Source organism: Cysteiniphilum sp. (genome assembly GCF_057495195.1).
In genome coordinates this window covers 1-57,671 of record NZ_JBXTEF010000028.1, presented here as the reverse complement: position 1 = coordinate 57,671, position 57,671 = coordinate 1, and the positions used below count along the sequence as shown (strand labels likewise).

Below are 57,671 nucleotides of genomic sequence, written 5' to 3'. Positions count from 1 at the left end.
GCTTTGGTTATGGCTATGATCTTGCATCACTCAAAGCCGATGGTTCAGACAAATCAATGCTTAATCAATGGTATATCCCGCTTCTTGTCGCCGGTAAATATACATTCACTAATGGCGTTAATGTTTTTGTTAAGGGTGGCGCGACTTACGTCCATCAAGATATTACCAATATGGGCGCCTATTTCGCACCTAATGTTGACAGGAGTAACTCCGATTTTCTACCAACCATTGTTGTTGGCGCGGGTTATATATTCCAAAATGGGATTAATATTGGTGGACAGTTTAGTTATTTATTTGGCTCAACCGCAAAAATTCGTGCTAGCGACTCCATTGATGGCAACGATGTTAAAGTAGCGGCAAGCGCGAGCTTAAGTGCCTATATCAGCTATACATTACCGATGTAACTGGCTAGATATCAGATATAAAAAAAGCGACACTAGGTCGCTTTTAATAATTGCCACTATTTAAAAGCAGCTTAGATAATATATGTCTTAGCTTAAGCTAATTTGCACATCAACACCAGCAGCAAGATCCAATTTCATTAATGCATCAACTGTTTTTTCAGTTGGCTCAACGATATCAATCAAACGCTTATGTGTTCTTATCTCATATTGATCACGCGCATCTTTATTAACGTGTGGAGAAATCAATACCGTGAAACGCTCTTTGCGTACTGGTAAAGGAATAGGACCTTTTACTTGTGCGCCAGTTCTTTTCGCTGTCTCAACGATCTCTTTTGTTGAAAGATCTATTAATTTATGGTCAAACGCTTTCAAGCGGATGCGAATGCGTTGGTTACTAATATTTGTTGCCATTTTATTCAAACCTTCTAATTATGAGTTACGCTTTTTAATGATGTCTTCTGCAATGTTGTTTGGTACTTCTGCATACTTCTCAAACTCCATAGAGAATGAAGCACGTCCTTGAGAAATTGAACGTACGTTAGTTGCATAACCAAACATTTCTGCCAATGGCACCAATGCATTCACTACTTTACCACTTGGGTTTTCATCCATACCAGAGATCATGCCACGACGACGGTTTAAGTCACCGATAACATCACCCATGTACTCTTCAGGCGTAACAACTTCAACCTTCATCAAAGGCTCAAGGATCACAGGCGTTGCTTTTTGCGCACCTGACTTAACCGCCATAGAACCTGCGATTTTAAACGCCATCTCAGATGAATCCACATCATGGTAAGAACCATCATAAAGTGTTGCTTTAACATCGATCATTGGGTAGCCAGCGATTACACCGTTTTGTAATTGCTCTTCAATACCCTTGCCAACCGCTCCGATGTACTCTCTAGGAACAACACCACCAACGATTTGATCAACGAACTCAAAGCCTTTGCCCATTTCTTGTGGCTCAAGCTTAACCCATACGTGACCGTACTGACCACGACCACCTGATTGACGTACGAATTTACCTTCCGCATCAACCGCTTGTTTGATTGTTTCGCGATATGCTACTTGTGGGCTACCTACGTTTGCTTCAACTTTGAACTCACGTTTCATACGATCAACAATAATATCCAAATGAAGCTCACCCATACCTGAAATAATGGTTTGACCTGACTCTTCATCTGTTTGCACTCTGAAAGATGGATCTTCTGCCGCTAGTTTACCCAAGGCAATTGACATTTTCTCTTGGTCTGCTTTTGATTTTGGCTCAACAGCAACTGAGATAACTGGCTCAGGGAATTCCATACGCTCAAGTGTAATGATTTGCTTTTCATCGCATAGCGTGTCACCAGTTGTAACTTGCTTTAAGCCGATACAAGCTGCAATATCACCCGCACGAACTTCTTTTAGCTCTTCACGTTTATTGGCATGCATCTGAACAATACGCCCAATACGCTCTTTTTTACCTTTGACTGGGTTATATACTGAGTCACCTGACTTTAATACACCAGAGTAAACACGAACGAATGTTAAGTTACCAATAAATGGATCTGTTGCAAGTTTAAATGCTAAAGAAGCAAAAGGCGCCTCATCTGAAGAGGTGCGTGAACTTTCAGTACCGTCTTCAAGCTCTCCTTTAATAGCTGGAACCTGATTTGGTGCCGGCAGGTAACGAACAACACCATCAAGAACGGCTTGTACACCCTTGTTTTTAAACGCAGAGCCGCAGAATGCTAACACGATTTCATTATCAATAACACGTCGACGTAACGCTTCATGAATTTCATCATTTGTTAACTCACCACCTTCAAGATACTTCTCCATCAATTCTTCACTAGCTTCAGCCGCTGCTTCAACCATCTCTTGACGAAGCTCTTCAGCACGCTCTTGAAGTTCAGCTGGAATTTCTTCCAAAGAGTATGTTAAGCCTTTATCTTCTTCATTCCACATGATTGCTTTCATTCGAACAAGATCAATAACACCTTTAAATTCATCTTCAGCACCAATATTCAACTGTACTGGTACTACAGTGGCTTTTAAACGTGTTTTAATCTGATCAACAACACGCTCAAAGTTTGCACCTGCTCTATCCATCTTGTTAACAAAAACGATACGTGGTACGCCATACTTGTTTGCCTGACGCCATACTGTTTCTGATTGTGGCTCTACACCTGATGAACCACAGAATACAACAACTGCACCATCCAAAACACGCAAAGAACGCTCTACTTCGATCGTGAAATCAACGTGTCCTGGCGTATCGATAATGTTAATACGATGTTTGTCAAATTGTTGATCCATACCTTGCCAGAAAACTGTGGTAGCAGCAGAGGTAATTGTAATTCCACGCTCTTGCTCTTGCTCCATCCAGTCCATTGTTGCGGCACCATCATGCACCTCACCAATTTTGTGCGAAACACCCGTATAGAATAATACACGCTCAGTCGTTGTTGTCTTACCCGCATCTACGTGGGCACAAATTCCAATATTTCTATACTTTTCAAGTTCTGTCGTACGTGACATAAATATTCTCCAATCTTACCAACGGAAATGAGCAAATGCTTTGTTCGCCTCTGCCATTTTGTGTGTATCTTCGCGCTTCTTAACAGCAGCGCCTCGACCTTCAACAGCTTCCATTAATTCAGCTGCAACACGATATGCCATACTCTTTTCTTTACGCTTACGTGAAGCATCAATGATCCAACGCATCGCCATTGTCATTTGACGCTCTGGACGAACTTCAACAGGAACTTGGTAAGTAGCACCACCAACACGGCGTGACTTAACTTCAACCATAGGAGCCACAGCTTCTAAAGCTTTTTCAAAAACTTCAGTCGCTTTTTCGCCTGATTTTTTAGTTTCGATTTGGTCAAAAGCACCATAGACGATTTTCTCGGCTACAGACTTTTTACCTGATAACATGATGTGATTGATAAATTTTGCAACGATCTCGCTTTTAAACTTCGGATCTGGCAACACTTCGCGCTTTGGTGCTCGATTTCTTCTAGACATTTTATATTTCCTTTAAATACAAATTAAACTTATGCTTTAGGACGCTTAGTACCGTACTTAGAGCGTGCTTGCTTACGGTCTTTAACACCTGAAGTATCAAGCGCACCGCGAACTGTGTGATAACGCACACCTGGTAAGTCTTTTACACGACCACCACGAATCAAAATAACGCTATGCTCTTGTAGGTTATGACCTTCACCACCAATATAAGTCGTTACTTCAAAACCGCTAGTTAATCTCACACGCGCTACTTTTCTTAACGCTGAGTTTGGTTTCTTAGGGGTTGTTGTATAAACACGCGTACATACACCACGTCTTTGCGGACATGCTTTCAACGCTGGCACGTTCGTTTTTACAACCTTCTTTTTGCGCGGATTGCGCACCAACTGGTTAATAGTTGCCATTATTTACTCCGTAGTTTTTTAAACATCTAATCTTTGCATAAATATAAAAAGACGCGGCATTATATACAAAAGCCATGCTGTTATGCAAGAAATGGATTTAGATTTTTAATCGCGGATTTTGAACCGCTTACTTTAGAAAATATTCTTCACAATCACATTCTGATTACGCTCAGGACCGGTTGAAATAATATCAATCGGTACATTAAGCGTTTTTTCGATAAAGCTGACATAGTCACGTGCTGTTTGAGGCAATTTATTATAGTCCGTTTGCTTAAATGTCTCTTCAGACCAGCCTTTTAATGTTTTGTAAATTGGCTTGCAACGCACATAGTCGGCATTATCATACGGCGGATAGGAAACCTCTTTACCATCTAATTCATATGCCACACAAACCTTTATCTCTCTTAAACCATCCAAAACATCAAGCTTTGTTAAACAAATTGATGTGATACTATTGATCTCAATCGCACGACGCAATGCAACCAAATCAAGCCACCCCGTGCGACGCTTACGACCTGTGACTGTACCAAATTCACAGCCTTTAACACCTAAGTGCTCACCAATTTCATCAAACAACTCAGTGGGATAAGCACCACTGCCAACACGCGTAGTATAGGCTTTAGTGATACCGACAACTGCATCAATGTAGCATGGACCAAAGCCCGCTCCTGATGCCACCGTACCCGAGATTGTGTTTGACGAGGTGACAAATGGATAAGTACCATGATCGATATCAAGTAATGTCCCTTGCGCGCCTTCAAAGATGATTTTACCTTTGTTGAAACGAATGGCATTTAACTCTGCTGATACATCAGTGATCATTGGCAAAATTGTTTTTGCATAATCTAATAATGATGCATAAGTTTCTTCTAAATCAAAATGAACATCTACTTTATAATAGTTTTGCAAGGTGAAATTATGCAGATCTAATAGATTAATAAGTTTTGCTTTTAATTTCTCAGGGTGTGCTAAGTCACCTATACGAATTGCGCGACGCGCAATCTTATCTTCATACGCGGGACCTATGCCACGCTTTGTTGTACCAATCTTGTGCTCACCTAACGCCGCTTCACGCGCTTCATCTAAGGCAACGTGTACAGGTAACACCAAAGGGCATGCCTCACTAATACGCAGGCGATCAAACACTGGCACATTACGCGCTAACAATTCATTCATCTCAGCATGTAAAGCTTCCAATGAAACCACGACACCATTACCAATAAAACTCTTGACACCATCGTGTAAAATACCTGATGGAATAAGGCGCAGCTTAGTTACCTCACCATTAATGACCAAGGTGTGCCCGGCATTATGACCACCTTGAAACCGTACCACAGCATCGGCTTTATCTGTCAAAAAGTCCACGACTTTACCCTTACCTTCATCACCCCACTGGCTACCTAAGATAACAATGTTATGGTTCACTGAAATTCCTCACTTTGCTAATTACAGTAGCATGTTAAAGAGTTTTGATAGACTTGACAAATAAAATGCTTGAGTTTTTGTCTTGTCATGAACCACTATGCAATGATGTGTAAATGATCTGCACGGGTGAGGGATATAATTAAAACTCAACTCATTCTGATCTACCCCGTCAACTTGAAACAATCTCCAATGCCATGCTTAAGCTATGACCTTGGCGTTGCAGATATTGCAAGCGTTTTTGTTTTTCTTTTAGGCCTTGCGCTTTGTCATGATATTTTTTTTGATAACATAACTGTGCTTGTTCAAACCAATCAATATCCAACGCATTAAGTACCTTTTCAAAAATAGAAACATCTATGCCTTTTTCATAAATAATCTTTTGTTTAATCCGCAATAATCCATAATGCTTGTATAAAGCACTTTTAATCATAAGCTCGGCACAACGCTCATCTGACTGCCAATTATTATCGACGAATTCTTGTAGTAAGTTCTCAATCTCAGTCAAGGAAATATGGTTGCGCTGAACTAATTTTTGCTTTAGTTGCGTATAGGAATATTCTTGTTTGGATAACAAATAGAAAAGATAGTCTCGTTCGTTATTATTCTTCGGCATCGCTTGAGACTGATTTATTCTTTGCCGCATTCGGTAACAACGTGGTCATTAGCGCTTTGTGTAAACTCTCTTTAACTTGCGGATTTTCTTTCAAGTATGTACGCACATTATCCTTTCCTTGCCCGATTCGATCACCATTGTAGCTATACCAGGCACCGGCTTTATCGACGAGGTTATACTTCACCCCTAGATCAATCAACTCTCCTTCAAGAGATGTCCCCTCACCATAGAGAATATCAAACTCTGCCTGCTTAAATGGTGGTGAGACTTTATTTTTAACGACTTTAACCTTGGTCTCATTACCTAAGATTTCATCACCTTTTTTAATCGGGCTACCACGGCGAATCTCTAAACGAACAGAGGAGTAAAATTTCAATGCATTACCGCCTGTTGTTGTCTCAGGATTGCCAAACATCACGCCAATCTTCATACGAATCTGGTTAATAAATACCACCAATGTATTAGAACGCTTGATATTGGCTGTTAATTTACGTAAGGCTTGTGACATTAAGCGCGCTTGTAAGCCCATGTGTGAATCACCCATTTCACCTTCAATCTCAGCTTTTGGCGTCAAGGCAGCAACTGAATCAACAACAACGATATCAACTCCACCTGAACGTACCAACATATCGGTAATCTCAAGCGCTTGCTCACCTGTATCAGGTTGTGACACAATTAGGCTTTTAAGGTCAACACCCAAAGCTTCGGCATACACTGGGTCAAGTGCATGCTCAGCATCGATAAAGGCAGCGGTCCCACCATTTTTTTGGCACTGCGCAATCGCTTGTAATGTTAAGGTTGTTTTACCTGAAGATTCCGCGCCATAGATTTCAACAACACGCCCTTTTGGTAAACCGCCAACCCCTAAGGCAATATCTAAACCAATTGATCCTGTGGAAATTACCTCGATATCTTTAGCCAAATCAGTATCACCCATACGCATAATAGAGCCTTTTCCAAACTGTCTTTCAATTTGTGATAACGCTGAATTTAACGCTTGTTCTTTATTGCTCATAACCTTCCTCGAGTAGATAAATTTTTAAGATTGAAAACACGGCAATTAATGTAACATTTATGTGGAATGAACAAAAGGGATAATACTCTACACCCGACAAAAAGAAACATTATAGCTTGTGGCATCTGGCGTTGGTGCGCTAAAGGTAATCATCTTTTGTAAATCACCATACACTTCTACTGGCGTCCACGGTTGTGGTTGTCCAACATTGAAGCCGCTTTTATCTAGCCATTGCACTTGATACTGGAAGTTTTGAGTTGCTGATTTTTTGTTTTGCACCAACACTTGCCCTTGGATGGTGTCACCTGCTGATGTTCTTACTACTGGTTGCATGGCTTTTAACTGACCAAAGCCAGAACCGAAACTCTCTGCAGAGGTTGCATTGGCTGGAATTGTAATACAACGACTAGCACACCCTGTTAAACCCAACGCTAACAAAGTGGCAACACTTACATATTTAAGCTTAATCATATCCATTTTTATAACTCCTTTGATACGTAAATAAACAGTATTAGCTGAAAGAAAAAATACACTTATGATGATTCAGATAAGAAACTCTTTAACGTTTCTGAGCGCGATGGGTGTCTTAACTTACGCAATGCCTTTGCTTCAATCTGACGAATACGCTCACGTGTCACATCAAATTGCTTACCAACTTCCTCTAGTGTGTGATCGGTGTTCATATCAATACCAAAGCGCATACGCAAAACTTTTGCCTCACGCTCGGTTAGCGTACTTAGAATATCTTTAGTTACTTCACGCAAACTCTCACTTGTAGCGCTATCCACCGGTGAATCAGATACTGAATCCTCAATGAAGTCACCCAAGTTAGAATCTTCATCATCACCAATTGGCGTCTCCATCGAGATCGGCTCTTTGGCAATCTTCATAATTCTACGAATCTTATCTTCCGACATATCAATATGTTGGCTTAATTCTTCTGGAGTCGCCTCTTTACCTGTTTCTTGTAAGATCTGACGCGAGATACGATTAAGCTTATTAATCGTCTCAATCATATGCACAGGAATACGAATCGTGCGCGCCTGATCGGCGATTGAACGGGTAATTGCTTGGCGAATCCACCACGTTGCATAGGTTGAAAACTTATAACCACGACGGTATTCAAACTTATCAACCGCTTTCATTAAACCGATATTTCCTTCTTGAATTAGATCTAAAAACTGCAAACCTCTGTTGGTATATTTTTTAGCAATTGAAATCACCAAACGCAAGTTTGCCTCAATCATCTCTTTCTTTGCACGTCGTGCTTTTGCTTCACCTACTGAAATGCGTTTGCTTGCTTCACGCAAATCATAAATTGACATATCCGCGCGATCTTCAATTAATCCTAGTTTCACTTGAATTGCTTTAGCATCTTCAAGCACATTGACAAGATCTGGATGCTTATCAATACAACTATCTAGCCAATTGGTATCCGTTTCACGTCCTTGAAAACGCGATACAAAATACTGCTTCGGCATTTTGCCTTTTTCGATACATAAACGCATAATTTTGCGATCATGTCCGCGAATTTCAGTTACCAAGCCTCGAATTGAGTTAATCATGCGGTTCAACTGCGCACTGGTATAACGCATGCTTAAGAACAATGCAGACACTTCGCTGGCCGCATTGATATATGCCTTGCTACCTACCTCTTGATCTAGTAAATAATTAAATTTAGCCTCGATCTCGGCAAATTTTTGCGCTGCCACCTCAGGGTCAGGCCCTGTATCTTCCGCAGTATCTACCGTCCCACCACTTGATTCCTCGTCATCATCAGAACTACTTTCTTCTGTTTGACTTTCTTCTAACGTTTCTTCTGGATTATCAAGCATTGACCCAACATCTGTACCTGAGGCATCAATTTCATCACCCTCATTAAAGCCTGAGATTAAATCAGAGAATTTAATAAACTTATACAATGGTGTTTCTTCTCTTTCCTCATCCTCAAGCTGCATATGCTCTTCACGTGCTGCATCCGTTAAATCCTGATAGCGCCCCAATAACGACTTAATCACATAAGGATATTCAGACAATGCATTAAGCACCTCTTTAGTGCCATGCTCAATCCGTTTAGCAATTTCGATTTCACCCGAGCGCGTTAATAGATCAACCGCACCCATTTCTCGCATATACATTCTAACAGGATCAGTTGTGCGCCCAAAATCACCATCGGAAGATAACGCTTGCACCGCATCATCATCTGATGTGTTCTCTGACTCAGCTTCAAGCAATAACAAATCTTCTGCATCAGGCGCTGATTCAAACACCTTGACACCAACATCGTTGATCATCTGAATTACTTCTTCAATACGCTCCGGATCAGTAATTTCATCTGGCAAATAATCATTAACATCAGCATAGGTCAAATAGCCTTGCTCACGTCCCAACGCTAGTAGCTCTTTGATTCTTGAGAGCTGTTGTTCTTTTGTTTGATCTGACATTAAAATCTCACTTCTAAGTTTCTTAACTACTTATATTCATCACTCAAAGACACAATATGTCTACGCCTTATTTGCGTAATTTATCGCATTTTTGCGCTTACCCCTTTGGTGATTTAGCAACATAAATCAAGTGTAGCTATATTTTTTCTACTTTGTATAAAATTGCTTGCATTCTTTGTTTTTCTGTCGCTGTTAAGATAGATGTTTTTGCTTTTAATATCAGGTGTTCTAATTCGTTTTGACATGCCTGCTTCATTATCTTATCTAACATCGCCATTAATTCATCAATAAGCTGCACTGCATCAAGCTCACTTTGTGCTTGCAATAGCTGATAGAAATACGCCTTAAATTGCGGATATTTTTCAACAAGCATTTGCACAAGCACAGCAGAAGACAGCCCGCTATTTTGCCTGATTACTTTCAAAGCATCAAGCAAAATAAAGTGTTGTTCTGTTACACATTCAAATTCCATTAGTGGTTGCGCATTCAGCGCATCATGCACCTCTGTTGGCATACTTAACAAATACGCTAATGCTTTTTCAACCAAGCTCAGCTTATTAACGTTTAACTGCCAACGTTTTAGCTGCATGTTGCTATCATTTTGTTTTGTATCATGCGCTTTTTGCTTGATCATCCGTTGCAACTGCAACGAAGACACATCGGTTGCTTTCGCCAATTGCTCAACAATCATCAGCGTATAGGCACTTTCAGGAATGGCTTTTAATACTCGCTTTGCCTCTTCAATCAATTGCGCCAGACTATCTGCGCTGTTTAAATCATATTTGCTCAGCAGAGTTTGAATAAAAAAATCTGCTGAACTTAAGGCCTCTTTTAAGGCATTATTAAAACCTTCTAGTCCCATTTCTTTGATATATGAATCAGGATCATGCTCTTTCGGCAATAGCAAAAATCGTGCTTTTTTATGCTCATCAAGCACAGGCAACACCATCTCAAATGCTCTTAAAGCAGCATTTTGCCCAGCGGTATCGCCATCAAAGCACAAAATAATCTCTGAGGTGTGACGAAACAATGTCTTTAAGTGCGATGCTGATAAAGCAGTTCCTAATGTCGCAACTGCTGTGCTATAACCATGTTGATGTAAGCCAATGACATCCATATAGCCTTCAACCACCATGATATGCTCAGGATTTTTATGCTGAGTTTTAAGCTCATACAAGCCATATAGCTCATGACTTTTAAAAAACACAGGCGTTTCAGGTGAGTTAAGATATTTAGGGTTGGCATCTTTATTAGGCAACACGCGCCCACCAAACCCCACAACTGAACCCTTACGATTACGTATCGGAAACATCAAGCGCTCGCGAAAACGATCATATGCTCCACCCTTATCTTTACGAACCACTAAGCCTGCCTGGTCCAAAACGTCCAATGAAAATTGCTTTTTCAGCACATCATATAATGCTTGCCATTGATTAGGCGCATAACCCATTTGAAAATACTTCGCTGTTTTTGCCGAGAGTTCCCGCGATTTAATATACTCGATAACCTCATCTTTATTGGCATCAAAGCGCAAGCACCATTGAAAATATTTATTTGCCGCTTGTAAGGCATCATAAATTGATTGTGTTAATTTATCTTTGGATTGATCTTTACCACTTTGATCATAAGGCACTTCAAGATTCTGCATTGACGCAAGCTCTTCAACCGCCTCAATAAAACTTAAGCTATTGTAATCTGCAATAAAATCAATGACATCACCAGAGGCATGGCAGCCAAAGCAGTGATAAAGTTGCTTATCTGGACTGACTGAAAATGATGGCGTTTTTTCATTATGAAATGGGCAGCACGCCATGAAATTTTTGCCCGTTTTTTTGAGCGTGACATATTTTGAAATAACATCAACAATATCAGTCGATGCTACGACTTGACGGATGAAATCAGCGGGAATATTCCCCTTCATGGCGAGTGTTTACGATAATTGTGATTTGATCATTGAACCGACTTTACCCATATCAGCACGACCATTAAGTTCTGCTTTTATCGCACTCATAATCTTACCCATATCTTTCACTGAAGATGCGCCAACTTCTAAAATAGCACGCTGGATAATTTCAATAATCTCATCTTCTGATAATGGTTTTGGCAAGTAAACTTGTAAAATTTCAATTTCATCAAGCTCTTTTTGTGCAAGCTCTTCTCTGCCTGCGCGCTTAAACTGCTCTGCAGAGTCTTTGCGTTGCTTGATCATTTTTGTCAGGATACTAATCACATCATCCTCAGTTACCTCAACACGCTCATCAACCTCTTTTTGCTTAAATGCCGCCAACGCCATACGGATCGTTGATAAACGATTTTTATCTTTATTTTTCATTGAGGTTTTCATATCTTCAACAAGACGTGCGCGTATTTCAGACATTTGCTAAATCCTAACAGTTTTATTTATTAAATTAAGTATATGTATAGTTTTTTTGATTGCCATAAACACAGAAGCCAACTACACCGTTAAAGCATAGCTGGCCGACTGTTTATTGCAATCTTTTACTTCTTCTACTTCCTAGCGGCGAGCTGCTGCTGGAGTTGAACGCATAGACTGCTTCATTGAACGCTTAACTGCAGCTGCTTTTTTGCGTTTGCGCTCCCATGTTGGCTTCTCATAAAATTCTCTACGACGAAGCTCAGAAACGATTCCCGCTTTTTCACAGCTACGCTTGAAACGGCGCAATGCAACATCAAATGGTTCTGTTTCTCTTACACGTACTGCTGGCATACATCTCACCTCGCTTAAATGCCATCTAAATTTTTTTAAAAGTCAATTATCTAATTCACAGGCTTCTGATTCATTTTATTGAATACTCTAAAGACAGCTAAAATTAAATGCGCGCTAAGTCTACAAACTTTTCCTTTGAAAGGCAAAGAATTTCTCTATTTTTTATCTTTTTTCATCTGTGCAACCACTTGACCAGTCACATCGACTTTCAAATCAGGTGCCGCGTATGCTACTGCTTGCGAGCTTAGGATTAGGCTATATTTCCCTTCTTTAGCAACAGCTTCAACCGCAGTATTAAAGCTTGCTTGGAAATCTTGAGCAATTTTTTGCTCTTGCTGCATCTCGCTTTGCTTAAATGCCATGGCTTGTTGTTTGAACTTATCCTGCTCATCAGTTAATGCTTTTTGCTGCTTATCCAAATCAGATTTCGTTAACGTTGGCGCATTCGTTTGCAAAGTTTGCATTTTTTCCACTAAACTCTGTTGCTGTTTTTGCAGTTCATCTGCTTTTGGCTTTAACTTCGTTTGTAATGCCTGAATGCTCTGTTCACCTTGTGGCACGGATTGATAAATCTCAACCGGATTAACCAAACCAATTTTCAAGCTGCTTGCATCTGCAGCAAAGGCAGCACTAGTAACTGCCATTGACGCCAAACCAATCATTGCTAATTTTTTCATATTTACTCCTTAGATTTAACTAAACTTGAAATCTTGATCATACTTTTCAACTTAACGGGTTAGAACGTTTGCCCCAGTGTGAACTGGAATACTTGCGTTGAATCTCCTGGTTTAGCATTTAATGGTTTTGCCAAGCTAAATGCCATTGCACCTAAAGGCGACAACCATTGGAATTCAACACCCACTGAATAACGTAGGTTTGAGAATGTTGGGGACTTATCACCGGCCGTTCCTGGCCAAATGACACCGCTATTTGTACCTGAATTATACGTTGGAATATTGTAAGTGTTATAAACATTACCCGCATCAAAGAACACACCCAGACGCATATTGCGACTATCTTTTAAGCCTGGGATTGGGAACAAAATATCCATATTAGTGTACACATTTAAGTTACCACCAATGGCATTACCTTGCTCTGGCTGAGGCGGAGTACCATTTGGTGTATAGGTATCAGAAGGCCCCATACCCCCTTGAGAGAAGCCACGAACCGAGCCCCAGCCTCCACCATAGAAATTCTGGAAGAATGGTAAGTACTCGGTGCTTCCATAGCCATTACCATAACCAAGACCACCTTTAACAGAAAGCGTGACATCACCAACAATTGGATGGAAGAAGCCGGCAGATCCCGTGACTTTATACCACTGTAGATCACTAATCCCTGGCACTGATACAGTACCATTTAAGCCTAAAGTTGTTCCTTCTGTTGGGAAGAACGCGCGATTCGTTGAGTTATGATTCCACCCCAAATTAACGGTAAATGTATTAAACGAGGTTTGACCGCCATTTTGTTGAACAAACCATTCTAAAATACTCGATGTACCACCACTTGGTTGCAGCACTTGCGTATGATCAACGCCACCGCCGACACTAATCGAGTCAAATGCTGATGTTGGAATACTATAGCCTAAATTTGCACCATATTGATTTAAGCGATAGCTCGCAATTGAGGTATCATCATAATCTGTACGTGACAAATAGGTACTAATCGTTTGACTTATTCCTGATTGGGTAAAATACGGATCGGTATACGACATATTCAAGCTTTGATAAACACTTGATAAATTCGCGCCAATAGAGAACTGATTCCCCGTACCTTGAATATTTGGTAGTGATAGATTACCACCAATCATAAAGTTATATAGTTGTGAGTAACCAATACTTGCACTGACTGTATTAGCACTTCTTTCTTTAATGTCATAGTCCATGTTAACCAGATCATCCGAGCCAGGGACTGGGACTTTTTTAACCGTCACATCTTGGACAAATGGCATTCTTTGTAACTTAATCTTCGATTGATCAATCATCGATTGATTATAAACACCTGATTCAAAATATTGCATCTGTCGACGATAGACATAGTCATTAGTGACGTTATTCCCTAGGAAATTAATCTGATTAATATAGACTTTTTTACCGGGATCGATATAGAAAGTTAATGCTACTGTCTTATTATCTTTATCAACATTAGGCACTGGATTAACATTGGCAAAAGCATAACCTTTGTCCCCCAACGCTTGCGTAATTGCCTTAGCGCTATCTAATACTTTTTGACGTGAGAATGTGTCCCCTGCTTTAAAACTAATAAGCTTCTCAAGATCGGCTTTCGCAATAACAAATTTACCTTCTAATGATACTTTAGAGACTTTATACACTTCACCTTCGTTCACATCAAAGGCGATAAATGCATTTTCTTTATTTGGTGATAGCGAGGCTTGATGTGATGTCACTTTAAAATCTAAGTAACCATTATTCATATAGTAATTATTCAGATCCTCAGTTGATGACTGCATATTGGTTGGTGAGTAATCCGCCTTTGAGGTAAACAGCCCCCATAAATTCCAAATTGACGGTGTTTTAAAGGTTATATTATCAAGAAGCTCACTTTGCGAGAATGCTTTATTACCAATCACATTAATGCGACGCACGGTTGCAGTTTTGCCCTCAGCGATATTAATCTTGATTGCCACACGATTACGCGCTTCTTTAATCTCTTGTATATCAACCGTCGTTGAGTAATAACCCATCAACGCATATTGCATCAACAACGACTGCTTGACCTGAAATAGTATCTCAGGATTAGCAATATTACCAACATCAAGCCCTGCTTCACGCAAGACTTTTTTCATGTCATCGTTTTTGATCTTATCATTACCATCAAAATCAACCGCACTGATGGCTGGGCGCTCTGACACCTTTACAATCAGACTGTTACCATCTTGATATAGCTGTACATTTTTGAAAAAACCACTACTGTAAAGCGACTTAATTGCCTTGTTAGTTTCTGCTGCGTCTACCTTTTCACCTGTATGAATACCTAAATCATTCAGCACAGTTTCTTTTGAGATACGCTCCAAACCTTCAACTTTTATACTTTTAGCAATAAAGCTATTTTGTGCGTAGGCACCAGTGAAAGGTGCCACGCCTAAAAGCGTAAGTAACAATGTTTTTTTCAATGACAAGCTCAAGCTAATCTTCCTTCATTTAAATTATTTTATTCAATCTTTATTTGTATTTAAAAGCACCGAAACATGTTTACGCGCCTGCAAATCAATAGCGACAACATCATCAATGGTTTCCGGTTTATTCAATTTTAATTCTTGCAAAACTCGTTCAATATACTCGATTATTTCCAAATATTGTATTTTTTCCGCCAAAAAAGCCTCAACAAGCATCTCATTGACAGCATTTAACACAATTGTTGCAGCATAATCTTGACGCTTTAGCATGTCACACACCAATGGAATGAGTGCGAAACGCTGCCCATCCAGCACATTAAAATTTAATGGTTTAGCAGTGAAATCAAGCTTTGGCACATTGATTTTGTGCCTTTGTGGATAATACATCGCATAACCAATCGGAGTTTTCATATCCGGCGTCCCCATCTGCGCGATAAAACTCCCATCGTGATACTCCACCATAGAATGCACAATGCTTTGTGGGTGAACTAACACTTCAATTTTTTCAATAGGCACTTGAAATAACCAATAAGCCTCAATAACCTCTAACGCTTTATTCATCATCGTTGATGAATCGACGGATATTTTGCGCCCCATCTGCCAATTAGGATGCGCACACGCCTCATCGGGCGTAATACCTTTAAGCTCATCCAATGACTTTTCGCGAAAAGGGCCACCTGAGGCCGTTAAGATAATTCTGGAGATTGCCTGTTGATCATAATGTTTATCTTGATCAGGCAAGCATTGAAAAATCGCATTGTGCTCACTATCCACAGGCAAGATCATCGCATCAGATTGCTTTGCTGCACGCATGAAAATCTCACCCGCAGTCACTAATGCTTCTTTATTCGCTAATAAAATGGTTTTGCCTTTATTAACTGCCGCAAACGTTGGCGCCAATCCGGCAATACCAACAATAGCCGCCATAACCATATCAACTTTATCAGCACTTGCGACAGAAACAAGCGCCTCTTTACCATATAGCACTATCGTCTGACAATCTAAAGCTTTAAGATCATTGCTCAGCTTATTTGCTAAGTGCTTATCCGCAACCACGGCATAATGCGGCGTAAACTCAAGACATTGCTGATATAACAGCTCGATATTACGATGTGCAGTCAATGCATAAACTTTAAAATCAGCAGGGTTATCGCGAATAATCTCCAGTGTATTAACACCAATTGATCCTGTCGCCCCCAAAATTGTGATGACTTTCACGGATTACTCCACTTCGCTGCCATCTTCGTTATCCTGTTCATCTTGCACTGAGTCGTCATCTGCTATTGATGCGTCTTCTTCAGATTCATCTTCGCCCACGACTTGCACTGATACCAGCTTTTCATCTGTTTTTAAATTAATCAACTTAACACCTTGCGCTGAACGACCTGTTTCACGCACTTCAGACACACGCGTTCTAATAAGCACGCCTTGATCGGTCATAAGCATAATATCATCTGTTTCTTCAACAAGTCCGGCTGCAACCACACGACCATTACGATCTGATGTCGAGATTGAAATCACCCCCTGAGAACCACGTGCTGTTTTACGATATTCAGCAACTGGTGTGCGTTTACCATAGCCATTCTCAGTCGCTGTTAACACAACACCCTGATCTGGATCAGTAACAATCACGCCAACAATGTGTTGATCCTCCTGAATACGCATGCCTCTGACACCACGCGCTGTTCTACCCATTGCGCGCACATCTTCTTCATTAAAACGAATCGCTTTACCGGCATCTGAGAACATCATAATCTCTTGTTGACCATTGGTTAAATGCACATGCAACAATTCATCACCCTCATCAAGGGTTAAGGCATAAATACCGCCCTTACGCGGACGTGAGAAGGCAGTTAAATCAACTTTTTTAACGGTTGCTTGCTTGGTCGCCATAAAGACGTTCCAACCTTCTGTGTACTCAGAAATCGCAAGCATTGCAGTAATACGCTCACCTTGCTCAAGTGGTAATACATTATTGATAGGTTTACCTTTCGCCGCACGCCCTGCTTGCGGGAATTCATACACTTTGCTCCAGTAAATTTTACCTGCACTTGAGAAGCACAACATCGTGTCATGTGTTGAGGCAATTTGCAGTTTATAAACAAAATCTTCTGACTTCATTTGTGTCGAGGACTTACCGCGTCCACCACGTTTTTGTGCATTATAATCTTTCAATGGCTGCGCTTTGACATAACCATCATATGAAAGTGTGACCACCATCGACTCTTCAGTAATTAAATCTTCGTAACCCAAATCAAGCTGAGAAGCAATAATCTCTGAACGACGTGCATCGCCGAACTGTGCTTTCACCTCTTGTAGCTCTTCACAGATCACTTCAAGCAAGCGTTTAATATCTTTTAAAATCGCAATCAACGCTTCGATGCGTAGAAGTAATGCTTTAAATTCATCAAGAATCTTATCTTGTTCTAAACCTGTCAAGCGATGCAAGCGAAGCTCTAAAATCGCATCAACCTGCGCTTGTGATAGGAAATATTCATCATTGTGTAAACCATAATGCGATGCCAAGCCATCAATGCGATAAAGCGCTTGATCAACCCCTTCAAGCATTTGTCCGACAAGTTTACCAGACCATGAACGGGATAATAGCGCCTCTTTGGCTTCAGCCGGTGTTTTAGATGCTTTAATCAATGCGATCATTTCATCAATATTTGATAAAGCAATCGCTAAACCTTCCAAAAGATGCGCACGCTCGCGCGCTTTACGCAGTTCAAAAATCGTACGTCGCGTCACCACTTCTTTACGATGACGAATAAACGCTTCAATCACTTCTTTTAAATTTAGTAACTTCGGCTGACTATCAACCAAAGCAACCATATTAACACCAAAGCTTAACTGCATTTGTGTTTGTGCATATAGATTATTTAATAGCACTTCAGGCACTTCGCCACGTTTAACATCGATAACGATACGCATACCGTCTTTATCGGATTCGTCACGCAACTCAGAAATACCTTCGATTTTTTTGTCTTTAACCAGTTCGGCAATTTTCTCAATCAAGCGTGCTTTATTTACCTGATACGGGATTTCAGTAACAATAATCTGCTCGCGATCAGTTTTCTTATCGGTTTCAATCGATGCCTTAGCACGCATAATAACGCGTCCTCTGCCCGTTTTATACGCATCAACAATACCAGCACGACCATTGATATAGGCACCCGTTGGGAAATCAGGGCCAGGAATGTATTCCATCAACTCGTCGATGCTTAAATCAGGATTTTCAATCAGTGCAATCACGCCATCAATGACTTCATTTAAATTGTGTGGCGGAATATTTGTTGCCATCCCCACCGCAATACCAGATGAGCCATTAACCAACAGGTTAGGTATGCGCGTTGGTAGCACATCCGGAATCATCTCGGTTTCGTCATAGTTTGGCGAGAAGTTAACCGTTTCTTTATCGATATCAATTAGCAATGAGTGCGCCATCTTTGACATACGTACTTCGGTATAACGCATTGCTGCCGGTGAATCACCATCAACTGAACCAAAGTTACCCTGACCGTCGACTAGCATATAACGCAATGAACACGGCTGCGCCATACGCACAATCGTGTCATAAACTGCCGTATCACCATGCGGGTGATATTTACCAATCACATCCCCAACAACACGCGCTGATTTTTTATAAGGCTTATTAAGGTCATTGCCTAGCTCTTTCATCGCAAAAAGAACGCGTCGATGGACAGGCTTTAAGCCATCACGCACATCAGGAAGCGCACGTCCAACAATGACGCTCATCGCGTAATCAAGGTATGATTGCTTTAATTCCTGCTCGATATTAACCGGAAAAACTTCATTGGCAAATTGTGTGGTCATAAGGATATAAACGCTTCAATTATTCTAAAAACTGGCGCGAATTATAACATACTCACCACAGCACAGAAACAGGATTCTCTAGCATATGAAGTAAATATTTCTAAGTTTAAAAACGTCATGCTACAATGCCGTTTGTGCAGCAACATCAAACAACTTAAAGCTCAAAATCAAATTATAGGAAAAACTCCATGTTTACAGTTGATCATAAGACCAATCGCATCAATCCGGTCGCAGTAAAACGTTTCAGCGACATGGGGCTAACGGAAAGAGCACACCTTCAGGAGTGGCTAGCACATCACCCAAACGCTTTAGGCGAAGAACTTTTAATTATCCAAAAAGAGTTCGATGGTTTTGACGACACCCGTGAGCGATTAGATTTATTGGCTCTCGATAAATACGGGAATTTGGTGATTATCGAAAATAAGCTTGATGATTCTGGGCGTGATGTTGTTTGGCAGGCGCTAAAATATGCATCTTACTGCGCAACTTTAACCAAGGCACAGATTGTCGAAATTTATCAACAATACCTTAAGAAGCAAAATATCAATAATGACAACGCCGAGCTAGCTGATGCGACCAGCTACATCTGTGAATTTCTTGACGCCCCTGCATTAGATGAAGTCAGATTGAATACAGGCAACAGCCAACGCATTATGCTTGTTGCTGCCAATTTTCGCAAAGAGGTTACCAGTACAGCACTATGGCTACTTGATCAAGGCATCAATATCCAGTGTTTTAAAGTCACTCCGTATGCACTGGGTGAGCAGCTACTTATCAATATTGATCAAATCATACCAACACCAGAAGCAAAAGAATTAATGATTGGAATTAAAGCAAAAGAAATTGAAGAGAAAGACACTGAGACTGTTCTAAAGAGTCGCCACATCATTCGCCGTGAATATTGGAGTCATGCACTTGAAGCTTTCCAGAAAAGCAACTGTACACTATACAACAATATCAGCCCAAGCAAAGATCACTGGCTTTCTGCAGGATCTGGTTTAAGCGGTTGCTCATACAATTTAATTTTCTCACAAAAAGAAATTCGCGTTGAGCTTTGGATAAGCCGCAGCTCCACAGAGGAAAATAAATTTATTTTTGACCATCTTATGGAGAGAAGGGATTTCATTGAATCAACCTTTAATGACACGCTCGACTGGATGAGACTGAATCAAAAAAAATCATGTCGCATTCAATTTTCAAAATCATTTAGCGCTCTAGACAAAGATAGCTGGAATGATTCTATAGCTTGGCATGTGGAGCATATGAGCAAACTAGAGCAGACCTTAAAAAAACCTCTACACCAAGTTGGCGCCACTCTAAAAAAACACTCCACAAGCAATGAGAATAAACCATGAGCCGAAAAGTCAACATGAAACCTGAAAACTACGTTTATTTTTTTGCCATTTTCCTCGTTGGTGTGTATGTCTGTGCGTATGACATGTATATCTCAGCACTGCCCTTGTTACAAAATGACTTTGCGGTGAATGTTGGGCAAAGCCAGTTAACACTAACCTTATTTGTTATTGCAGGTGCGATCTTCGCGATTCCAGCGGGTCTTATCAGTGATCGTTTTGGACGCAAGAAAACACTGATACTTTATTGTGTAATCGTCATTATTGGCAGCATTGTGTGCTTATTATCGCAGAGCATTCTCACCTTTTATATCGGACGAATATTACAAGGCATTGGCGCATCTGGTTTATATATTCTTGCCGTTGCTTTGCCCAAGGATATGCTAACGGGTAATACCTATGTTAAGACCTGGCAGAGCTTAACACTTTTGTTTTATTTGGCTCCTTCTTTGGCTGGCTTTATCGGTGGTTATATCGTCTATTACGGTGGTTGGGAATGGGTTTTTAATGGTGTTATTTTAGTGGCACTGCTCACCCTTATCTTGATTGCTATTTATTTTAAAGAGATACCAACCGCAATCACTGAAGTCAAAACATCAAGTCGCAAAAAATTCTTTAGCATTGCTAGCAACACGCAATTCTTAAGCTACTGCTATATCACGTCAGTGGCATGGGCAGGCATGTCCGTTTTTTATATCTGCACGCCTTACATTGTGATCACAACCCTTGGGTTTAATACGATTGTCTATGGTTGGTTATCCTTTTTATTGATCTTCTTTGGCGCCTTAGCACGTTGGATTAACATTCGTTGGCTTAATGGATTAATGAGTTATGAGCAAAGCGCTTATAGCTTCTCTTTTGTTGCTGTTTTGAGTGGCATATTGTTTATCAGCGCTTATTTTCTACCGGCACATTACGCCATTTACTTGATCGGTCTAAGTGCGATTTTATTTGGCTTTTCCTCGGCACTTGTGAGTGTGAACACCTCAACAATGGCGTTTTTGCTGATTGATAAAAGTCACAGCGCTGTTGCCTCGTCAATCTATGGGCTCATGATTGACCTTATTGTTGCGTTATCGCTTATCTTTGCTAATTTAATGCGCGCTAACCTCATTCTCTTAGGTGCAATGATTGCTGTCTTTTATATCATTGCCATAATGCTGCTGATGAAATTCAAAGAACCTACAGCTACCACAATTCACGTTTAGTGATTTATACCGCCCACAAACCATCTTACAGTGTTTCTGTCATTGAATTTCTTGCGCTTTTGAGTAATTGAATTTTGCCAATAGTCCCAGCTATTATCTGCAATCCAATTACTCAAAAGCATCAAACACTTCTTCGACATCAAACACCGCAAAATGATTTATGAGCGGTATAGAATACAAGTCCTTTTCATCTAAAGATAATTTACATACAATAAGCGCACTTTTCTAAGTTAATCAATACGGAATCATCTAATGTCTAAAATCCAAGCCGTGCGCGGCATGAATGATATTTTACCGAGCGATATTTATAAGTGGCACTTTTTTGAGAACGCCGTAAAACAAACCTTACACAACTACGCTTATCAGGAAATTCGTTTACCTGTCGTTGAAAAAAGCGAGTTATTTCATCGCGGCGTTGGCGCGGGCACAGATATTGTTGAAAAAGAAACCTATGATTTTAGTGATCGCAATGATGAGGCATTGACTTTAAGACCTGAAGGTACGGCAGGCTGCGTGCGTGCGATGATTGAACATGGACTTTTACGTAATCAAATCCAAAAGGTATGGTACACCGGGGCTATGTTTCGCTATGAGCGTCCGCAAAAAGGGCGTTACCGCCAGTTTTATCAACTAGGTGTTGAGGTATACGGCAATAGTCACATTGCCCAAGACGCTGAAGTGTTAAGCTTGTCATGGCAACTATGGCAAGCCTTAGGACTTGATACACATGTCACGCTTGAGCTTAATAACCTAGGCAGTGCACAAAATCGTGCTGATTATGTCAATGCATTGGTTGATTATCTAACGCCACTTAAAGATCAATTAGATGAGGATTCACAGCGTAGATTAGGTAAAAACCCACTGCGCATTCTTGATAGTAAAAATGAAAACACGCAACGACTTTTGGATAATGCACCTAACCTGCATGATTTTCTTGATCGAGATATTAAACAAGACTTTGAAGCACTTACTAAGTATCTAAGCGCATTAAACATCCCTTACAAAATCAACTCACGATTGGTTCGTGGGATTGACTACTACTGCAACACAGTGTTTGAATGGGTTACCGATAAACTCGGGGCTCAAGGCACCATTTGCGCCGGTGGTCGTTATGATTCACTCGTGAGCGATTTGCAAGGCCCTGAAACGCCTGCCGTTGGTTTTGCCATGGGTATTGAACGAATCATCTTACTCCTTGAAACACTTGGACTTATTCCTGAAACAACACAAACTGCAGATATCTATGTGATATCTGATCAGTCATCGATATTCAAGACCATGCCAATGATTGAAACACTACGTAAGTCCTTACCTCACCTAACCATTGAGCAAAACACCTCCTTAGGTAGCTTTAAATCACAGTTTAAAAAAGCCGATAAGTCAGGTGCTGCATTGGCATTGGTGATCGCTGAAGATGAAGTTAACAATAGCACCTGTGTGATCAAGTTCTTACGTGAAGACAAAGAACAAGTGATCATACCACAAGCTGAATTAGCTTCGTACATTCAAAGCCATTACGCTTAGTATGATTATTTATATCGATGCTGACGCTTGCCCTAAAGCGGTCAAAGAATTGCTGTATAAGGCAGCACACCAACGCAAAGTCACGTGTATTTTTGTTGCCAATCAACCACTGACACACCCGCCATCACCTTTTATCAAAATGCGCTGTGTTGATAAAGGCTTTGATGTTGCTGACAACTATATCGCCAATAAGGTTGAAATGTCTGATTTAGTGATTACCGCGGATATTCCGCTGGCAAAAGAAGTTACTGATCACGATGCAATGGTGATTACGCCGCATGGCAAGCAATATACCAAGGCAAATATTTCACAAACTTATGCCATGCGCAATTTCTTCACTGAGCTACGAGATGCTGGATTAGTCGAGACAAAAACCAAGGCATTCTCAAATAGCAACATCAACGCCTTTGCCAATGCTTTGGATCAACTGTTGACTAAACGCGGATTTATCAAACAATGAATTTATACGATATCCCTAAGCATGCTGAACATGAATTGTTTGATATTATTCATGCGATCAAAAATGCACAAAATATAAAGATTGAACGCATTGTATTCTACATATAGTCAAAGGATATAGTATTGATACGGCTTAGCGTAACAAAGTATGGTTATTGCCAAAAACTTGTTTGTCTTACAGCTTTTGCCTCAGGTATACTGATGCAATTTATTTTCTTTTGACACAATTTTATGAGCTTATCTTCAAGCATCTTACCTAAAAGCATTACCGAAGACTTTACTAGGGCAACCATTTCACGTGCGCATGCGTATTGCAATCAATACTCAATCAAATCATTGCAGGCAACATCCGATGATGGCATTAATTTTGTCATTAAAAGTGAAGTTTTTGGCTCTGGCAAAGAGGCCTACTCCCAAAGCATTTTTGTCGATGTAAACTCACGAGCAAAAACACTCTCAAGCGTGCTTGATGCTGAGTGCTCATGCCCTGTAGTCTATTTTTGTAAGCATATTTATGCCGTATTATTTATGTTTAATAAATCATTAGCTGATCGGTTAAAAGAACCCAGTGCATTTACTGCTGCCGCAACGACAAAACCTGTTAATCTACAACCGACAAAAAAAGCCAAAACCCCTGCATCTTATTTCGACAAAGCTGCCTTTGAGCGCCAATTTAATGACAATATACGCCTTGAGAAAAGTTCTCTATTATCTCAGGGAAAAGCACCTTCCAATTTGGTGATTGCTTATCAACTTATCGCGTTTAAAGAGGGTGAACAATTATCTTATAGGATCGAAGCTAGCTATGTGCGTATTCTAAAAAGTGGCAATGGCTATGGTAAACCACAAAGTGCCAATCTTGCCAATATCGTTGCCGGTTACACTAAATACCCAGATTGTGCTGATATCAAAGATCTTGAGATCTTTAAATACCTACAGACACAAATCAATCGTTATGCAATACATTTACCAAGCTTAACAGGAGAGTATGGTGCACAATTTTTAAAGCTGCTTATTGCAACTGAGCGCTTTTTTGTTGGCGACATTGCCATGGATAAACATTGTACCTTGGCACCGGATGTCAAGCTTGATATTGATTGGAATGAAGTCAATGGCACATTTCGCTTTAATGCGCAAATCAATGGCAAAACAAACATAAAAATCATACCAACAACGCCTGCTTTTTATATTGATGACAATAAAATAGGTCAGATCGTTAGTGACATTCCTGGCAATCAATTGCTGCTCCTTAATACACTTAAAGATATCTCTAAAGATGACATGTCCTTTGTTCGTCACACCATTGAGAAATCAACACTTGGCAAACAAATCAAATTTCCAAGCAAAGTCAAGAAGCTAAAAACCGAAAAAATCACGCCGAAAGCGATAGCTCATTTTAGTAAAGGATCATCAGTAAACTGGCCACATTATGGCTTCTTTGCTGAGGTTAGCTTTGAATATGACGGCACACGATTTGAGCCACACGAAAGTGGGACACACATTATTGAGCATAATGGTCACTTGATTGAAAAAGATGTGAAATTTGAAAATGCTAAACTTGAAACTTTAGGAGGATTTGGTTTTGTAAAATCCAGACGTGCTTACTTTGGCTATGGCAATCAAGCACACAAGCCATTTGGTGAGAGCTATGTTTTAAATGCCAACCCTTATTTTTCACCTGAAGATCAATGGGAAACTTTTTATCTTGAAGATCTTGAAGACTTTAAACTGTTAGGCTGGCAAGTTGAGTTTGATGATGACTTTGCACATCACTATATTGTTGCAGATGATATTGACATCGGCATCGAAGAAGGGATTCAAAATGATTGGTTTAATGTGCACTTAAGTGTTAATCACAACGGTAATGCCATCGATCTGCAACCATTGATTATGCAATATCTACAAAAAGGGCTTAACAAAGAAGCGCATGATCTTGTTGCCATTGTGGATAAGAATCACCGTTTGAAAATTGATTACAGCATCATTGAACCGGTTATTAACTCATTGTTTGAATTAAGTGATGAACGTGATGGCACACTAAAACTCTCGAAATACCAAATCGGTGCGTTGATGAGTCTTGAGGAGCAATTGGGCAAAAGTGGTGCAATTGATTACAGCAAAGCCAATGCTTTAAAAAATTTTATTGACTCACTAAAAGATACAACAAAGTTACCACTACTAGACACACCAAAAGAAGTGCACGCGACCTTGCGTGACTATCAGCGCTATGGCGTCAGCTGGATGGATTTCTTATCCAAACATGAAATGGGTGGTTTGTTAGCCGATGATATGGGACTTGGCAAAACACTGCAAACGCTTACTTGGATACAATTACAACATGATACTGATAAAGATTTCGGCACAAGCTTAATCGTCGCCCCTACCTCAGTTGTCGGCAATTGGATTAGAGAGGCTGAGAAATTCACACCAAAACTTAGTATTTTACTATTGCATGGTTCAGAACGTTCTGAACATTATGAGTCATTACTTCACTACGACATCGTGGTCACTAGCTATCCACTTATTTTAAAAGACGAAGAAATTCATCACCAAAACACCTATAGCGCACTGATTTTAGATGAAGCGCAAACGATTAAAAACGCTAAAACCAAGCAAGCGCAAAGTATTTTCACCCTTTCGGCTAAACATCGCTTTTGTTTAACTGGCACACCTCTTGAGAATCATTTGGGTGAGTTATGGTCGCAATTTAACTTCTTAATGCCTGGCTTCTTGGGTAATGATAGCCAGTTTCGTAAACACTTCAAAAATCCAATTGAAAAACATCAAGACAGCGATCGTTTAAATATCTTAAAAAGTCGTATTACTCCTTTTATGCTTCGACGCACTAAGGCATTAGTTGCTAAAGATCTACCTGAAAAAACTGAATCGATTGAGATTATTGAGCTGCCTAATACACAAAAACAATTATATGAAAGTGTGCGTATGACGATGGAGAAGAAAGTGCGTGAGCTCTTGAAAAAGCAAGGGCTTGCTAAGAGTCATATTCATATTCTTGATGCGTTGTTAAAGCTACGCCAGTCATGTTGCCATCCACAATTAGTCAAACTAGATAGTGCTAAAAAGGTCCATGAATCAGCTAAGCTTGATTATTTATTAGAAATGCTGACCGAACTTACCGCAGAAAAGCGTAAAGTATTAGTTTTCTCGCAGTTTGTCGAGATGCTTGATTTAATTGCTCTTGAGCTTGGCAAACATAAAATTCAATATGTGCAGTTAACCGGACAAACTAAAAATCGCCAGAAACTGATTGATGACTTCAGTGAAAACCCTGATATCACGGTTTTCTTAATCAGTTTAAAAGCTGGCGGCACTGGCTTAAACCTTGTTGCCGCTGATACCGTTATTCACTTTGACCCATGGTGGAATCCAGCCGTTGAAGCCCAAGCCACGGATCGCGCTTATCGTATTGGTCAAGATAAACCCGTCACCGTTTATAAACTCATTGCCAAAGATAGTGTTGAAGAAAAAATCCTAAAACTTCAGCAGAAAAAAGCGGATCTTGCCAGTGGGTTGTATAACAAAGACGGGCAAGCTGATTTCAAACTCAGTGAAAATGACTTATTAAACTTATTTGAGCCGATCATTTAAAAATCTAATATTCCCATAAAACATTTAAATTTGTCATTATTCAGATCATTTAATACACTCTTGAGCTATCAAAACAATCTGGATAAATAAATGAAAAAGCTCACTTTATTTTTAAGTATGATTTTATGCGCAAGTCTTGCCAATGCAGGGCATAAAGCTGGCGAAGAAGCTTGTGATATGCACGCTTTTTCACGCTATCAAGCCAATGTGTTTATTCATAACAATTTAAATTTCGACAAGTCTCCTAAGATTACCCTTGGCAACCCACAGGCAAGCAAAGTCATCACGCAATTCTGCAACTACTCAAAGCCCTCCTGTTTAGAGAATATAAATACATTATTAACACTTACAAATGATAAAGATATCAAAATAAACATTTACCCCATTAGCACAACACAAAGCCCTAATGCATCGCAGTATTTAGCTTTTACTTATCACGTGGGCGGGGTGGAGCTCATGCAAGAATTTTTGCACGAGCTCCATAGTTTGATTAAATCAGGTAAGGTTGTCGATCAAAACACCTTGTCTGATTTAATGATCAATTTAAACATTAATGAAACACCATATCTTAAAGAGATGGTTGATCAAGAAATTAAAGCTAACAATGCTTTAGCAAAATCTGCAGCGGTGACTCATTCCCCGAGTGTCTATGTGTATCAGCACAACGCAACTGATGTGAATCAAGTCTATTTTTCTGAATATCAAAATGTGCCTGAATATATTATCAAACGTGCACTTAATTATCTGGCATAGCAACACTATAAGTATTGGCTGAGCATTAGTCAAAGTCAATTATTGTTTTGCGCCTTCCCTTTGACTTCGCTCAGGGAGCGGCTAAAGCATAAAGCACATTTTAATTACCCCTCACCCGTGCAGCATAAGCTGCACGAGCAATCCCGCAAGGGGAGAGGTTTTAGTTTTAGCTGATGCAACTTATTTATATATCATTACTAAACATAGTCGTTGGCTGAGTGTTAGTCGAAGTCAATTAAAGCAAGAGCTTCTGCAAAATGGTTTGTGGACGGTATATTACCTCTCCCCTTCGAGAGAGAGGTCGTTGAACTAAAGCTCAATGGGTGAGGGGTAATTAAAGCCCAGCCTATTGCAACTTCAAACCACTAGCTTCAGCTGCTTGATACATTACCTCAGTACCTAGCTTTTGACTGATTTGATCAAACACACTTAATGGTTTAGTGAAGTTAACCACTTTCATATCATTAAATTTCTCGCGTTGTAAGCTATCAACTGACGCAAACCCATCAATCAAGCCATATTTCTTAGCTTGCACACCTGAAAAAGGCATACCTGAGAATATCTTATCTTCTTGCTTTGTATCAAGACGGTCGCCTCGCCCTGCTTTAACTGCATCGATAAATACTTGATGTGTCTCAGTCAACATCGCTTCCATCTCTGATACTTGTGAGGCACTTTGTGGTTCAAATGGATCTAAGAACCCTTTGTCTTTACCGGCTGTGTATAATCTGCGTTCAACACCGATTTTCTTTAATAAATCAACAAAGCCAAAGCCACCAGCTCTGACACCAATCGAGCCAGTAATTGTCATTTTATTGGCATAAATATCTTTAGCACCTGACGCAATATAATAACCACCTGACGCGCAAATATCGACACACACCGCATATAATGGCGTCTTAGGATATTTATTTTGCAAATAACGCATATGCTCATAAATATCATCAGATTGCACTGGTGAGCCGCCGGGGCTATTGATCTGTACAATCACCGCTTTAGTGTTTTTATTTTTAAAGGCCGCATCCAAACTGTCATTGATGCGTGTGGCATTGGCATTGCTATCATCGGCAATCACCCCATCAACCTTAACTAAAGCAATATGGTTTTCATTATTAACTGGCTTACTGCTAAAGCTTTTCATCAAAAGTCCAATAATGACAATCGCAATGACTAACCAGCAAAAGCGCCAGAATATACGCCAACGACGTGCACGACGTTGCTCAAGAATATAGGCATCAGCAATACGCTGTAGATGTTCAGACATAATATTTCCTTATTTGTTTAAAGAGAGATAAAACAACCATGGGTTTAATGGTAGATGATTTGATAGAAAAATACAGCTTAGTTTATGCTTTCTCGGTAATAACTGTTTTAATCGCAAGCTCTTGTAACTGCTCATTTGAAACCTCAGCAGGCGCCTCGGTCATCAAGCAGCTCGCTGTTTGTGTCTTAGGAAAAGCAATCACATCACGAATATTCGTTGTATGAGTAATTAGCATCGTTAAACGATCTAAACCAAAGGCAATACCACCATGAATTGGTGCGCCATACTGTAGAGCATCTAGCAAGAAACTAAATTTCTCTTTGGCTTCTTCTTCATTAATCCCTAATAACTCAAATACTGTTTGCTGCATTTGTTGATCATGGATACGGATCGAACCACCACCAACTTCATAACCATTGATAACCATATCATAAGCGCGAGATAGTGCTTTTTCAGGATGCGCTTTAAGCTCATCGACATTATCCACTTTTGGCGCAGTAAACGGATGATGTAATGCATAAAGCCTGCCATCTGCTTCTTCAAACATCGGGAAATCAACGACCCATAACGGCGCCCATGCTTTGCTGTGTAGCCTCAAGTCTTCGCCAATCTTAACGCGTAGCGCGCCCATCGAATCATTGACAATATTTGCTCTACCCGCACCGAAGAAAATAATATCACCATCTTTGGCTTCTGTGACTTCAAGCACTCTTGTCAATGCTTCATCTGAGAGATTTTTGACAATTGGTGATTGCAGTCCTTCTTTGCCTTTCGCCATCTCATTGACCTTGATATATGCCAAGCCTTTAGCGCCATAGATCCCGACAAACTTAGTATAATCATCAAGCATTTTGCGTGTCAAGAGTGCATTGCCATTAGCTAAACGCATTGCAATCACACGTGATTTTTCATCATTGGCAGGTGCTGAAAAGACTTTAAACTCTTCATTTTGCATAATATTTTTCACATCAATAAAATGCAGTGGAATACGTAAATCAGGTTTATCGGAACCATATTTAGCCATTGCTTCAGCATAGCTAATCACTGGAAATTGCGATGGGAAGTCTGCATCTGCCGTTTGTTTAAATAGACGACGAACCATATCTTCCATCAAGTTCATTAACGTATTCTCATCGATAAATGACGCCTCAATATCAATCTGAGTAAATTCAGGCTGTCTATCTGCACGCAAATCCTCATCACGAAAACATTTAACGATCTGATAATAACGGTCAAAACCAGATACCATTAATAGCTGTTTAAACAATTGAGGTGATTGCGGCAACGCATAAAACTTACCATGATGATTCCTACTTGGTACCAAGTAATCACGTGCACCTTCCGGTGTTGCCTTAGTTAAAAACGGCGTTTCAATATCCAAAAATCCATGTTCATTTAAATATTGACGAACAAATTGTGAAATACGAGAGCGTTCGATCAAACGATTTTGAATTTCAGGTCGTCTTAAATCGATATAACGATATTTTAAACGCACATCTTCGCCAACGTTTTGGTGTTCATCTAGCTGAAAAGGAATGGTCTTAGCACGATTAATAAGCTCTAAACTTTGCCCAATAACTTCAATCTTACCACTGGCTAAGTTATTATTTTCCTGACCCTCCGGGCGCAATTTAACAAGCCCTTTAGCTTTAATCACATATTCATGACGCACATGATCCGCTTGTTCAAAAACGCTCGCATTTTCTGGCTCATAGACCAGTTGCACAAGACCTGTACGATCACGGATATCTAAGAAAATAACACCGCCATGGTCACGACGACGATGCACCCATCCACATATTTCAACGGTTTTATCAACCAGAGACTCATTTACTTCTGAACTATAATGACTACGCATTTTTTATCCTTTAAATAACACAACATAACAAAGACATATAAGCCGATAAGCATATACAAATATGTGACAGATAACAATTATTGAGACTGGGAGTTTTGCAAATTTATGTTTTAACGTATAGCTATGACCATATTCCCGCCCATTTTGATTGCGTAAACGTTGGCTGAGCGTAAGTCGAAGCCTCTGTAAAGTGTAATTTTCCTAAGTTTACCCTTCGACTTATGCTCAGGGTACGGTGAGCACTTGTGGGTAAATATTTAGTCTTAGCCTAATGTATTAAATTAAAAGCCGGCATGCTCAAGTAGAAACGCTTCCTCCTCATCACTCGAGACTCGCCCTAATTGCGCATTGCGATGTGGATAACGTCCAAAGCGGTCAATAATCGCTTTATGCGCTATTTCATACTCCAAACTTCCGCTATTACCTAGCTCGGTATAAAGCACCAATGCCTGTTGATGAATGGTTTTTGACTCACTATGCATATAGGGCAAATATGCAAATGAACGCTCACTATCACTTAATGTTTGATCTAGCTTCAATATCACTAACTCTTGCGCTAAGATCAATGCCAATGAGTCATAGGCAAAAGCTTCTTTTGTATTTCTAAAAATATTGCGCGAGAATTGATCTAATACAATAATTTCTGCCAAGCGCCCCTGCGCTGTTTCGCGCCATGCAAACAACTCACCACGAGATGCCGCTTTGTGAACCATTAAAAATCGATCTTTAATGGTTTGATCTAATGCATCACTCTTTGCAAACCAGTCTTTTGCAGTTAGTTCTTTAAACCAAAAATCTAAAATCTCTTGATAGTTCATACAACGATCTCTTATGTTTGTTAGTTTTTAAAAATAATGCGTTGAGTGCTGAACTTGTAAAGTTGCTTGCAACACCAGCGCATCCTCATATGTCTCACCAACGCGATAATAGTTCTTACGCACTGAAATTTCTTCAAAGCCATATTTTCTATAGATGCTAATTGCAGGGATATTGGTAACTCTCACCTCTAAAAACAACTTTTCAATCTGCTTATAAGACAAATGATTCATCAAATAGGCCAATAGCTTTTGCCCAAAACCTTGATGTTGGTATGATTTCGCTACTGAAAAATTAAGTATTTCGGCCTCATCAAAAATCACTGAGATAACCGCAAAAGCAATCAGTTGATGATTAAGATCAAATAACCCCCATGTCTCGGTATGCGCAGACAAGATACTATCTTTCATTTGTGACGCTGACCATGGGTATTCAAATACCTCACGCTCAATATCCATCATCTGTGGTAAATGGTTCTCACCTAATGGCAAAATCTGATACTGCATAAAGATTCATCATGGTTTGTTTTTTCACCTCGGCACGATTGAGTTCATTAAACTTAAGCGCATAACACCTATCATGCAAACTTTGATCTAACAAGGTTTTTAAAGTCAAGTTTTCATCATAGAGAATTATCGCACTTGAGGCTATATTTTTTTCTCCTTGCGCTTGATCTTTTTCGATAAAACACACTGAAAATTGTGTAAACATCGCATTCATAAGCGCTTTAACACGATCCCGTTGTTCCAAAGTGGATACAATCACGCTCAGTTGATTCGCAATAATATGTGTCTCATCTGCTAGTGGCTCTTCTTTATGAGCAGGATTACCTTTAGCATACCAACGCGTAATGGCTAAATGCTGTAAAATGGCATTTTGGCGCTCATTTTCGGTCATGCAAATTAGATCCCAATACTCGATAATAGATTACAAATAGAGCGCACGGTATGTGTCAGCTTTGGATGACTCACTTCATACTCAATAATTGCCTGTTCAAGATCACTAAAATCTGCTTCTTTAGGATCTTGTAGTTTACTCATTTCGACTTTTTGTTTGGTCAATTTGGCAATTTCAAGCGCTTGCACTTTTTCGCTCTCTGGCAAAGATTTCAGTTCAATCTGTAACTGATCTAACAACTCGGATAAATGCTCAGTATCATCAAAGTTTAATTTATCTGATGTTTTAAGAATTTCTTTGATTTTAGCAATTGTATCTTGTGGCATAGCTTGCTCCTAGCGCCTTTAGGTTGCTTTTATTCTAGGTGTTAAGCGCCTGTTTGACAATTAACTTACTGGGAATAAATTAATTTTATTTTGACAGCGTAAAATACTGTCGTAATTATGAATACTATAACGATCAACAAGACGCTTGCACACTTCGATTGCTTTAAAAGAGTTGCCATGCTTATCCAAGCGCGGTGAGTAAATCGCAATACCCATCAAATCAGGAACAACAACATAAATCCCACCGGAAACCCCACTTTTAGCAGGCAGTCCAATCGAGAACGCCCACTCACCTGAGTAATCATACATGCCACATGAATACATTAATGATAAGCAATTCTTAACAGTCTCTGGTTTAAAGATTTCTTCTTTTGTCACGGCACAACTACCGGCATTGGCAAAGCTTGCTGCAATCGTTGCTAACATCTCACTATTAAGCTCAATCGAACATGCCTGAAAATATAAATTAAGCGTACGATGCAAATCGGTATTTTTCGGAAACGCTTGATGCTCACGCATAAAATAACCCAAGGCATAATTACGATCTGCCGTTTCTTTTTCTGAGTTATATACGGCATTATTAAACGTGATTTTCTGACTATTTGACAATTTATAAAGTGCTTGCATAATATGATTAAAGCGATCTGCCGGATTCGATTTACGCTTAATCATCGAGCATGACATAATCGCACCTGCATTAATCATCGGATTATGCGGCAAGCCTTCATCATTTAATGTTAACTCATTGAAGTTTTTGCCACTTGGCTCACGTCCGATATGCTTATGCACATGATTTAATCCATTTTCTTCTAGTGCCAGTGCGTACAACACAGGCTTCACCATCGATTGCATACAAAAGCGCGACTTAAAATCACCAACGCTAAACTTTCTTCCATCAACCGTGCACACAGAGATGGCAAACTGATTAGGGTCTACTTTCTTAAGCTCAGGAATATAGCTTGCCACTTTGCCTTGTTGATTAGATTGTAAACTTGCATGAATATCACTTAGATAAGCACAGAACTCTTGGAACTTTTCATCAGAAATCATTATTTTAATTTTATATTTTAGCTATTGAAAATACAGCTTATTCTATACTTATCATCTGCTATTTGATAGCGCTTATTGCTTAACTTTTGACTAAATTAAGTCGTTCAACGACAACTAAATACAAACAAAACTTTTCTATCCATCTAAATACCACCGTTTTTATCAAGCCTTATGCTTATGCTCACGTTATGGATATTAAACTTAGCAAACTCCAGTGAGAATCTTTTTGCAAGATTCTCACTATAAAGCATATTTTTGCTTGAGGGTTAGTGATATTTCCCGATAGTATTTATACACTCATACTTAACCGTACTGACCATTGAAATCTAACACCTATTTATCGACAAGCAAATATCCGTTATTGCGCCTATTAAGCTATATGCGCGGTTATCGCAAAGATTATCTTTTAGCACTCTTATACTCAACACTCAACAAACTTTTTGACATCTTCCCTGAAATCCTCTTAGGTGTAGCTGTTAATATGGTTGTATCACGCCAAGATTCATGGATTGCACAATTAACTGGGGTACATTCATTATTCTCACAGCTATTAATTTTAGGTCTACTTACCTTTTTTATCTGGGCATTTGAATCATATTTTCAATATTTGTATAGCCTAAAATGGCGTAATCTTGCACAAAATGTTGAACATAAACTGCGTACTGACGTCTATGGACATATTCAAAAAGCTAATGTCCAACAGATTGAAGCAACTTCAACAGGGCAAATGATTGCAACGATTAATGATGATATCAATCAAATGGAACGATTTTTAGAAGATGGCGTTAATCAAATTGTACAAATTGTCGTTTCTACTGTCTTTATTGGAATCGTATTTTTGTTTGCCTCTCCTTTGATTACATTGCTTGCGATTGTGCCTATTCCATGCATTATTGTTGGTGCATTTTATTTCCAGCATCGTTTAGCACCTAGATTTTTAGAAGTACGTCAAAAGGCCGCTGAAATCAGTGGTGATTTACAACGTAATCTACTTAATCTCTTAACCATCAAAAGCTATACCACTGAAGAATATGAAGCACAACGCATTGAGAAAGCCAGTGCCAATTATCAAATGGCTAATCGCAAAACCATCCAAATTAGTTCGATGGTGACACCGGTTATTCGTATGTTTGTCTTAACTGGCTTTTTATTTACACTGCTGATTGGTGGCTACCAAACGTTTCATGGACACATGAATGTCGGTGTTTTTAGTATGCTAATTTTCTTATCACAACGCCTGCTCTGGCCTTTCAATAATCTTGCTGTCGTCACAGTTGACTATCAACGTGTCATGGCATCGACAACCCGAGTTCTTGATTTACTCACTTGGTCGACTGAAGATCTAAATAATAAATCAGCACTAAAAACAATAACAGATCACCAAAATATCATTTTCGATCACGTTACTTTTGGTTATCAAAATGATACGCCCATTTATCAAGATTTAAATCTATCTATCAAAGCACAACAAACCACTGCATTTGTTGGCGAATCAGGCTCAGGAAAAAGCACATTGATTAAGCTGATGTGCCAATTTTATGAACCGCAATCTGGTGCTTTAAACTATGGTAGTCATAACATTCAAAGCTTTGATTTATCATCATGGCGTCAACAGATCGCGTTAGTGAGTCAGGATAGCTTCTTATTTGATGGCACAATCAAAGAAAATATTGCCTATGGCTCTTTTAATGCTGATGATAAAGCGATTACGCATGCAGCTAAAGTTGCCGGGCTGCATGAGTTTGTTATGCAGTTACCTCACGGGTATGATACGGATGTTGGGCAACGCGGTTTATTATTATCAGGCGGTCAGAAACAACGCATTTGTATTGCACGAGCAGTTTTAAAAGATGCACCGATTCTAATTCTAGATGAGGCAACTTCTGCAGTAGATAATGAAACCGAGCTTGCTATACAGCGCGCTTTAAACAAACTATCGAAATCAAAAACAACCATTATTATTGCGCATCGACTATCAACAATTCGCCATGCCGATATCATTCATGTAATGGATCAAGGACAGATTATTGAAAGCGGTACACATCAAGAACTGATAACGCTTAAAGGAAAATATGCGCAACTTTGGGATATCCAGACAGGGATGTTATACACTATGTGAAGAAAAAAACACAAAAATTGGAAAACAAAGATAAGGATATCGCTGAGAAACGAATGAGTGAGGTACTAAGAAATGAAAAATAAACATATTGGGTCAAGTATCCAATCAGCTATCAAAGAGCACATGGAACATGACAAACAATTCAGCATAGACTTTGAACAAGAACGCTATATTAATGAAGTTGCCCAACTTGCTTATCAATTAAGAATTGAATCAGGGCTTAGTCAAAAAGAACTCGCTGAGAAATCAAATACTACACAACAAGTTATTTCTCGTCTTGAAAGCGGCTCTGATACAAGGCTACCCTCTTTTAACCTGCTCTCAAAAATAGCTCATGCACTAGGGAAAAAGCTAACCATTCGATTTAGCTGAAATCTGCCAACAATGGTGAATTGTTGGTCTCCTTAGAAAGTCGCGCGACAAGCATTTATCATCAATATTTTGGCAATCATACTTTGCCTGCAACCCCTCATCAAATTTAAACTTGCGATAGTTATTAGAGAAATATAACACGCCTTTTCTTGTTAAAAGTCGCATAGCCAACTCGATTAATTCTACATGGTCACGCTGCACATCGAGTACATTTTGCATACGCTTAGAGTTAGAAAATGTCGGAGGATCTAAGAAGATTACATCAAATTGTTTACGCCCTTTAACGGCTTCTTTAAGCCACGTAAAGCAATCCGCCTGGATAAATACATGCTGATCAATATTTAATTTATTCAAGTGAAAATTGCGTTTTCCCCAGTCTAGATAGGTCTTTGACATATCAATACTAACCACTTGTGCACCCATCAATGCCGCATGCACACTTGCTGAGCATGTATAAGAAAACAGGTTCAATAACGTTTTGCCTTGCGCGGCTTTTGCCACAATTTGGCGCATTTTACGGTGATCTAAAAAAAGACCAGTATCTAAATAATCATCAAAGTTCACATAAAACAACGCATCATGTTCTTTAACCACATGAAACTTATCGGTTATTGCCTGCCTTTGATATTGACTGTCACCCTTTTGTCGCTGACGTGTTTTGATATGAATATGTTCATATCTAACCTCTAGCACTTTAGCAATATGATAAACCGCTTGCAATAGACGCTTTTGAGCAAGTTTTTCATCAACTGTTTTACCCATCTGATACTCTTGTACATGTACATGGGTATTATAAAGATCAATTGCCACAGCGTATTCAGGCAAATCCGCATCATAGATACGATAACATTCAAGCCCCTGCTGCTGTGCCCATTTTTGGATTTGTTGATAATTCTTTAATAACCGATTTCTAAATGCTAAATGTCCATCATCTTGCAAAACTGCGTTCTTAGCTTGACGCGTTAATTTCTGTGTCGCAGATTCATGCTGCATCACCCATTGATCTGATACTTCAAATTGATAAAGCATCGTCTCAAGCGCACCATTGAAGAACTTATTGACTTTCATCGCTCTTAAGCCAAGTGCTCTCACCGGTTCACTTGCCGCGCTGAATATCGATACCTTCCAACCACTGAAATCACGTATTAATGCCTTACCAAATCCGCCAAATAATCCACGCAACTTTTCAGCTCTAGCATGATACAAACGCTCACCATAGGGCGGATTGGTCAAGATAAATCCGGCTTTTTCATGCGCATCATTACTTAAGTCTCTGACATCCTGCACAAAGACTTCAATTGCACTAACAAGATCAGCACTTGCTATATTCTGGCGTGCTTTGTCCAATACGCGCATATCATCATCATAGCCAATTAGAGTTATATTGCTTTTCTCTTTGCCCATATTTTTGCGCATTAACGCTTCTGACTTTAGCGCCTGCCATGCAGCATGGTCAAAATCATGCCAACGCATAAAACAAAACGTATCACGCGCAAGATTTGGCGCAATATCATATGCCATCATCGCCGCCTCAATTAAGATCGTCCCTGAACCACACATTGGATCAATAAAGTTCACTTGATCTTTTTTAAGCTCATCTAACCAGCCACTTTTAACAAGTAGTGCAGCGGCTAAAGTCTCTTTCAATGGTGCCTCACCTTGTGCTAAGCGATAACCTCGTCGATGCAAGCTTTGTCCTGTCAATGACAAATAAATAAATGCCATGCCTTTTTGCAAATGGATATTAATGACAATATCTGGATGCTCTAAATCAACGTTTGGGCGCTCATCCATCTGATCACGGAAGTAGTCAACTACCGCATCCTTTGCTTTTTGTGCGGCAAATTGGGTATTATTAAATACTTGATGTTTACCAGAGACCTCAATTTTAATTGACTGTTTAACGTCGAAAAAACTTGCCCAAGGTAACGAGTAAAGCTCATTATAAAAAGCATCGGCGCTGTCAAACTTAGCCACATGTAATTTGCGATGCACCTGATTGGCAAGACGTGACCATAAACACACCTTATAAGCAGTGACAAGATCCGCTTCAAACTCAACACCGGCAAGCTTCTCGCGCGCTTCATCAACACCAAGTGTTAATAGCTCATCTTTTAGTAACAATTCAATGCCCTTGGCACAGCTTGCAAAAAAGCTTAACAATTTGGTTTGATCTACCTCAGTAGCAAGTGAAATATCCATTAGAAAAATAATCGCTAAAAATTCAATCTGGTGATTATAACACTGCTGATAACTTTTTCGTGAATTAATTTTATTGATTAAACTGCTATCTTCCTCACAATTTCCAGTGGGATTTTAGTTAGCGCTTTTTGTAATCGTCCTTTAGCTGCTGCGTAGTAATCGACTTTACTTGCATCATTCTTAATAAGATTTAGATATTGAGCAAAAGTATATATTTTTGCCAAGTTTAATTCATGCAACCATTCATCGGGATCTGCAAAAAACTCAAAAAAAGCGAAGGTCTTCGCCATCATTGTTGGCACTGCCTGATCAATTAATAAGGTCATTTCCTCATCTAACTCACCTGTTTCGTGGCTTTTACCAACGGCATCAAGAAAGCGTGCGATACTGGCTTTTCTTAAAATTAACCCACCCGAGGTAATGGTCTCTGAATGCCCTAATTGTACTGTAGAAAATACGTCATCAAATGGATTGTTCTCAGACACAACAACGCTAATTTGCTTAACTTTAACTGCTTGGCTTGGTGTTTGTATTGATAAACGACTACTGTCTTTTTCCAAAGTTTTAATATGCTCAATAGCATAGACAATCACCTGCTGATATGCTCCTGAGAATTCTTTACTCGCATGCCCCAATTCATTAAGTAATTTAGTTGTATTTGCAGCCCTTGCCAATTCAGCATATTGCCTATAATACGGAATCATCAATGCGCCAAATAAAAGCTTACCAACATATAACTCACCTTTTGCCACAAACCCATCCAGACTGAAGTAATCAAAAATCGGTGTGAGTTTAAATTGCTCGATAATATTAAACACCTCACCGTCAGCATCTTTGACATGCTGACATGACCAAATATATGCATTAACAAGCTCATCTAGTGGATATTGTTGCTCATATAGCGCAACAAATTTTTGAGTAAAAGCCGAGGCAAAAGTAAAGGTCCCCTTTAATATTCGCTGATGATTCACTTCAAGTGTTGTCTCACCGATTTGATAATCTACTACCACTTTATCTGACATGATTTTCTCCTTGATTATTTATATCTTACTAAACTCAGTAGGCATTATAGCCATATAACAAAGATTGTTTTATGAGTATAAAGACCACATTTTGCTTTTATCGGACATCATTGGGGGATATATCAAAAAATCTATAGCAGATCATTTCTTGTTATAAAACTACTTTTCTAATATCATCTAAAAAGTTCTAATCAAATATCATGGGAGAGGGTATGGAGAAAAAACTAAAGCAGCCGGGGCTATTCTCGGCAATTGCCATTAGTATTGGTACAATGATGGGTAGCGGTTGGCTGTTTGCATCATACTATGCATCAAAAGCCGCAGGTGGCGCTTCAATCTTGTCATGGATCATCGGCGCACTTGCCGTGCTGATCATGGCATTATTATTAGCAGAAATCGCCATAAAATATCCAGTGAATGGGCTTTTCACACGATTAATCAGTATTTCACATAATCCACACTTTGGCTTTGTTACCGGCATATCAAACTGGCTTTTAGGTTTGATTGTCATTCCATCTGAAGCCATGGCAACTACGCAGTATGTCGCATCTATCTATAAACCGATGACGCCATATATATTTGCTAACGGCTCATTAACCTTAGCTGGAGTTGTTGTAGTTGGTGTGTTTATGTTGATTTACACACTGATCAATTACTGGGGTATTCATTTTTTTGCAAAAATTAACAACTCCATTACGACACTCAAGATTATTATCCCTATCGTCACTGCTGTTCTTATGTTGCTTGCTGCATTTCATAGCAGTAACTTCACCGCACAAAATGCCAGTTTTATTCCTTTTGGCAATAGCAGTATATTTGGTGCGATTGTTAGTTGCGGTATTTTCTATTCATTCTTTGGATTCCAAACAGCAGTTAGCTTTACCGCGGAGCTTAAAAACCCTAAACGCAATGTTCCAATAGCGTTAATCAGTAGTGTGTTAATCGTGCTTGGCATCTATTTACTCTTACAAATTGCCTTTATCGGCGCGCTACCACCACACATGCTTGATAATGGCTTGGCAGGACTTAATTTTGAATCACCATTAGCGCAATTAACAGGTCTTATTGGCTTAAATGCCTTAGCCGTTGTTCTATATGCTGATGCTTTTATTAGTCCCTCAGGAACAGGGATCATTTATACTGGTGCGAGTACCCGTATGCTCAATGAGATGGGCAAGCACGGTCAAGTACCCAAAGTATTTGGCAAGATTAATGAACAAATTGGCATGTCGCGCATTTGCTTGATTTTTACTTTTATTTGCTCATTGGTTTTGATTATTTTCTTCAGAAACTGGCAGCTTATCGCTTCGTTAACCACTACATTTATTTTGATTTCATGTATTGCATTGCCGATTGCTTACAGCAAGCTCAAAGCCAATAAGAATGAGCCATTGACAATAAACTACTTACCATTTCCGCAAGCATTTTCATTTGTCATCTTTTTATTCTTAAGCTACTTATTAATGATTTCAGGCATTATCAATTTGGCAGTGGCTTTGATCCTACATTTGGCCTTTTTTGTCATGTATGCTGGCATGAAAATAAAAACACACAACAACAAACTCATCAAAGAGATGATCCTTGGCTCATGGGGAATTTTCTTATTTCTGGTATTTGAGCTAGTTGCTGCCATTATTTACAAGCACTTTGCCAATTATGCTGCATTTTATATTATTTTTCTTATGTTAAGCGCACTGTTTTATTTTGTGCTTATTGCGCAGAAATCAGAAACCAATTAATAAACACTTACAAACAACTACACAACAATACATAAATTATTTACATAAATGTTTTATGATACTGAAATATGACCTGTTTTTGCATTATGCCACAGCATAGCTTCTGTATGGCAGACGGTTGCTTGCTGTGAAGGTCATCGCATCATATGATGCATTTTTTTAAACAAACACTTGGGGGAGAAATTTTTATGGCTGTTAATACAGATAATATAAAATCACCTGCTTTATTTTCTGCTATCGCTATTGGCGTTGGTTGTATTATTGGCAGTGGCTGGCTTTTCGCATCTTATAATGCGGCAAAATCCGTGGGTTCAATGGCCTTTCTATCGTGGATTATTGGTGCAATCTTAGCATTGATCCTGGCGTTGTTATTAGCTGAAACAGCAACAATGTTTAAAGAGCGCGCCTTTTTCGCACGCATTCTCACACTATCGCATAAGAATACTGACTATGGCTTCATCGTTGCTATTTCAAATCTGATGGGACTGATTTTGGTTATCCCATCTGAGGCCTCCGCAACCATTCAATATCTTAGTGGTATCTATCCAAGCCTTATGGTAGGTAAAAACTTATCCTTAACGGGAGAGTTATATGTTGTGCTTTTGATTGTTGTATATGGCCTGATAAATTTTTGGGGGCTACAGATCCTGTCTAAAGTGAATAACATGATTACGTTATTTAAGCTTATTGTACCACTTGCAACGGGTATAATTATTATTGCTTATGCTGGATGGCACGGTGAATTTCATGCTGCGAACTTTTCATTAAGCGGCTTTCATCAATCCATGGGAGGGATGATTGGTGGTGCAATTGCCACTGTGGTTACCGGTGGAATTTTCTACTCTTTTTACGGATTTGGCATGATTGCGGTATTTGGTGCTGAGCTTAAAAACCCTAAACGCAATATTCCCTTGGCACTAGTTGGTTGTGTCCTTATTTGCCTTGTTGTCTATCTTATTTTACAATTTGCTTTTATCGGTGCGATGCCAACCAAATACCTTGAACATGGTTGGCAAAATTTACCCGTTTTCTCCTCCCCATTGGCGCAACTTCTTGGTTTAATTGGTGTTAATGTCGCAATGATTTGGGTACTATATGCAGATTCAGCCATTAGCCCATCAGGCACAGGAGCGCTTTATATGGGCTCAAGCTCACGCATGATTACTGGCATGTCACAAGATGGTCAACTGCCTTCGTTCTTTGATCGTATTATTGCCAAATATAATCTATCAAGACGTTCATTAATTGCCGTCTTTATCATTGGCGTTATTATGGTGTTTTTCTCTAAAAACTGGCAAAACATCATGATTATGGTCACCGTGTTTCAGCTGATTTCATGCGTTGCTATTCCTGTCGCATTGGCACGCTTACGCAAGTCTGAGCCTCAAGCAGAGCGCGCATTTAAAGTCCCTTTTGGCTTGTCTTTAAGTTATGTCATCTTTCTAGTTGTATCTTATCTTATGATACAAGCATCGATGAAAGCCGTACTTTTAGCACTTATTGCCCATATTATCTTATTTGTTGTTTACTCCTTAAGTTACTATAAAAACAACCTAAATAAAGTCCGGAAATCGTTTTGCTCTTCTTGGTCAATCTTCTTTTATTTAGCGATTAGTGTGCCATTTAGTTACTTAGTGGATATCAAAGCATTTGGTCATTTATATACCATAATAGCATTTCTAATTGCTTATACTTTGGCTTATATAGTTATGGTCAACCAAAGAAATCATCAGTAATTTCTCCATAGACAACTGATCATCAGATCACTACACTTAAGTGTACCTACTGTATAGCTACAAACGATTTATTTATGCGCAAAAATATTATATCTATTATCACCGGATTTGCCGTTGTTATGACAAGCATAGGCTATGCTGATGCAAACTTTGATAAGGCGATGACCTACGCCACGGTTAATACCGTTGTTGCAACGAGCTCGGCAATTGCTTTACAAAAGGCCGGCTTTAAAACAAAAACCTATAATACACAATATGGTCTAGTAACTACCATTAATGACAATCAAGGTGACATATCTCAAAAGAATCAAAATGAACCGACTGCATGGCAAACACAACAAGAAATCTCTCAACAACGCCAAGATTTTATGAGTCAATAAATGTGTTTTAGTGCTTTCGCTCACGTACAAAACATAAGGTAAGTAACGCTAAGATAATACTTGCAGGCAAGATACTAAAGGCTACTTCATAACTTGACACACTATAGTTTGCACCCAAGACATCCGGTTGCAAATGATCTAAAATCATGCCAACAAGTCCTTCAAAAGTGCCGCCAAAGATCGGCTCTCCGGTATTGATCAATGCGACAGCTGTTGCCATCACCCATAAAGGATTGACCTTGCGTCCAACAACAAAGACTAACATAAATGAGCTCGTTACAATGCCATAGGCAAGGCAAGCAATAACTAACAAGGTTGTATTTAGATGCAAATACAAAATAGCCAACAAAGACACAAAACCAATGAGTGTGCAGCAAAACATAATCGGCACACAGCGGATCTTAACCGATAATTTTCCCATAATTGGTGCACCAACCCCCATACCGATAAAAATACACGAAATAAAATAACTGGCTTGTGTTGTCGTTAATGCATATTTCTGGACAAAAAAACTATTACCCCACAACCCACCAAAGGCATCAATCGTGGTAAAGATCAATCCAGAATACGCCATAAGCAACCAATTATTGCGTGAACTGATAACCTTTTTGATCATCTTTAAAATATTCTTTTGTTCATTTTGCGCCACTTGTTCCTCCGCTAAATTAGCATGCCCCTCTTCTGGATCATCACGCACAATAAGCCAATAAACAATGGCAAAGACCACACCGATGATAGCACAGTAATACAAGCCCTCTTGCCAACCAACGCTATTAAATAAAGTGGACAAGGGCGCCTGCCCAACAACCGCACCAGTCATTGCTGCAGTTAATAATAAACTACTGGCAACAGAAAAACCTTTTTCATCAAACCAGGTTGCCGCTGCTTTCATATAACTGACTGTAGCAAACGCAACACCTAGCCCCATCATCAAGCGCCCAATAAAGGCAAAAGCAATATGATTAGATGCCGCAAATAGTAAGATGCCAAACGCACTGATAAGCAATGATACGGCACTAACATTACGACAACCAAAACGATCAAGAAGCAATCCAGCAAATGGCTGAACAAACAGGACACAATACAGAAAAACCGCTGATAAAAAACCCATTTGTGCCGAGTTAATACCAAAGTGCAGTTTGATATCACCGGCAATCAGACTTGGAAAGACCAATGCAATATATTTATAAAATAATAAAAATGAACTAAGAACAATAACAATCCAAGCATAGCCTTTGATATTTTTGATTGACATGTGTTTTTCTATTTCTTCTTTTTTGAGCATAAGCCGTTATATTAACAGCCATTTTTTGGCAAAAGAAGTATATTTTTGTGTTGAGATGTCTCTCTTTTTAGAAGGTTATAGGCTAAGATTAAGTTAGGATGATGAGAAACTAAGGTAATCAAGATCTCTATGAAGAAAATAATATCAATATTGAGTTTAGGTTTATGTGCAAGCTCAGTAACTAGTTATGCTTATGAAACACTGTCTTATGGCTTTGTTGATGTCAATGGAGGCTATGCCAATAGCCCAAGCTCGCTTGACTGGAATCAATTCTCACTACCCAATCATACAACAGCCAATAATGGTGAAAGCTCCAACGCCTTTAGCGCGAGTATGCTTATAGGTCTTGGTGCTGATCTAGGTTATCACCTATCATTAGAAACCATGCTTGGTATTGGCTTTACCAGCGCCTTATATGACAGTGCCGCCACAACCACTAATACATTAACATCAGCAACTGCAAATGGCAGCTTTAAGATTGAGCGCTCACTGTATGTGCCGATATTACTTGGTTTAAAATATCAGCCTTTTAGCCGTTTAAGCTTTTCAGCCGCAGGAGGAGCCGCCTTTTTAAATCAAACGTACAAAGCCAATTTAAGTGGCTTTAGCACACCGATTGCCAGTGATGGAACACTATCGGGCTTTCAACCTGCTATGCGCTTAGCAATGGATGTTCAATTAACAAGAAGCTTAAGCCTATCAGCAAGTTATTTACGCACCTTTGGTAATGCAACAATTGATAATGACAATTCTAAACCATTACCTATCCAAACATTTAGCTTAGGCTTACGCTACCAATTCCCCATGGGTGAGGCACTTGCCAAGCAACGTATTTACGGCACACCATCAGATTAACCATACCCATCACAAACATATCTATTGTTTAAATCAACTTAACTTATGTCAATATTTGCAGATATTGTTAAGTTGAGTTGTTTCATATAAAGTCCTAAACAAATCATATTTAGGATATCATTATGAAAACTTATAAAATCGCCATACTGCTAAGCTATCTATCCATTGCCTCCGTATCTGCAGTAATACTTACACCTGCATTACCACAGATTAGTAAATTTTACACACTTGACACTTCAAGTCTCTCATGGTTTGTCGGCATTTTTTTATTTGGTTATGTTTTTGGTCAGCTGATTTATGCGCCCCTTGCCAATCGTTTTGGCAGACTCAAAGCCATTCGCTTTGGTTTTGCCATTAACTTAATTGGCTTGGTTATATGCTATATTGCGGCAACCAATATTCTTTCTAGTTATAGCTTGTTACTTTTAGGTCGAGTTATTACAGCACTTGGCTCTTCTGCAGGATTGGCATGTACTTTTACGTTAATTAATGAGCTCTTGAATGAAGCACAAGCAAAGAAAGCGATATCATACTCCATGCTATCATTTATGCTCGGTATTGGCATTGCCGTCACTCTCGGTGGTGTTGTTACGCAATACTTACAGTGGCAAGATCTATTTTTTATCTTATTTATTCATGGTGCACTCGCCTACTTGTCAACGTTTTTGTTCCATGAAACACTGCAAGAAAAACACTCATTACATCCGATAGCCATTGCCCAAAGATACACACATGCATTAAAGAGCCATCGCTTACGTCACTATGCCTTGATTATTGGTTTATGCTCAACAGTATCCTATGGCTACGCGGCAGCAGCGCCAATAATTGCACAACACATGCTACATTTAACACCTAGCGAATATGGCTACTGGAATTTAATTGCATTAGCCGGCACATTGATAAGTGGCTTAACTGCACCACGCATACTGCATCGATTTGATGCCAATAAGATTATTCTATTTGCCATTGCTATTATTTTTATTGGCGCAATATTGCTTTATCTTAGCGTTCTACTTAATACTGGTGCATTAGTGTTCTTTCTGATTTGTGCAGTACTGTATTACTTCAGCGGACTATTATTTCCAAGTGCGACACTGTTTGCTTCATCAGCGATTAATGATAAAGCATCTGCTTCATCCATGATGAGCTTTATGAATATGGGCTCAGCAATGCTTGCGGTCATTATTATGGGTTATTTACCTGGAGATAGCGCACTACAATTTAGTCTGATACTTATTTCATTTATCGCCATTAATATAATTTCGGGAATTTTTCTAAAAAGAGATAATCAATCTTGATGGTGGGTCGTGCAGGATTCGAACCTGCGACCAATTGGTTAAAAGCCAACTGCTCTACCGACTGAGCTAACGACCCGACGAGGAGCTATTATAACGAGTCAATCCCTTATTGCAAGGGCTTTTTTTAATTAATTCTAGCGTTTCTTATACATGCTCTTTTCATGAGCAAAAATAAGCTTTTTGAGACATAAAAAAACCTGCAGTTGCAGGTTTTGATAGTATTAGTAATAAAAGTTGTAGATTAAGCTTCCGCTACTTCTTCAACTTCTACTTGTGGACGATCGACTAGCTCGATAAATGCCATAGGCGCTTTATCACCAAAGCGGAAACCACATTTAAGTACGCGGGTATAACCACCTGGACGAGCTTCATAACGTGGTCCGATTTCTTCAAATAGCTTCTTAACTGCTTCTTTATTACGTAGGTAATTAAAAGCTTGACGTCTTAAAGCAACTACTTGACCTTTGAACTCATTATTATCATGATCAGTTGTTGATTTGCGCAGCTCAACTTCACGCTTTGCAAGCGTAATTAAAGGCTCAATAAAGCCTCTTAATTCTTTTGCTTTAGGCAAAGTTGTTTTGATCAGCTCATGCTTTAGCAATGAAGCTGACATGTTTCTAAACATCGCTTTGCGATGGCTGCTTGTTCTATTAAACTTACGACCACTCTTACGATGACGCATAGTAATTTCCTTCTAGTTAAAATTATATATTACTTACTAAGCTGCTCTGGCGGCCAGTTGTCAATTCTGACACCTAAAGAAAGGCCTCTTTCAGCTAAAACAGCTTTTATTTCATTCAAAGACTTACGCCCCAAATTTGGAATGCGCATTAAGTCCGATTCAGGGAATTGTACCAAATCGCCCAGATAACGAATATTCTGAGCTTTTAGACAGTTCGCTGATCTTACCGTTAATTCTAAGTCTTCAACAGGTCTAAGCAATAAAGGATCGATTTCAGGGGCATCTTGTGCAGACTTACGACCTAATGGTGCTTTTAAATCCACAAAAACAGCGATCTGCTCATAAAAATAAGTCATCGCTAATTCGATTGCCTCCTCAGGCTTAATCGTACCTTTAGTACGCATATAAATTTCTAATTTCTCGCTATTATCATCTAAAGCTGAAACGGTAAAAGAAACATCTAAAACAGGATTATAAGCCGCATCCAATGGAATATAGCCAACCAACAATTCTTCAACTGCTGCTTGTGTATAAACTGTAGATGGTACAAATCCACGACCCTTAGTCACTTTAAGCGACATATTAAGCTTGCCACCTTCATTAAGGTTAGCAATCACATAATTCGGATCTGATACTTTGACATTACCACTGACTTCAAGATCTTTCGCTAATAGCTTTGAAGGACCTGCTTTGGTGATTGTCAAATACGCTTCTTCTGTTTCATCTTGTAAACTAATAGCCAGCTTTTTTAGATTAAGCAGAATTTCTACAACATCTTCTTGTATACCTTCGACGGTGCAATATTCATGTAAAGCGCCTTCAATTTGCGCTTCTGTTACTGCAGAGCCAGGTATAGAAGATAATAAAATTCTTCTGAGAGCATTTCCCATTACATGACCAAAACCAACAGCTAATGGCTCAACAATCACCTTAAAGTGGTTATGTTTAACCTCAGTAACACTGCCAATTTGTGGTTTGTAAGCTTCAGTTGGACAAGTATGCATTAACTGCTCTCCGTTTATTTATTATTTAGAGTACAATTCAACAATCAACTGCTCATTGATATCAGCAGATAATTCAGCACGCTCTGGCTTAGACTTGAAAGCACCTTCAAGCTTAGCTTCATCTACTTCAATCCAAGATAAAGTGCCGCGTTGCTTAGAAAGCTCTAATGCACTTTGAATACGCAATTGCTTCTTCGATTTTTCACGAACGGCAACAACGTCACCTGCTTGTAAAGCATATGAAGGGATATTACATGCTTTGCCATTAACCAAAATGCCTTTGTGTGTCACTAACTGACGTGCTTCTGCACGTGTTGAACCAAAGCCCATACGGAAAACAACATTATCCAAGCGACCTTCTAAAAGCTCAAGAAGGTTTGCACCTGTGTTGCCTTTACGTCTTGCTGCTTCAACATAATAACGCTTAAATTGATTCTCAAGTACGCCATAAATACGACGAACTTTTTGCTTTTCACGCAATTGTAAACCGTAATCAGATAGGCGCGCTCTTTTTGCACCGTGCTGACCAGGCTGCGTGTTAATCTTACATTTTTCTTCGATTGATCTTACACCGCTTTTTAGCTGAAGATCAGTACCTTCTCTACGAGAAAGCTTACACTTAGGTCCTAAGTATCTAGCCATTTTACTTACCTTAAAATCTTATACACGACGTTTTTTCGGAGGACGGCAACCGTTATGCGGTAACGGTGTTACATCCGTAATGCTCGTCACTTTGAAGCCTTTTGCATTTAAAGCGCGTACCGCAGATTCACGCCCAGGTCCAGGACCTTTTACAAGAACGTCTACGTTTTTCACGCCATACTCAAGCGCAACATCACTGGCTCTTTCAGCGGCAACCTGTGCTGCAAAAGGTGTACTCTTACGAGAACCTCTAAAACCACTACCGCCAGAAGTCGCCCAAGACAACGCATTACCTTGACGATCCGTAATAGTGATAATCGTGTTGTTAAAAGAAGCGTGGATATGCGCAATCGCATCCGGTACGCTCTTCTTGATTTTCTTCTTAGGCTTTACAGCTTTTGCCATAAGTTTGATTCCTATTTGTTATAATTGTACTTATGCCCTAATTGGCTTTCTTGGTCCTTTACGCGTACGAGCATTCGTCTTAGTACGCTGACCTCTTACAGGCAGATTACGGCGATGTCTACGACCACGATAAGTACCTAGATCCATTAAACGCTTAATGTTCATTGATACTTCACGACGAAGATCACCTTCCACTGTAAACTTGGCAACTTCACTTCTCAATGACTCGATCTGCTCTTCTGTCAAGTCTTTGATTTTGTTGCTTGGTTCAATGTTACACGCAGCACATATTTTAATTGCGCGTGGACGCCCAATACCATAAATCGCTGTTAAGGCAACATCAGCATGCTTATGATCAGGAACGTTAATCCCAGCTATACGAGCCATTTACAATACTCCATTTACTTTATTAATATCTTAAAATTATTAGTTAATTTGGCACGGCGGACGAATATAACGCTTTTTTTATTAAAAAGCAAGCCACCATGTCTAATTATTAACCTTGACGCTGTTTGTGTCTTGGATCAGTACAGATCACACGAACCACACGATTACGCTTGATCACTTTACAGTTTCTACACATCTTCTTTACAGAAGCTCTGACTTTCATCTGATTACCTCATTCTTGTTAAAATTATAATTTACCGTAATTACTCAAATTTGCTTTCTTTAACAGTGAGTCATACTGAGTTGACATCATATGTGATTGCACTTGCGCCATAAAATCCATGATCACAACCACGACGATCAATAATGATGTTCCACCAAATGTAAACGACAACCCATGACCAAAAAAGTTCATAACAAAAATTGGCAATAAACAAATTGCGGTAATATAGATCGAACCAATAAGTGTTAATTTACTCATGACCGAGTCAATATATTTTGCTGTTTGCTCACCAGGTCTAACCCCAGTAATAAACGCACCAGAACGCTTAAGATTATCTGCCGTCTCTTTCGGATTGAAAACAAGCGCCGTATAGAAGAAACAAAAGAAAATAATCGCTGCTGCAAAAATTAACGTATACAGCAAGCTACCTGGTTGAAGCGCTTCACCAATTTCAGCCAACCATCCTAATGACGGTGAAGATGCAAACCAATTAGAAAGCATCCCCGGAACCATCAAAATAGATGATGCGAAAATAGGCGGAATCACACCCGCCATATTTAGTTTTAATGGTAAATGACTCGTTTGTGGCGCCATCATCTTACGACCTTGCTGACGTTTAGCATAGTTAACCGTAATACGACGTTGAGCACGTTCGACAAAAACAACAAAAGCAACAACCGCTAGTAAGATAACTAGCAACACCCAAACAGTTAGGTATGAAATTGCGCCTTGGTTAGCTTGTGAAATTGTTGTGCTAATTTCAAATGGCAGGTTGGCAACAATACCTGAGAAGATTAGTAATGAGATACCATTACCAATACCACGCTCAGTCATCTGCTCACCCAACCACATCAAAAACATACTGCCTGTTGTCATTGAGATAATTGCGGCAAAATAAAACAAAAATCTTGAGTCAATATCCACGAGTCCAGGCTGATTGAACGTATAAACTGCGATACCAAACGATTGCACTAATGCGAGCGCCAAAGTGGCATATCTTGTGTATTGCGTTATTTTCTTCTGCCCTGATTCCCCTTCTTTTTTGAGCTCCATCAGCTTTGGTGAAACCGCACTCATCATCTGGAAGATAATCGACGCTGAAATATAAGGCATAACACCTAATGCGAAGATACTTAACTTCTCAAGCGCACCACCAGAGAACATGTTAAACATGCTCAAAAGCCCGTTGCCGCCAGCGTATTGCGCTGACATTAACTTGCTCAACTGATCAGCATCAATATATGGGATTGGGATATAGACACCTAGTCTAAAGACAATAATGCCTAATAAGACAAAAAGAAGGCGCTGTCTTAATTCTTTAAGTCCACCACCTTTTTTAAGATTTTGTGTTGCCATAGCAATATTACTCTACCTTACCACCAGCAGATTCAATAGCTGCTTTTGCACCTTTTGTGCAATGCAAACCATTAACAGTGACTGGTTTATTGATTTCACCACTTGCAATAATGCGCGCTTCAAGCATATCTTTACGTACAAGACCTGCCTGCTTTAACACATCCAAAGTCACTACGTCTGCTTCAACTACATTTAATTCATGCAATCTGATTTCAGCAACATATCTTGCTTTTTGTGTAGTAAAACCAAATTTAGGTAGTCTTCTTTGTAAAGGCATCTGACCGCCTTCAAAACCAACTTTATGGTAACCGCCAGAGCGTGCTTTTTGACCTTTGTGGCCACGACCAGAAGTCTTACCAAGACCACTACCGATACCACGTCCAAGGCGCTTTGCAGCAGGCTTTGAGCCTGGCGCTGGAGAAATTGTATTTAATCTCATTGAAATTACCCCTCTATCTTCACCATGTAGTTGATCTTGTTAGCCATACCACGATTAGCAGGCGTATCAATCACTTCTACACTTTGGCGAATTTTACGTAAACCTAGACCGCTTGCACACGCTTTGTGTGACTCTTGGCGGCCAATTAGGCTTTTCGTCAACGTTACTTTAAAAGTCTTATTATCAGTCATCGTACTTACCCTTGAATTGCTTCAACGCTTAAGCCACGCTTCTCTGCAATCTCCTCAGGAGATTTAAGGCTGCTTAAACCATTGATAGTTGCACGAACAACGTTGATTGGGTTAGTGGAACCATAAGTCTTAGCTAATACGTTATGAACACCTACCACTTCAAATACTGCACGCATCGCACCACCGGCAATAATACCTGTACCTTGAGATGCTGGCTGCATGAATACTTTAGACGCACCATGGTTAGCGGTTGTTGGGTACCATAAAGTATCACCATTTAAGTTAACCGTTTCCATATTGCGTCGTGCGTTTTCCATTGCTTTTTGGATTGCCACAGGTCCTTCACGAGATTTACCTCTACCAATACCGACTCGGCCATTTCCATCACCAACAACAACTAAAGCAGCAAAGCTCATGATTCTGCCGCCTTTAACTGTTTTGGCATGTCTTTTTACGCTGACTAACTTCTCGATCAAGCCGTCAGTTTTTTGCATATTATCTGCCATTATCAGTCGCCTTTAATTAAAATTTCAAACCATTTTCTCTAGCTGAATCAGCTAGCGCTTTTACGCGGCCGTGATATCTAAAGCCTGAACGGTCGAAAGCAACCTGCTCAATGCCTTTTTCAACAGCGCGCTGTGCAATTACTTTACCAACAACTGTGGCTGCAGCAACGTTCCCAGTGTAAGAACAATCGCCTTTCACAGCTTGCTCAAGTGTTGAAGCTTGCGCTAAAACTTGATTACCATCGCCAGAAATAATTTGAGCATACATATGCTTAGGTGTTCTATGTATGCATAAACGAACTTGATTTAGCTCTTTAAGCTTAATGCGTGTACGCTTTGCACGACGTAAACGAGCAATTTTCTTATTCATAGTTTTACTCACTTATTTTTTCTTAGCTTCTTTGGTGATTACTCTTTCATCCGCATAACGAACACCTTTGCCTTTATAAGCTTCAGGTTGACGATAAGCACGGATATCTGCTGCAACTTTACCAAGTAGCTCTTTGTTCGCGCTCTTCAAAACAATTTCAGTTTGTGAAGGTGTCTCAGCTGTCACACCTTGAGGTAACGCATGATCAACCGGATGAGAGAAGCCAAGTGTTAAGTTTACGCTATTACCTTGCGCTTTAGCACGGTAACCAACACCTACCAACTGCAACTTTTTCTCAAAGCCTTGACTAACGCCAACAACCATGTTGTTAATCACTGAGCGCGCAGTACCTGATTGCATATTTGCAGTTTTAGACTCATCATTTGGTTTAATGTTGATAATCTTATCCGCAATTTCAATCGTCACTGCATTATTAATTTTTTTAACTAGTTCGCCTTTGGCGCCTTTAACGGTAACAAGGTTATCATTTGCTACTGCAACTGTAACACCGCTAGGAATAGCAACAGGCTTTTTACCAACTCTAGACATTAAAAATCTCCTGTTTTATGCTACGTAGCAAATTATTTCACCACCAACGCCTTCTGAACGTGCTTTTCTGTCGCTCATCAGACCTTTAGAAGTTGAAATCACAGCCACACCAAAGCCACCGTGAACTTTAGGAAGTTCAGCTGCTGTCTTGTAAATACGAAGACCAGGGCGACTTACACGCTTAAGCATTTCAATTACAGGTTGACCCTGGTGATACTTAAGCTCAACACTAAGCGTACCATTATTTTCTTCAGAAACATTCAGGCTCTTGATAAAACCTTCTGCAACAAGAAGTTCAGCAATTGCTTTTTTCTTCTTAGATAAAGGCATAGAAACCGTTGTCTTATGTGCAGACAAACCATTTCTAATTCTTGTTAGCATATCTGCAATAGGATCTTGCATACTCATAAAATTTAATCCTTCTATTACCAGCTAGCTTTTTTCAAGCCAGGAACATCACCAACCATTGCGTGCTCACGCAACTTGTTACGGCATAAACCGAACTTCTTGTAAACAGCATGCGGTCTACCGGTAATACGGCAGCGCGTTTGTAAACGTGAAGGCGATGAATTCACTGGAAGTTTTTGCAATTTAATTTGCGCATCCCACTTCTCATCATCAGTGGCATCTGGACTTAGAATAATTGCTTTAAGCTCAGCTCTTTTTTGAGCATATTTCGCAACTAATCTTTGTCTTTTTAATTCTCTTTGGACCATTCCAAGTTTTGCCATTGTAAGGTTACTCCTTAAGATTTCAGCGGGAAGTTAAACGCAGTCAACAGCGCTCTACCGTGTTCATTACTCTGAGCAGTTGTCGTAATTGTGATATCTAAACCACGAATACTATCAACTTTATCGTAATCAATTTCTGGAAAAGCGATCTGCTCGCGCATACCCATACTATAATTACCACGTCCATCAAATGATTTAGGATTTAAACCACGGAAATCACGGACACGTGGGATTGCAATCGATACTAAACGATCTAAAAATTCATACATACGCTCGCCACGCAAAGTTACCTTTGCACCAATTGGCCAACCATCACGAATCTTAAAACCAGCGATAGATTTTCTTGTTTTAGTAATCACAGCTTTTTGACCTGCAATTGCTTCTAAGTCTCTTACCGCGTGCTCTAACGCTTTTTTATCTTTTGCAGCTTCACCAACACCCATATTAAGCGTGATTTTAGTAATGCGCGGAATTTCCATCACATTAGCTACACCTAGCTCATCTTTAAGCTGTGGAACTACTTTTTCTTTATAGAAAGCTTTTAGCCTTGCCATATTTTACTACCTATAGATCTACTAATTCGCCATTTGACTTGAAATAGCGAACTTTTTTATTACCATCTTCTACAAATTTAACGCCAACACGGTCAGCTTTCTTTGTAGCAGGGTTATATAAAGCAACATTAGACGCGTGAATAGATGCTTCTTTCTCGATAATGCCGCCCTCAACCCCTTTATTTGGGTTAGGCTTTACATGTTTCTTGACAAGATTAACACCTTCCACCACTACGCGATTCTCTTCAGAAAGCACAGTGACTATTGTTCCTCTACGACCTTTGTCTTTACCAGCGATAATTACAACGTCATCGCCTTTCTTCAGTCTATTCATTCTCTGTTATACTCCAACTTATAACACTTCAGGGGCAAGTGAAACAATCTTCATAAATTGTTCACTACGTAGCTCACGTGTCACAGGACCGAATATACGCGTACCAATAGGCTGGTTGTTGTTATTCAAAAGAACAACAGCATTACCATCAAAGCGCAAAACAGAACCATCGCGACGACGAACACCTTTCGCTGTTCTAACCACGACCGCACTGTGTACGCTTCCTTTTTTTACCTTACCGCGTGGGTTCGCTTCTTTAACAGTCACTTTAATCACATCGCCAACACTTGCGTATCTGCGATGAGAACCACCCAACACCTTGATACATTCTACCCTACGAGCGCCACTATTATCAGCAACTTGAAGTTCAGTTTGCATCTGAATCATTTTATATACCTCACTTACGTCAATTTCCAAATAGTGGCGTCAAAAGACGCACTATTATAACAACAAAAACTAAAATTGCAATTTGACAATTTGCACAGAAAAAACCTCCTCCACGCAAGTTGTTTTATCATTACATTTTTATTATTTTGCACGCTCTACGATCGAAACCAAACGCCACTTTTTAGTTTTTGAGTAAGGTCTTGTTTCAGTGATCTCAACCGTATCACCTTCGTTGCATTCGTTTGTTTCGTCATGCGCATGGTACTTAGTAGATTTAGTTACAAACTTACCATATAACGGATGCTTAACCTTACGATCCACAACGACCGTGATCGTTTTATCCATCTTGTCACTTGTTACTTTGCCAAGTAACGTTCTTATTTTATCACTCATCTCTAGTTACCCACTTTTTGTTTTTCAGACAAAATCGTATTAATGCGAGCAATATCACGACGAATATTTTTAAACATATGATTCTGTGTTAATTGCCCAGTTCCTTTTTGCATACGCAAATTAAACTGCTCTTTCAACAAATCAATCTTATGCGCTTTCAACTCTTCAGCTGATTTTGCTTTTAATTCTTTTATTTTTTCACTAGCTTTCATTACATCACCGTTTTTTCTGCGAATATAGTTGCAAAAGGAAGCTTAGCTGCAGCACGCGCAAAAGCGGCTCTAGCCATTTCTTCACTCACACCCTGGATTTCATAAAGCATCTTACCTGGCTTGATTTGCGCTACCCAATATTCAACATTACCTTTACCTTTACCCATACGAACTTCTAATGGTTTTTCAGTAATTGGCTTATCTGGGAAAACACGAATCCATACTTTACCGCCACGACGAATATGACGGTTAATCGCACGACGCCCTGCTTCGATTTGACGAGCTGTCATACGACCACGAGCGGTCGCCTGTAAGCCAAACTCACCAAAACTGACTTTATTGCCACGCAAAGCAAGACCACGGTTACGCAATTTTTGCTGTTTACGGAATTTAGTACGCTTAGGCTGTAACATTATTTAGCCCCTCTTCTTTTTGCTTTCTTTGGCGCTTTATCTTCAGTCGCTGCGTCAACTTTACGCTCTTGACCTGGAAGAACTTCACCTTTGAATATCCATACTTTAACACCTAGGATACCGTAAGTTGTTAAAGCTTCAGATGTTGCATAATCAATATCAGCACGGAATGTATGAAGTGGAATACGACCTTCTTTTGCCCATTCAGTACGCGCGATTTCAGCACCACCTAAACGACCAGCGATCGATACTTTAATACCTTCAGCACCCATTTTCATAGCGGTCTGAATCGCACGTTTCATCGCACGACGGAACATAACACGCTTCTCTAATTGTTGCGCAATACCATCAGCAACCAATTGAGCATCTAACTCAGGCTTGCGGATTTCTTCGATATTAACTTGAACAGGTACGCCCATTTTTTTGGTTAATTCGTTACGCAATACTTCAACGTCTTCACCTTTCTTACCAATCACGATACCAGGACGCGCAGTGAAAATAGTCACTTTAGCATTTTGCGCTGGACGCTCGATCTTGATCTTACTCACTGAAGCATTGGCTAGTTTTTTATGAAGATAGTTACGCACTTCGATATCGGAGTTTAACTTATCTGCATAATCTTTTGCATCTGCATACCATACTGAACGCCAGTCTTTAATAAAACCTAGGCGTATACCGGTAGGATGAACCTTCTGACCCATTTAGTGCCCCTTAATTTTTTTCTGCCACTTTCACAGTAACGTGA

General features: G+C 39.6%; 61 protein-coding genes and 1 tRNA gene (1 of these 62 running past the window's edge). 14 read left to right on the top strand and 48 right to left on the bottom strand.

Annotated features, from left to right (window positions below; translation table 11 throughout):
* Positions 1 to 404, top strand: partial view of an outer membrane beta-barrel protein gene (locus tag ACY10D_RS02880; protein ID WP_486999281.1) — the 3' portion only. It extends 235 nt beyond the left edge of the window; only the last 404 of its 639 coding nucleotides appear in the window; its start codon lies beyond the left edge, outside the window; its stop codon occupies positions 402 to 404.
* An 87-nt stretch (positions 405 to 491) separates the two neighbouring features.
* Here ACY10D_RS02880 and rpsJ read toward each other — a convergent pair whose 3' ends face one another.
* From rpsJ to gyrA, 16 genes are all read right to left on the bottom strand, one after another.
* Positions 492 to 815 (bottom strand): 30S ribosomal protein S10, encoded by a 324-nt coding sequence (gene rpsJ / locus ACY10D_RS02875; RefSeq protein ID WP_225630079.1) that lies wholly within the window; start codon positions 813 to 815, stop codon positions 492 to 494.
* A gap of 18 nt (positions 816 to 833) precedes the next feature.
* The gene (fusA, locus tag ACY10D_RS02870) at positions 834 to 2,930 is read right to left on the bottom strand and encodes an elongation factor G (RefSeq protein ID WP_486999280.1); all 2,097 of its coding nucleotides are present in this window, start codon (positions 2,928 to 2,930) and stop codon (positions 834 to 836) included.
* A 15-nt stretch (positions 2,931 to 2,945) separates the two neighbouring features.
* Positions 2,946 to 3,419 carry a 30S ribosomal protein S7 gene (rpsG, locus tag ACY10D_RS02865; protein WP_192485295.1) on the bottom strand — a complete coding sequence of 158 codons (474 nt, stop codon included), beginning with the start codon at positions 3,417 to 3,419 and terminating at the stop codon, positions 2,946 to 2,948.
* Between the two features lie 29 nt (positions 3,420 to 3,448).
* Positions 3,449 to 3,823 carry a 30S ribosomal protein S12 gene (rpsL, locus tag ACY10D_RS02860; protein WP_117002722.1) on the bottom strand — a complete coding sequence of 125 codons (375 nt, stop codon included), beginning with the start codon at positions 3,821 to 3,823 and terminating at the stop codon, positions 3,449 to 3,451.
* A gap of 132 nt (positions 3,824 to 3,955) precedes the next feature.
* On the bottom strand, positions 3,956 to 5,248 hold the full coding sequence (locus ACY10D_RS02855; protein ID WP_486999279.1) for an adenylosuccinate synthase: 1,293 nt from the start codon (positions 5,246 to 5,248) through the stop codon (positions 3,956 to 3,958).
* A gap of 169 nt (positions 5,249 to 5,417) precedes the next feature.
* Positions 5,418 to 5,861 carry a regulatory protein RecX gene (locus ACY10D_RS02850; protein WP_486999278.1) on the bottom strand — a complete coding sequence of 148 codons (444 nt, stop codon included), beginning with the start codon at positions 5,859 to 5,861 and terminating at the stop codon, positions 5,418 to 5,420.
* Entirely contained in the window at positions 5,848 to 6,876 is a 1,029-nt protein-coding gene (recA, locus tag ACY10D_RS02845; protein WP_486999277.1) for a recombinase RecA, read from the bottom strand. The genes ACY10D_RS02850 and recA overlap by 14 nt, the downstream gene beginning before the upstream one ends.
* An 87-nt stretch (positions 6,877 to 6,963) precedes the next feature.
* Entirely contained in the window at positions 6,964 to 7,353 is a 390-nt protein-coding gene (locus ACY10D_RS02840) for a DUF1425 domain-containing protein (RefSeq protein ID WP_486999276.1), read from the bottom strand.
* 56 nt (positions 7,354 to 7,409) lie between these two features.
* Entirely contained in the window at positions 7,410 to 9,320 is a 1,911-nt protein-coding gene (rpoD, locus tag ACY10D_RS02835; protein ID WP_486999275.1) for an RNA polymerase sigma factor RpoD, read from the bottom strand.
* A gap of 136 nt (positions 9,321 to 9,456) precedes the next feature.
* Complete coding sequence (gene dnaG / locus ACY10D_RS02830) at positions 9,457 to 11,241, bottom strand: DNA primase (protein WP_486999274.1); 1,785 nt, start codon at positions 11,239 to 11,241, stop codon at positions 9,457 to 9,459.
* A 9-nt stretch (positions 11,242 to 11,250) separates the two neighbouring features.
* Positions 11,251 to 11,697 carry a GatB/YqeY domain-containing protein gene (locus ACY10D_RS02825; protein WP_192484899.1) on the bottom strand — a complete coding sequence of 149 codons (447 nt, stop codon included), beginning with the start codon at positions 11,695 to 11,697 and terminating at the stop codon, positions 11,251 to 11,253.
* A gap of 138 nt (positions 11,698 to 11,835) precedes the next feature.
* Positions 11,836 to 12,048, bottom strand: a complete 213-nt coding sequence (gene rpsU / locus ACY10D_RS02820; RefSeq protein ID WP_117002909.1) for a 30S ribosomal protein S21 — start codon at positions 12,046 to 12,048, stop codon at positions 11,836 to 11,838.
* A gap of 155 nt (positions 12,049 to 12,203) precedes the next feature.
* Complete coding sequence (locus ACY10D_RS02815) at positions 12,204 to 12,725, bottom strand: OmpH/Skp family outer membrane protein (protein WP_486999273.1); 522 nt, start codon at positions 12,723 to 12,725, stop codon at positions 12,204 to 12,206.
* Positions 12,726 to 12,784: 59 nt separating this feature from the next.
* Entirely contained in the window at positions 12,785 to 15,193 is a 2,409-nt protein-coding gene (gene bamA, locus ACY10D_RS02810; protein ID WP_486999272.1) for an outer membrane protein assembly factor BamA, read from the bottom strand.
* A 30-nt stretch (positions 15,194 to 15,223) separates the two neighbouring features.
* Positions 15,224 to 16,402 (bottom strand): 1-deoxy-D-xylulose-5-phosphate reductoisomerase, encoded by a 1,179-nt coding sequence (gene ispC / locus ACY10D_RS02805; protein ID WP_486999271.1) that lies wholly within the window; start codon positions 16,400 to 16,402, stop codon positions 15,224 to 15,226.
* 3 nt (positions 16,403 to 16,405) lie between these two features.
* A complete protein-coding gene (gene gyrA, locus ACY10D_RS02800; protein ID WP_486999270.1) occupies positions 16,406 to 19,021 on the bottom strand; it encodes a DNA gyrase subunit A in 2,616 nt (871 codons plus the stop codon).
* Between the two features lie 188 nt (positions 19,022 to 19,209).
* On the opposite strand from gyrA, the gene ACY10D_RS02795 reads away from it, so the two are divergent.
* The 6 genes from ACY10D_RS02795 (at position 19,210) to ACY10D_RS02770 (ending at position 27,926) form a co-directional block, all read left to right on the top strand.
* Positions 19,210 to 20,376, top strand: a complete 1,167-nt coding sequence (locus tag ACY10D_RS02795; protein WP_486999269.1) for a DUF4268 domain-containing protein — start codon at positions 19,210 to 19,212, stop codon at positions 20,374 to 20,376.
* Positions 20,373 to 21,581, top strand: a complete 1,209-nt coding sequence (locus ACY10D_RS02790) for an MFS transporter (protein ID WP_486999268.1) — start codon at positions 20,373 to 20,375, stop codon at positions 21,579 to 21,581. Before ACY10D_RS02795 ends, ACY10D_RS02790 begins: the two co-directional genes overlap by 4 nt.
* Positions 21,582 to 21,833: 252 nt before the next feature.
* On the top strand, positions 21,834 to 23,105 hold the full coding sequence (gene hisS, locus ACY10D_RS02785) for a histidine--tRNA ligase (protein ID WP_486999267.1): 1,272 nt from the start codon (positions 21,834 to 21,836) through the stop codon (positions 23,103 to 23,105).
* A 1-nt stretch (position 23,106) separates the two neighbouring features.
* A complete protein-coding gene (locus ACY10D_RS02780; RefSeq protein ID WP_486999266.1) occupies positions 23,107 to 23,565 on the top strand; it encodes a YaiI/YqxD family protein in 459 nt (152 codons plus the stop codon).
* A gap of 230 nt (positions 23,566 to 23,795) precedes the next feature.
* On the top strand, positions 23,796 to 27,173 hold the full coding sequence (locus ACY10D_RS02775) for a DEAD/DEAH box helicase (protein WP_486999265.1): 3,378 nt from the start codon (positions 23,796 to 23,798) through the stop codon (positions 27,171 to 27,173).
* A gap of 90 nt (positions 27,174 to 27,263) precedes the next feature.
* Positions 27,264 to 27,926: a thioredoxin domain-containing protein gene (locus ACY10D_RS02770; RefSeq protein ID WP_486999264.1), complete on the top strand. Its 663-nt coding sequence runs from the start codon at positions 27,264 to 27,266 to the stop codon at positions 27,924 to 27,926.
* Positions 27,927 to 28,272: 346 nt separating this feature from the next.
* On the opposite strand, the gene ACY10D_RS02765 is transcribed toward ACY10D_RS02770, so the two are convergent.
* The 7 genes from ACY10D_RS02765 to glsA form a co-directional block, all read right to left on the bottom strand.
* Positions 28,273 to 29,190, bottom strand: a complete 918-nt coding sequence (locus ACY10D_RS02765; protein ID WP_486999263.1) for a S49 family peptidase — start codon at positions 29,188 to 29,190, stop codon at positions 28,273 to 28,275.
* A gap of 82 nt (positions 29,191 to 29,272) precedes the next feature.
* Positions 29,273 to 31,048 carry an aspartate--tRNA ligase gene (gene aspS, locus ACY10D_RS02760; RefSeq protein WP_486999262.1) on the bottom strand — a complete coding sequence of 592 codons (1,776 nt, stop codon included), beginning with the start codon at positions 31,046 to 31,048 and terminating at the stop codon, positions 29,273 to 29,275.
* Between the two features lie 281 nt (positions 31,049 to 31,329).
* Positions 31,330 to 31,866 (bottom strand): DUF924 family protein, encoded by a 537-nt coding sequence (locus ACY10D_RS02755; RefSeq protein ID WP_486999261.1) that lies wholly within the window; start codon positions 31,864 to 31,866, stop codon positions 31,330 to 31,332.
* 27 nt (positions 31,867 to 31,893) lie between these two features.
* A complete protein-coding gene (gene rimI / locus ACY10D_RS02750) occupies positions 31,894 to 32,370 on the bottom strand; it encodes a ribosomal protein S18-alanine N-acetyltransferase (protein WP_486999260.1) in 477 nt (158 codons plus the stop codon).
* Complete coding sequence (locus ACY10D_RS02745) at positions 32,342 to 32,761, bottom strand: hypothetical protein (protein ID WP_486999259.1); 420 nt, start codon at positions 32,759 to 32,761, stop codon at positions 32,342 to 32,344. The genes rimI and ACY10D_RS02745 overlap by 29 nt, the downstream gene beginning before the upstream one ends.
* A gap of 5 nt (positions 32,762 to 32,766) precedes the next feature.
* A complete protein-coding gene (locus tag ACY10D_RS02740; protein WP_486999258.1) occupies positions 32,767 to 33,087 on the bottom strand; it encodes a DUF4404 family protein in 321 nt (106 codons plus the stop codon).
* 60 nt (positions 33,088 to 33,147) lie between these two features.
* The gene (glsA, locus tag ACY10D_RS02735) at positions 33,148 to 34,137 is read right to left on the bottom strand and encodes a glutaminase A (protein ID WP_486999257.1); all 990 of its coding nucleotides are present in this window, start codon (positions 34,135 to 34,137) and stop codon (positions 33,148 to 33,150) included.
* A 319-nt stretch (positions 34,138 to 34,456) separates the two neighbouring features.
* On the opposite strand from glsA, the gene ACY10D_RS02730 reads away from it, so the two are divergent.
* Positions 34,457 to 36,256, top strand: a complete 1,800-nt coding sequence (locus tag ACY10D_RS02730; protein WP_486999256.1) for an ABC transporter ATP-binding protein — start codon at positions 34,457 to 34,459, stop codon at positions 36,254 to 36,256.
* 72 nt (positions 36,257 to 36,328) lie between these two features.
* Complete coding sequence (locus tag ACY10D_RS02725; RefSeq protein ID WP_486999255.1) at positions 36,329 to 36,628, top strand: helix-turn-helix domain-containing protein; 300 nt, start codon at positions 36,329 to 36,331, stop codon at positions 36,626 to 36,628.
* Here the strand turns inward: ACY10D_RS02725 and rlmKL are convergent.
* Positions 36,608 to 38,830: a bifunctional 23S rRNA (guanine(2069)-N(7))-methyltransferase RlmK/23S rRNA (guanine(2445)-N(2))-methyltransferase RlmL gene (gene rlmKL / locus ACY10D_RS02720; RefSeq protein WP_486999254.1), complete on the bottom strand. Its 2,223-nt coding sequence runs from the start codon at positions 38,828 to 38,830 to the stop codon at positions 36,608 to 36,610. The two genes, ACY10D_RS02725 and rlmKL, sit on opposite strands and share 21 nt — an antisense overlap.
* 77 nt (positions 38,831 to 38,907) lie before the next feature.
* The gene (locus ACY10D_RS02715; RefSeq protein ID WP_486999253.1) at positions 38,908 to 39,852 is read right to left on the bottom strand and encodes a hypothetical protein; all 945 of its coding nucleotides are present in this window, start codon (positions 39,850 to 39,852) and stop codon (positions 38,908 to 38,910) included.
* 212 nt (positions 39,853 to 40,064) lie between these two features.
* Here ACY10D_RS02715 and ACY10D_RS02710 point away from each other — a divergent pair, with 212 nt between their 5' ends.
* The 3 genes from ACY10D_RS02710 to ACY10D_RS02700 all read left to right on the top strand — a co-directional run bounded on the left by ACY10D_RS02710 (position 40,065) and on the right by ACY10D_RS02700 (position 43,707).
* Complete coding sequence (locus ACY10D_RS02710) at positions 40,065 to 41,591, top strand: APC family permease (RefSeq protein ID WP_486999252.1); 1,527 nt, start codon at positions 40,065 to 40,067, stop codon at positions 41,589 to 41,591.
* A 188-nt stretch (positions 41,592 to 41,779) separates the two neighbouring features.
* On the top strand, positions 41,780 to 43,327 hold the full coding sequence (locus tag ACY10D_RS02705; protein ID WP_486999251.1) for an APC family permease: 1,548 nt from the start codon (positions 41,780 to 41,782) through the stop codon (positions 43,325 to 43,327).
* Positions 43,328 to 43,401: 74 nt separating this feature from the next.
* Entirely contained in the window at positions 43,402 to 43,707 is a 306-nt protein-coding gene (locus tag ACY10D_RS02700; protein WP_486999250.1) for a hypothetical protein, read from the top strand.
* A gap of 7 nt (positions 43,708 to 43,714) precedes the next feature.
* Here ACY10D_RS02700 and ACY10D_RS02695 read toward each other — a convergent pair whose 3' ends face one another.
* Complete coding sequence (locus ACY10D_RS02695) at positions 43,715 to 44,962, bottom strand: MFS transporter (protein ID WP_486999249.1); 1,248 nt, start codon at positions 44,960 to 44,962, stop codon at positions 43,715 to 43,717.
* Between the two features lie 159 nt (positions 44,963 to 45,121).
* Between ACY10D_RS02695 and ACY10D_RS02690 the strand changes: the two genes are divergently transcribed.
* Together ACY10D_RS02690 and ACY10D_RS02685 are read left to right on the top strand one after the other, a co-directional pair.
* On the top strand, positions 45,122 to 45,847 hold the full coding sequence (locus tag ACY10D_RS02690; protein ID WP_486999248.1) for a hypothetical protein: 726 nt from the start codon (positions 45,122 to 45,124) through the stop codon (positions 45,845 to 45,847).
* Between the two features lie 122 nt (positions 45,848 to 45,969).
* A complete protein-coding gene (locus ACY10D_RS02685; RefSeq protein ID WP_486999247.1) occupies positions 45,970 to 47,145 on the top strand; it encodes an MFS transporter in 1,176 nt (391 codons plus the stop codon).
* Here the strand turns inward: ACY10D_RS02685 and ACY10D_RS02680 are convergent.
* From ACY10D_RS02680 to rpsC, 22 genes are all read right to left on the bottom strand, one after another.
* Positions 47,146 to 47,221, bottom strand: a tRNA-Lys gene (locus ACY10D_RS02680).
* A 165-nt stretch (positions 47,222 to 47,386) separates the two neighbouring features.
* A complete protein-coding gene (gene rplQ / locus ACY10D_RS02675) occupies positions 47,387 to 47,830 on the bottom strand; it encodes a 50S ribosomal protein L17 (protein ID WP_192484750.1) in 444 nt (147 codons plus the stop codon).
* Between the two features lie 29 nt (positions 47,831 to 47,859).
* Complete coding sequence (locus ACY10D_RS02670; protein WP_192484751.1) at positions 47,860 to 48,834, bottom strand: DNA-directed RNA polymerase subunit alpha; 975 nt, start codon at positions 48,832 to 48,834, stop codon at positions 47,860 to 47,862.
* Positions 48,835 to 48,855: 21 nt separating this feature from the next.
* A complete protein-coding gene (rpsD, locus tag ACY10D_RS02665) occupies positions 48,856 to 49,476 on the bottom strand; it encodes a 30S ribosomal protein S4 (RefSeq protein WP_192484752.1) in 621 nt (206 codons plus the stop codon).
* A gap of 18 nt (positions 49,477 to 49,494) precedes the next feature.
* Positions 49,495 to 49,881 carry a 30S ribosomal protein S11 gene (rpsK, locus tag ACY10D_RS02660; RefSeq protein WP_486999246.1) on the bottom strand — a complete coding sequence of 129 codons (387 nt, stop codon included), beginning with the start codon at positions 49,879 to 49,881 and terminating at the stop codon, positions 49,495 to 49,497.
* Between the two features lie 30 nt (positions 49,882 to 49,911).
* Entirely contained in the window at positions 49,912 to 50,268 is a 357-nt protein-coding gene (gene rpsM, locus ACY10D_RS02655; protein ID WP_192484753.1) for a 30S ribosomal protein S13, read from the bottom strand.
* Between the two features lie 109 nt (positions 50,269 to 50,377).
* Positions 50,378 to 50,491: a 50S ribosomal protein L36 gene (gene rpmJ, locus ACY10D_RS02650; protein ID WP_003017816.1), complete on the bottom strand. Its 114-nt coding sequence runs from the start codon at positions 50,489 to 50,491 to the stop codon at positions 50,378 to 50,380.
* 24 nt (positions 50,492 to 50,515) lie between these two features.
* On the bottom strand, positions 50,516 to 51,847 hold the full coding sequence (gene secY / locus ACY10D_RS02645; protein WP_117001394.1) for a preprotein translocase subunit SecY: 1,332 nt from the start codon (positions 51,845 to 51,847) through the stop codon (positions 50,516 to 50,518).
* Positions 51,848 to 51,854: 7 nt separating this feature from the next.
* Complete coding sequence (gene rplO, locus ACY10D_RS02640; RefSeq protein WP_486999245.1) at positions 51,855 to 52,286, bottom strand: 50S ribosomal protein L15; 432 nt, start codon at positions 52,284 to 52,286, stop codon at positions 51,855 to 51,857.
* Positions 52,287 to 52,291: 5 nt separating this feature from the next.
* Entirely contained in the window at positions 52,292 to 52,477 is a 186-nt protein-coding gene (gene rpmD, locus ACY10D_RS02635) for a 50S ribosomal protein L30 (RefSeq protein WP_119328256.1), read from the bottom strand.
* Positions 52,478 to 52,482: 5 nt separating this feature from the next.
* The gene (gene rpsE, locus ACY10D_RS02630; RefSeq protein WP_486999244.1) at positions 52,483 to 52,983 is read right to left on the bottom strand and encodes a 30S ribosomal protein S5; all 501 of its coding nucleotides are present in this window, start codon (positions 52,981 to 52,983) and stop codon (positions 52,483 to 52,485) included.
* 16 nt (positions 52,984 to 52,999) lie between these two features.
* Entirely contained in the window at positions 53,000 to 53,353 is a 354-nt protein-coding gene (rplR, locus tag ACY10D_RS02625) for a 50S ribosomal protein L18 (RefSeq protein ID WP_192484756.1), read from the bottom strand.
* Between the two features lie 12 nt (positions 53,354 to 53,365).
* The gene (gene rplF, locus ACY10D_RS02620; protein WP_486999243.1) at positions 53,366 to 53,902 is read right to left on the bottom strand and encodes a 50S ribosomal protein L6; all 537 of its coding nucleotides are present in this window, start codon (positions 53,900 to 53,902) and stop codon (positions 53,366 to 53,368) included.
* A gap of 15 nt (positions 53,903 to 53,917) precedes the next feature.
* Positions 53,918 to 54,310, bottom strand: coding sequence for a 30S ribosomal protein S8 (gene rpsH / locus ACY10D_RS02615; RefSeq protein ID WP_486999242.1), 393 nt, complete (start codon positions 54,308 to 54,310; stop codon positions 53,918 to 53,920).
* Positions 54,311 to 54,327: 17 nt separating this feature from the next.
* A complete protein-coding gene (gene rpsN, locus ACY10D_RS02610) occupies positions 54,328 to 54,633 on the bottom strand; it encodes a 30S ribosomal protein S14 (protein WP_192484759.1) in 306 nt (101 codons plus the stop codon).
* A 14-nt stretch (positions 54,634 to 54,647) separates the two neighbouring features.
* On the bottom strand, positions 54,648 to 55,187 hold the full coding sequence (rplE, locus tag ACY10D_RS02605) for a 50S ribosomal protein L5 (protein WP_192484760.1): 540 nt from the start codon (positions 55,185 to 55,187) through the stop codon (positions 54,648 to 54,650).
* A 10-nt stretch (positions 55,188 to 55,197) separates the two neighbouring features.
* Entirely contained in the window at positions 55,198 to 55,521 is a 324-nt protein-coding gene (gene rplX / locus ACY10D_RS02600; protein WP_117001403.1) for a 50S ribosomal protein L24, read from the bottom strand.
* 18 nt (positions 55,522 to 55,539) lie between these two features.
* The gene (gene rplN / locus ACY10D_RS02595; protein WP_192484761.1) at positions 55,540 to 55,908 is read right to left on the bottom strand and encodes a 50S ribosomal protein L14; all 369 of its coding nucleotides are present in this window, start codon (positions 55,906 to 55,908) and stop codon (positions 55,540 to 55,542) included.
* 141 nt (positions 55,909 to 56,049) lie between these two features.
* The gene (gene rpsQ, locus ACY10D_RS02590; RefSeq protein WP_192484762.1) at positions 56,050 to 56,301 is read right to left on the bottom strand and encodes a 30S ribosomal protein S17; all 252 of its coding nucleotides are present in this window, start codon (positions 56,299 to 56,301) and stop codon (positions 56,050 to 56,052) included.
* 2 nt (positions 56,302 to 56,303) lie between these two features.
* Entirely contained in the window at positions 56,304 to 56,513 is a 210-nt protein-coding gene (rpmC, locus tag ACY10D_RS02585; RefSeq protein WP_192484763.1) for a 50S ribosomal protein L29, read from the bottom strand.
* The gene (gene rplP / locus ACY10D_RS02580) at positions 56,513 to 56,926 is read right to left on the bottom strand and encodes a 50S ribosomal protein L16 (protein ID WP_486999241.1); all 414 of its coding nucleotides are present in this window, start codon (positions 56,924 to 56,926) and stop codon (positions 56,513 to 56,515) included. Before rplP ends, rpmC begins: the two co-directional genes overlap by 1 nt.
* Positions 56,926 to 57,627, bottom strand: a complete 702-nt coding sequence (gene rpsC, locus ACY10D_RS02575; RefSeq protein ID WP_117001408.1) for a 30S ribosomal protein S3 — start codon at positions 57,625 to 57,627, stop codon at positions 56,926 to 56,928. The genes rplP and rpsC overlap by 1 nt, the downstream gene beginning before the upstream one ends.
* Positions 57,628 to 57,671 lie beyond the last annotated feature (44 nt).

Coding starts and splice junctions, on each gene's coding strand:
- rpoD (WP_486999275.1), bottom strand. CDS start 9,320: ATGTCAGATCAAACAAAAGAACAACAGCTCTCAAGAATCAAAGAGCTA.
- rpsU (WP_117002909.1), bottom strand. CDS start 12,048: ATGCCAGCAGTACGTGTAAGAGAAACAGAACCATTTGATGTTGCATTG.
- ACY10D_RS02765 (WP_486999263.1), bottom strand. CDS start 29,190: ATGTCTGAACATCTACAGCGTATTGCTGATGCCTATATTCTTGAGCAA.
- ACY10D_RS02710 (WP_486999252.1), top strand. CDS start 40,065: ATGGAGAAAAAACTAAAGCAGCCGGGGCTATTCTCGGCAATTGCCATT.
- rpsD (WP_192484752.1), bottom strand. CDS start 49,476: ATGGCTAGATACTTAGGACCTAAGTGTAAGCTTTCTCGTAGAGAAGGT.
- fusA (WP_486999280.1), bottom strand. CDS start 2,930: ATGTCACGTACGACAGAACTTGAAAAGTATAGAAATATTGGAATTTGT.
- ACY10D_RS02770 (WP_486999264.1), top strand. CDS start 27,264: ATGAAAAAGCTCACTTTATTTTTAAGTATGATTTTATGCGCAAGTCTT.
- ACY10D_RS02790 (WP_486999268.1), top strand. CDS start 20,373: ATGAGCCGAAAAGTCAACATGAAACCTGAAAACTACGTTTATTTTTTT.
- ACY10D_RS02740 (WP_486999258.1), bottom strand. CDS start 33,087: ATGCCACAAGATACAATTGCTAAAATCAAAGAAATTCTTAAAACATCA.
- rplE (WP_192484760.1), bottom strand. CDS start 55,187: ATGGCAAGGCTAAAAGCTTTCTATAAAGAAAAAGTAGTTCCACAGCTT.
- rpmJ (WP_003017816.1), bottom strand. CDS start 50,491: ATGAAAGTCAGAGCTTCTGTAAAGAAGATGTGTAGAAACTGTAAAGTG.
- rpmC (WP_192484763.1), bottom strand. CDS start 56,513: ATGAAAGCTAGTGAAAAAATAAAAGAATTAAAAGCAAAATCAGCTGAA.
- hisS (WP_486999267.1), top strand. CDS start 21,834: ATGTCTAAAATCCAAGCCGTGCGCGGCATGAATGATATTTTACCGAGC.
- rpsJ (WP_225630079.1), bottom strand. CDS start 815: ATGGCAACAAATATTAGTAACCAACGCATTCGCATCCGCTTGAAAGCG.
- rplX (WP_117001403.1), bottom strand. CDS start 55,521: ATGAATAGACTGAAGAAAGGCGATGACGTTGTAATTATCGCTGGTAAA.
- glsA (WP_486999257.1), bottom strand. CDS start 34,137: ATGATTTCTGATGAAAAGTTCCAAGAGTTCTGTGCTTATCTAAGTGAT.
- rpsC (WP_117001408.1), bottom strand. CDS start 57,627: ATGGGTCAGAAGGTTCATCCTACCGGTATACGCCTAGGTTTTATTAAA.
- rplR (WP_192484756.1), bottom strand. CDS start 53,353: ATGAATAAGAAAATTGCTCGTTTACGTCGTGCAAAGCGTACACGCATT.
- ACY10D_RS02780 (WP_486999266.1), top strand. CDS start 23,107: ATGATTATTTATATCGATGCTGACGCTTGCCCTAAAGCGGTCAAAGAA.
- rlmKL (WP_486999254.1), bottom strand. CDS start 38,830: ATGGATATTTCACTTGCTACTGAGGTAGATCAAACCAAATTGTTAAGC.
- recA (WP_486999277.1), bottom strand. CDS start 6,876: ATGAGCAATAAAGAACAAGCGTTAAATTCAGCGTTATCACAAATTGAA.
- ACY10D_RS02695 (WP_486999249.1), bottom strand. CDS start 44,962: ATGTCAATCAAAAATATCAAAGGCTATGCTTGGATTGTTATTGTTCTT.
- rpsH (WP_486999242.1), bottom strand. CDS start 54,310: ATGAGTATGCAAGATCCTATTGCAGATATGCTAACAAGAATTAGAAAT.
- rpmD (WP_119328256.1), bottom strand. CDS start 52,477: ATGACTGATAATAAGACTTTTAAAGTAACGTTGACGAAAAGCCTAATT.
- rplP (WP_486999241.1), bottom strand. CDS start 56,926: ATGTTACAGCCTAAGCGTACTAAATTCCGTAAACAGCAAAAATTGCGT.
- ACY10D_RS02670 (WP_192484751.1), bottom strand. CDS start 48,834: ATGCATACTTGTCCAACTGAAGCTTACAAACCACAAATTGGCAGTGTT.
- ACY10D_RS02840 (WP_486999276.1), bottom strand. CDS start 7,353: ATGGATATGATTAAGCTTAAATATGTAAGTGTTGCCACTTTGTTAGCG.
- rpsN (WP_192484759.1), bottom strand. CDS start 54,633: ATGGCAAAACTTGGAATGGTCCAAAGAGAATTAAAAAGACAAAGATTA.
- rpsE (WP_486999244.1), bottom strand. CDS start 52,983: ATGGCAGATAATATGCAAAAAACTGACGGCTTGATCGAGAAGTTAGTC.
- ACY10D_RS02850 (WP_486999278.1), bottom strand. CDS start 5,861: ATGCCGAAGAATAATAACGAACGAGACTATCTTTTCTATTTGTTATCC.
- ACY10D_RS02795 (WP_486999269.1), top strand. CDS start 19,210: ATGTTTACAGTTGATCATAAGACCAATCGCATCAATCCGGTCGCAGTA.
- ACY10D_RS02755 (WP_486999261.1), bottom strand. CDS start 31,866: ATGAACTATCAAGAGATTTTAGATTTTTGGTTTAAAGAACTAACTGCA.
- rplQ (WP_192484750.1), bottom strand. CDS start 47,830: ATGCGTCATCGTAAGAGTGGTCGTAAGTTTAATAGAACAAGCAGCCAT.
- ACY10D_RS02775 (WP_486999265.1), top strand. CDS start 23,796: ATGAGCTTATCTTCAAGCATCTTACCTAAAAGCATTACCGAAGACTTT.
- rpsL (WP_117002722.1), bottom strand. CDS start 3,823: ATGGCAACTATTAACCAGTTGGTGCGCAATCCGCGCAAAAAGAAGGTT.
- rplN (WP_192484761.1), bottom strand. CDS start 55,908: ATGATTCAGATGCAAACTGAACTTCAAGTTGCTGATAATAGTGGCGCT.
- ACY10D_RS02715 (WP_486999253.1), bottom strand. CDS start 39,852: ATGTCAGATAAAGTGGTAGTAGATTATCAAATCGGTGAGACAACACTT.
- rpsK (WP_486999246.1), bottom strand. CDS start 49,881: ATGGCAAAAGCTGTAAAGCCTAAGAAGAAAATCAAGAAGAGCGTACCG.
- secY (WP_117001394.1), bottom strand. CDS start 51,847: ATGGCAACACAAAATCTTAAAAAAGGTGGTGGACTTAAAGAATTAAGA.
- ACY10D_RS02705 (WP_486999251.1), top strand. CDS start 41,780: ATGGCTGTTAATACAGATAATATAAAATCACCTGCTTTATTTTCTGCT.
- ACY10D_RS02690 (WP_486999248.1), top strand. CDS start 45,122: ATGAAGAAAATAATATCAATATTGAGTTTAGGTTTATGTGCAAGCTCA.
- ACY10D_RS02700 (WP_486999250.1), top strand. CDS start 43,402: ATGCGCAAAAATATTATATCTATTATCACCGGATTTGCCGTTGTTATG.
- rplO (WP_486999245.1), bottom strand. CDS start 52,286: ATGAGATTAAATACAATTTCTCCAGCGCCAGGCTCAAAGCCTGCTGCA.
- rpsM (WP_192484753.1), bottom strand. CDS start 50,268: ATGGCTCGTATAGCTGGGATTAACGTTCCTGATCATAAGCATGCTGAT.
- ACY10D_RS02825 (WP_192484899.1), bottom strand. CDS start 11,697: ATGTCTGAAATACGCGCACGTCTTGTTGAAGATATGAAAACCTCAATG.
- ACY10D_RS02815 (WP_486999273.1), bottom strand. CDS start 12,725: ATGAAAAAATTAGCAATGATTGGTTTGGCGTCAATGGCAGTTACTAGT.
- rpsQ (WP_192484762.1), bottom strand. CDS start 56,301: ATGAGTGATAAAATAAGAACGTTACTTGGCAAAGTAACAAGTGACAAG.
- gyrA (WP_486999270.1), bottom strand. CDS start 19,021: ATGACCACACAATTTGCCAATGAAGTTTTTCCGGTTAATATCGAGCAG.
- ACY10D_RS02745 (WP_486999259.1), bottom strand. CDS start 32,761: ATGACCGAAAATGAGCGCCAAAATGCCATTTTACAGCATTTAGCCATT.
- rimI (WP_486999260.1), bottom strand. CDS start 32,370: ATGCAGTATCAGATTTTGCCATTAGGTGAGAACCATTTACCACAGATG.
- rpsG (WP_192485295.1), bottom strand. CDS start 3,419: ATGTCTAGAAGAAATCGAGCACCAAAGCGCGAAGTGTTGCCAGATCCG.
- dnaG (WP_486999274.1), bottom strand. CDS start 11,241: ATGAAGGGGAATATTCCCGCTGATTTCATCCGTCAAGTCGTAGCATCG.
- ACY10D_RS02685 (WP_486999247.1), top strand. CDS start 45,970: ATGAAAACTTATAAAATCGCCATACTGCTAAGCTATCTATCCATTGCC.
- aspS (WP_486999262.1), bottom strand. CDS start 31,048: ATGCGTAGTCATTATAGTTCAGAAGTAAATGAGTCTCTGGTTGATAAA.
- rplF (WP_486999243.1), bottom strand. CDS start 53,902: ATGTCTAGAGTTGGTAAAAAGCCTGTTGCTATTCCTAGCGGTGTTACA.
- ACY10D_RS02725 (WP_486999255.1), top strand. CDS start 36,329: ATGAAAAATAAACATATTGGGTCAAGTATCCAATCAGCTATCAAAGAG.